We start from the raw sequence: 53,917 nt of genomic DNA on the forward strand, positions 1-53,917 counted from the left end.
GGCGGCCGGCTCGGCCTGGCGTGGCTCGTCATACTGTACCGGCGCTGACACCGGCTCCCCCCACTCTTCGGGCGGCGGAGGTGGCGGTGGCGGCTCGTTGTCCGATGCCCACGGCAGATCGACCGGTTCGGCCGCTGCGACGGGAGCAGCCGGCTGCGGTGCCGGCGCGGGCTTGGGTGTCAGCACCGGTGCAGCCGGCCGCGCAGGCTCGGGTTCCGGATCGCGCGGCTCGGACGACCGTGCCGCACTCTGAGTCTCGTCGCGACCGCCGGCGCGGGCCAGCGCGGCACGCGCCGCGGCGGCGCCCTGGCCGGTCGCGGCCGGAGCGCTCGGCGCCGGGTTGACCGAAGAAGCCGGACGGGCAGCGGCGGCCGGCGCCGCTGGCGCTTCGCCCGCGTCCAGCGTCAGCGGCCGGAACGCCAGCATGCGCAGCAGCGTCATCGAAAAGCCGGAATGTTCGTCCGGCGCCAGCGGCAGGTCTTTGCGACCGTGCAGCGCGATCTGATAGTAAAGCTGGACGTCTTCCGGCGTCAGCGCCGCGGCCAGCGCCACGATCGCGTCACGCTCCGGCTCGTCGTCCGGCAGCGCCGCCGGCACGGTCTGGTAGAGCGCGATCTGCTGCAGCAATGCGGCGATCTCGGCCAAGGCGCTGTCGAAACCGATGCCGCGTTCGGCCAACGCTTCGGCCTCGGCGATCAGTTGCGCGCCCTCGCCCGCCGCCAGCGCGTCGAGCAGGGTGAACAGGTAACGACGGTCGACCGCGCCGAGCATCGCGCGCACCCCGCTCTCTTCGACCTTGCCGACGCCGTAGGCGATCGCCTGATCGAGCAGGCTCAAGGCGTCGCGCATCGAACCCGCGGCGGCACGGCCGAGCAAGGCCAGCGCCGGCGCTTCATACGGCAGCGCCTCGACGTCGAGCACGTGCGCCAGATGCGCGGCGACCTGCTGCGGCGTCATATTGCGCAGCGAAAACTGCAGGCAGCGGCTCAATACCGTGACCGGCACCTTCTGCGGGTCGGTGGTGGCGAGGATGAACTTCACGTGCGCCGGCGGCTCTTCCAGCGTCTTCAGCATCGCGTTGAAGGCGCTTTTCGACAGCATGTGCACTTCGTCGATGATGTAGACCTTGAAGCGCCCGGCGCTCGGCGCGTACTGGGCGTTCTCCAGCACTTCGCGGATATTGTCGATGCCGGTATTGGACGCCGCGTCGATCTCCAGCAGGTCGACGAAACGGCCGGCGTCGATCTGGGTGCAGGCGCTGCAGACGCCGCACGGCTCGGCGGTGACGCCGGTCTCGCAGTTGAGGCTCTTGGCGAGAATGCGCGCGATGGTGGTCTTGCCCACACCGCGGGTGCCGGTGAGCAGGTAGGCGTGATGCAGCCGGTTATCGGCCAGCGCGTTCGACAACGCTCGCACCACGTGCTCCTGGCCGACCAGGTCGGCGAAGCGCTTGGGACGCCACTTGCGGGCAAGTACTTGGTAACTCATGGCGGCGGATTCTACCTTATTGCGCTTGGCGCGGGGCGAACTGTTCGGCGTAGTAGCGCTCGCGGATCGCTTCGGCCAACTCCTCGGCGGCCTTGGCGTACAGGGTGCTGCGGTTGTAGCGGGTGATCACGTAGAAGTTGTTCAAACCGAGCCAGTAATCGGTCACCCCCGGCGAGGTCTCCAGCGGCACCAGCACCGCCTTCACGTCGTCGCGCACCGGTGCTTGCGGGGAGATGCCCATCTTCTTCAGTTCGCCCACCGTGTAGTGAAGGTTGAATTTGTCGGACACCAGCTTGTCGATCTGCGGGCCCGGCGTCACCTGCGCCGGCAGCAGGATGTCGTCGCCACCGATCCAGCCGAAGGTGGCGAAGTAATGCGCGACGCTGCCGATCGCGTCGCTGCGGTTGCTCCAGATGTCGCGATGGCCGCTGCCGTCGAAGTCGACCGCCCACTTGCGGTAGCTCGACGGCATGAACTGCGGCATGCCCATCGCGCCGGCGTAGCTGCCCTTGAACGACAGCGGGTTGGCGCGCTCCTCCTTGGCCAGCAGCAGGAATTCGGTCAGCTCGCCGCGGAAGTATTCGGCGCGGCGCGGGTAGTCGAAGCCGATCGTCGACAGCACATCGACCACGCGGAAGCTGCCCATATTGCTGCCGTAGCCGGTTTCGATGCCGATGATCGCGGCGATCATCTGCGGCGGCACCTTGTAGATCTGCTGGGCTTTTTCCAGCGCCGCCAGGTTGTCACGCCAGAACTTGGCGCCGCCGGCGATCAGCCGCTCGTTCACGTGGTTGGGGCGGAACTGGTACCACGGCCGCGAGGTGGACGGCTTGTCGAGGATCTTCAGGATGTTCGGTTTGGTTTCCACGTTGGCGAACACCGCCTCCAGCTCCGGCCGGTTGAACTGGCCGGTAGCCACCTGCTCGTCGATATAGCGCTGCACGTCCGGCCGCGCGAGAAACGCCGCGTCGGCCAGCGCGTGGCCGGCGAAAATCAGGCCGACAGCGGCCAGCAGGGTCTTGCTTCGGATCATGGAAAACTCCAGTGCTGGCGCGGGTCGGCCGAACGCCGTCCCGCGCCGGGTTCATTCGTGATGCGACAGCGCGCTGCTGATGAGGCGCGCCGTGATGTCCACGATCGGGATGACTTTCTCGTAGGCCATGCGGGTCGGGCCGACCACGCCCAGCGTGCCGACCACCTGGCCGTCGATAAGGTAAGGCGCGGTGACCACCGAGCAGTCGCCGAGCGTCATCACGCCCGACTCCTCGCCGATGAAGATGCGCACACCCTGCCCGCCGCGGCTCTGGTTCAACAGTTGCAGCAGCTCGGTCTTGTGCTCGAAGGTGGCGAACAGCTCGCGCAGCCGGGTCATGTCGTCGGACAGGTCGGTGACCTGCAACAGCTTCGCCTCGCCGCTGATCACCACCGCGTCGGCCGGGTCGGACTGCGCGCGCCGGCCCAGCTCGATCGCCGCAGCCATCAGCGAGGAGATGTCGCTCTGCAACTGGGCGAGTTCCGCCGTCATCCGTTCGGCGACGGTGGCGAGCCCGAGCCCGGCGTAATGGCTGTTGAGGAAGTTGGCTGCCAGGGTCAGCTCGGCGCTGCTGTAGTCGCGCTCGGGGGTCAATAGGTGGTTCTGCACGTCGCCGTCGAGCGTGACCAGGATCAGCAGGATGCGCTTTTCCGACAGCCGCAGGAACTCGATCTGACGAAACGCCGCGTCGGGCCGCTGCGGGGTCAGCACCACGCCGGCGAAGTGGGTCAGCTCGGAGAGCAAGGACGACGCGGCCTGCACCACTCGCTGCGGGCTGTCCGGGCGCAGGCCGGTTTCGAGCTGGCTCATCAGCGAGTCCTGCAAGGGGCCGATGGTCAGCAGGTTGTCGACGAACATGCGGTAACCGCGCGCGGTCGGCACCCGGCCGGCCGAGGTGTGCGGGCTGACGATCAGCCCCATCTCTTCCAGCTCGGCCATCACGTGGCGGATCGACGCCGACGACAGTTCGAGACCGGACAGCATCGACAGCGTGCGCGAGCCGACCGGCTGACCGTCGGCGATATAGCGTTCGATCAGCGTCTTGAGCAGGCGTTGGGCGCGGTCATTCAACATGGCTTTCATTCTGTCACAGCCCTCCTTACTTGCAAAAGTGGACGCAAAGCCGCGATTTCTCAAGCGCTGCGCCCATCCCATCCGCGGCAAAAATGCGGCGCGCCGATTTGTGCGATAATTCCGGCCAGTTTCCCGTAAGCGCCGCAGGCAAAACCTGCCCGAATCCAGGCCCGGCGGGCCTGCCGACCCGGCAGCGCCTCCCCCCGGACGGCAGTGCCGGCGGCCAAAACCCAAGACCCCCGTTTGGAGAAAGCATGGCGGACGATAAAAGCAAAGCGCTGAGTGCGGCCCTGGCCCAGATCGAAAAGCAGTTCGGTAAGGGCTCGATCATGCGCATGAGCGACAACCAGATCACCGAAAACCTGCAAGTGATCTCCACCGGCTCGCTCGGCCTCGACCTGGCTCTGGGCGTGGGCGGCTTGCCGCGCGGTCGCGTGGTGGAAATCTACGGCCCGGAATCGTCCGGTAAGACCACCCTGTGCCTGCAGGTGGTCGCCGAGGCGCAAAAGCTGGGCGGCACCTGCGCCTACATCGACGCGGAAAACGCGCTCGACCCACAGTACGCGCAGAAGCTCGGCGTGAAGGTCGACGAGATGCTGATCTCGCAGCCGGACACCGGTGAACAGGCGCTGGAAATCGCCGACATGCTGGTGCGTTCGGGCGGCGTCGACGTGATCGTGGTCGACTCGGTGGCGGCTCTGGTGCCGAAGGCCGAGATCGAAGGCGAGATGGGCGACAGCCACGTCGGCCTGCAGGCCCGCCTGATGAGCCAGGCGCTGCGCAAGCTGACCGGCAACATCAAGCGCACCAACACCCTGGTGATCTTCATCAACCAGATCCGCATGAAGATCGGCGTGATGTTCGGCAACCCGGAAACCACCACCGGCGGTAACGCGCTGAAGTTCTACGCCTCGGTCCGCCTCGACATCCGTCGTATCGGCGGCATCAAGAAGGGCGAGGAAGTGGTCGGCAACGAAACCCGCGTGAAAGTGGTGAAGAACAAGGTGTCGCCACCGTTCCGCCAGGCCACCTTCGACATCCTGTACGGCGAAGGCATCTCGCGCGAAGGCGAGATCATCGATATGGGTGTCGAGCACGCCTTCGTCGACAAGTCCGGCGCGTGGTACGCCTACAACGGCCAGAAGATCGGCCAGGGCAAGGACAACACCCGTCAGTGGCTGAAGGACAACTCGGCCATCGCCCGCGAGATCGAAGCCAAGGTCCGCGAGAAGGTCGGCGTCAGTCTCTCCATCACCGAAGGCACCCAGGACGAAACCGACGGCGTACTGGCCGACGACCTGTTGGCATGACCGGAAAGAGTCTGAGGGCGCGAGCCCTAGACTTGCTGTCGCGGCGCGAGTACTCGCGGGCCGAACTGGCCCGCAAGCTCGCGCCGCACGCCGAATCGGCCGCCGAATTGGATGCCCTGCTCGCCGACCTCGCCGAGCGCGGCTGGCAGTCCGACAGCCGCTTCGCCGAGCAATTTGCCCACGTTCGCACCCAGAAATACGGCGCACGCCGGGTAGCGCAGGAGCTACGGATGAAGGGCGTTGACGACGCCACCATCCGCGAGCTGGTACAGAGCGGTGATAACGAACTCGCCACCGCCCGCGCCCAGTGGCAGAAGAAATTCGGCAGCACGCCGAGTACCCTGCAGGAAAAAGCCAAGCAAATGCGCTTCCTCGCCGCACGGGGTTTTTCCGGCAGCGTGATCCGCCAGGTACTCGACACGGCCGGCGACGATGAGCTACCCGACGACGGCTTTGACGAGTGACAGGGCTTTCGGCCAACCCGGCCAGCCACCGCCATGTTGGCCGAAAACCTTGCCAGCCGTGGCGCCAGTTGCCACAATCGACAGGTTCCGGACTCACGAATCCAGTCCCGACGCCACCGCGTCGGGCTTTTGCATTGCGACACATCGACCATGAAAACCGCTGAAATTCGCCAGAAGTTTCTGCAGTACTTCGAAAGCAAGGGCCACCAGATCGTGGCCTCGAGCAGCCTGGTGCCAGGCAACGACCCGACACTGCTGTTCACCAACGCCGGCATGGTGCAGTTCAAGGACGTGTTCCTGGGCTTCGACAAGCGCCCGTACACCCGCGCCACCACCTCACAGAAATGCGTGCGCGCCGGCGGCAAGCACAACGACCTGGAAAACGTCGGCTACACCGCGCGTCACCACACTTTCTTCGAGATGCTGGGCAACTTCTCGTTCGGCGACTACTTCAAGCGCGACGCGATCGTCTTCGCGTGGGAGTTCCTCACCTCGCCACAGTGGCTGAATCTGCCGAAGGACAAGCTGATGGTCACGGTGTACGCCACCGATGACGAAGCCTTCAATATCTGGAACAAGGAAGTCGGCGTACCGGCCGAGAAGATCGTTCGCATCGGCGACAACAAGGGTGCAGCGTACGCCTCGGACAACTTCTGGCAAATGGGCGACACCGGCCCGTGCGGCCCGTGTACCGAGATCTTCTACGATCACGGCCCGGAAATCTGGGGCGGCCCTCCGGGCAGTCCGGAAGAAGACGGCGACCGCTTCATCGAAATCTGGAACAACGTGTTCATGCAGTTCAACCGCGACGAAACCGGCACGATGCACCCGCTGCCGAAGCCGTCGGTCGACACCGGCATGGGCCTTGAGCGCATCTCGGCCGTGCTGCAGCATGTACACGCCAACTACGAGATCGACCTGTTCCAGAACCTGTTGAAAGCCGCCGCCCGCGAAGTGGGCGTGCCGTTCAGCATGGACGTGCCGTCGTTGAAGGTGATCGCCGACCACATCCGCGCCTGCTCCTTCCTGATCGCCGACGGCGTGATGCCGAGCAACGACGGCCGCGGCTACGTGCTGCGCCGGATCATCCGCCGCGCCATCCGTCACGGCTACAAGCTCGGTCAGAAGGGCGTGTTCTTCCACAAGCTGGTGGCCGACCTGGTCGCCGAGATGGGCGACGCCTACCCGGAACTGCGCGAGCGCCAGGCAATCATCGAAGACGCGCTCAAGCAGGAAGAGATCAAGTTCGCCGAGACGCTCGACAAGGGCATGGTGCTCTTGGAGGCCGCGCTGGCGAAGGGCGAAAAGGTGCTCGACGGCAAGACCGCGTTCCAGCTCTACGACACCTACGGCTTCCCGCTCGACCTGACCGCCGACATCTGCCGCGAACGCGAGCTGACCATCGACCAGGCCGGCTTCGACGCCGCGATGGAAGCGCAGCGCGCACAGAGCCGCGCCGCGTCCACCTTCAAGATGACCGGCAACGTCGACTACCAGGGCGACGACACCTGCTTCAACGGCTACGGCAGCGTCAGCGTCGACGCGCGCATCCTCGCGCTCTACAAGGGCAACGAGCAGGTTGAGACCTTGGCCGAAGGCGACGAGGGCATCGTCGTGCTCGACAACACCGCGTTCTACGCCGAGGGCGGTGGTCAGGTCGGCGACACCGGCGAGATTTCGGTCGCCGGCGGCGTCAACGCGCTGTTCGACGTGACCGACACGCAGAAGATCAAGGCCGCGGTGTTCGGCCACAGCGGTCGCGTTGCCCGCGGCCAGCTCTCGGTCGGCGACACCGTGCAGGCCACCATCGACCTGCACAAGCGCCTGGCCACCGCGCGCAACCACTCGGCGACGCACCTGTTGCACGCCGCGCTGCGCCATGTGCTCGGCGAACACGTCGCGCAGAAGGGCTCACTGGTCAACTTCGAGCGCACCCGCTTCGACTTCGCCCACACCGGCCCGGTGACCGACGTCGAGATCGCCGAGATCGAGCGCGTGGTCAACCACGTGATCGCCGCCAACTACGAGGTATCGGCGCGCCTGATGCCGTACGACGACGCGATCCGCGCCGGCGCGATGGCACTGTTCGGCGAGAAGTATGGCGACGAAGTGCGCGTCTTGAAGATGGGCGACTTCTCCACCGAACTGTGCGGCGGCACCCACGTGTCGCGCACCGGTGACATCGGCTTCTTCAAGATCGCCGCCGAGGGTGGCGTCGCCGCCGGCGTGCGCCGGATCGAGGCGGTGACCGGCGCCGGCGCACTGGCCTGGGTGCAGAACCAGGAGAACGAGCTGCGCGACGCCGCATCGCTGATCCAGGCGCAGCCGGGCGAACTGGTCAGCAAGTTGACCCGCCAGCAGGAACAGCTGAAGGCGCTCGAGAAGGAAATCGCTACGCTGAAGAACCAGATGGCGTTCACCAAGCTCGACGAGCTGATCGCCACCGCGGTGTTCGACAAGGGCGACTTCAAGCTGATCACCGCCGAGCTGGGCGGCGTCGACGCCGCCACGCTGCGCACCATGTCCGACAGGCTGCGCGATCGTCTCGGCAGCTCGGTGGTGGTGCTCGGCTCGGTGATCGAGGGCAAGGTGGCGCTGCTCGCCAGCGTCAGCAAGGAGCTGACCGGCCGCATCAAGGCCGGCGAGCTGGTCAACCACGTCGCCCAGCAGGTAGGCGGCAAGGGCGGTGGCCGTCCGGACATGGCCCAGGCCGGCGGCACCCAGCCGGAACACCTGCACCTGGCGCTCGCCAGCGTCGAGGCCTGGGTCGACGCCAAGTAAGCCGCGCCGCGTCAGTCAACAACCGCGCTCCCGCTTCGGCGGCAGCGCGGTTTTTTCATGGCTGGGAACGTCTAAAGGTTGGCCGAACGGTGGAATGCGCGGCTCAGTCCGGCCCCACCGCGATGATCGACCGCGCCGCATCGGCAAACGCCTCGATCATCTGCGCGGCGCTGTCGCCGACGGCCTTGCCGCGCACCGTCAACGCGCAGATTTCCAGGCCGATCGCCGGCTGCAGCGGCCGGGCGGCGATGCCGGTGCTGCCGGCCAGACTGGCGGTAAACGGGTCGACCAGCGCCAAGCCGCCGCCGGCCGCCACCAGCTCGCGGGCGATCTGGAAGGTCTGCACGCAGGTGGAGATCGCCGGCGTCACGCCGTGTTGTGCACAGGCGTCGGCGAACTGCCGGCCGATAGGGTCGGATTCGGGGAAGCCTATCGTCGGCGCGCCGTCGAACTCGGCGATAGCCAGTGGTTCGGCCAACGTTGCCGCCGGCCAGTAGCCCGGCGGCGCGATCGCCACCATCTCGGCGCGTGCCAGCACCCGGCTGTCAACGCCGGGATGATCGGGCGGCTGCATGGTGAAGCCGACGTCGGCCTCGCGCATCAACAGCGCCTCGACGATCTCACGGGTGTGCTGGGTGGCCAGATCGCACAGCGTGTGCGGATGCCTGCGTCGCCACTGGCCGAGCGCCTGCGGCATCACGCCGACCGCCAGCGCCGGCGTCGCCACCACCTTCACCCGCTCGGCCACCCCGCCGCGCAGATTGGCCGCCAGCCGCCGGATCGCCTGGACGTTGACGTTGAGTTTTTCTACCTCGGCGTACAGCTCGGCCGCCTCCGGCGTCGGGTAGAGCTTGCCCTTCACCCGCTCGAACAACCGAAAGCCCAGCTGCTGCTCGGCCTGCTGCAGCGCCTTGGTCACCGCCGGCTGCGACACATGCAGCCACTGCGCGGCGGCGCTGATCGAGCCGGCCTGCATCACCACGCCGAAGATCTCGATATGGCGCAGCCTCATGCCCGATCCACACCGCCCTCGACGGGCAGCAGGTGCTCGGTCAGCGCCACCCAGAACGCCGCGCCGACCAGCACATTGTCGTCGTTGAAATCGTACTGAGGGTTGTGCAGCAGGCAACCGCCCTCGCCCGCGCCGTTGCCGATGTAGACGTAGCAGCCCGGCACCGCCTGCAGCATATAGGCGAAGTCCTCGGCGCCCATGCTCGGCGGCTTGTCGAGGATCAGGTGCTCGTCGCCGACCAGGCGGCGCGCCACCTCGCGGCAGTAGCCGGCCTCGCGCTCGTGGTTGATCGTCGACGGGTAACCGCGCTGCAGCCGCACCACCGCGCGCGCGCCGTGCGCGGCGGCGGTCTGCTCGACCAGGAGCGGCAGCCGCCGCTCCAGCACCTCGCGCACCGCCGGGCTGAAGTAGCGCATCGTGCCGGACAGCGTGGCGCGCTGCGGCACCACATTGTGCACCGTGCCGGCCTGCAAGGTGCCGACCGTCACCACCGCCGACTCGAGCGGGTCGATGCTGCGGCTGACGATGGTCTGCAGCGCCAGCACCACGTGCGAGGCGATCACGATCGGGTCGACGCCCTTGTGCGGACGCGCCGCGTGCGTGCCAACGCCGATGATGTCGATGTCGAAGCGCACCGTGCCGGCCATCACCGGGCCGACGCGCACCGCCAGGGCGCCCTGCTCCATGTCAGGCTGGTTGTGCATCGCGTAGATGCCGTCGACCGGGAAACGCTCGAACAGGCCGTCGGCGATCATCCGCTCGGCGCCGGCGTCCTTTTCCTCGTCGGGCTGGAACACGAACTGCACGGTACCGTCGAAAGCGCGGGTCTGGGCCAGGTAGCGCGCCGCCAGCAGCAGCATCGCGGTATGGCCGTCGTGGCCGCAGGCGTGCATCACCCCGGCGTGCTGCGAGGCGTACGGCTTGTCGGTTTCTTCCTGGATCGGCAGCGCGTCCATGTCGGCGCGCAGACCAATGCGGCGCGTGCCGCTGCCGGCGCGCAGCGTGCCGACGAGACCCGTACCGCCGATGCCGCGGGTCACGGCTATGCCCCAGGCGGTCAAGAGCTCGGCGACGCGGTCGCTGGTGCGGAATTCCACCTGCGACAGCTCCGGGTACTGGTGCAGTTCGCGCCGGAACGCGATCAGCTCGGGCGCAAACGGCCGCAGCGCGTCGAACAGCGGGTGGGGTGAAGGGGAAATGTGATCCATGGTGCCACCGGATGAAAGACCGGCGGATTGGCCGAAGCCCCCGCCGGGAGGGGTTTGATCGCGATGCTTACTTGAGATACACGTCTTCGAAGTCGAACGATCCATTCGGGTTCATCACGAAGCCCTGCACCTCGCTGCGCATCGGGATGTAGATCTTCGAGTGCGCGATGGTGATCCACGGCCGCTCGCGCTTGAAGATTTCCTGCGCCTTCAGGTAGTAGGCGGTGCGCTGGCGCTTGTCGCTGGTCTGCCGCCCCTTTTGCAGTAGCTCGTCGAACTCCTTGTTGCAGAAGCGCTGGCCGTCCTTGCTGACGCTGCACGACAACGTGCCCCACAGGAAGTCGTCCGGGTCGCCCGAGTCGCTGGTCCAACCGCTCATATAGACGTCGTGCTCGCCCTGGCCGGCGCGCTTCAGGTATTCGCCCCACTCGTAGCTCTGGATCGTCGCCTTCACGCCGATCTTGGCCCAGTCCTGCTGGATCATCTGCGCCATCAGCTTGCCGTTCGGGTTGGTCGGCCGCTGCACCGGCAGCGCCCACAGATTCAGCGTGAAGCCGTCCGGATAGCCTGCCTTGGCGAGCAGCTGCTTGGCCTTCTCCGGGTTGTACTCGTTCTTGTTCTTGGCGTTCCAGCCCCACACCGATGGCGGGAACGGGTTGACCGCCTGCGTCGCGCCGCCTTTCGGGAACATCGCGCGGAACAAGGCGTCGCGGTCGATCGCGATGTCGAGCGCCACCCGCACGTCGCGGTTGGCCAACTGCGGGCGCTTCAGGTTGTAGGCGAGGTAGGAGATGTTCATCGCCCCGGTCGAGGCGATCTTGATCCCCGGCGTGCCGTTCAGGCCGTCGAGGTCGGACTCGCGCACCGCCGCGGCCACCTGGCACTCGTTGCCCTTGAGCTTCTGCAACCGCACCTGCGGGTCGGTGACGATCGCGAACACCAGGCTCTGCGTCTTCTGCTTCTTGCCCCAGTAGTTCGGGTTGGCCGCGTAGCGCACCGCCGAATCCTTGGCGTAGCTCTTGAACTGATACGGACCGGTGCCGATCGGCTTCTGGTTGATGTCGGCGGCGCGGCCTTCGGCCAACAGCTTGCCCGCGTACTCGGCCGACTGCATGCCGGCAAAGCCCATCGCCAGGAAGTTGATGAAGGTCGAGTTGCGCTCCTTCAGGTGCAGCTTGACGGTGTACGGGTCGACCTTCTGCACCGATACCACACTCTGCGCGATGCCGTAGTCGTTCGGGCCGAGCAACTGGGTCTTGAACGCCTTGTTGAACGGGAACTCAGGGTTCATCCAGCGGGTGATGGTGAACACCACGTCGTCGGCGTTGAAGTCGCGGCTGGGCTGGAAATAATCGGTGCTGTGGAATTTGACCCCGCGGCGCAGGTGGAAGGTGTACTCCAGCCCATCGTCCGAGATCTCCCAGCCGGTCGCCAGCGCAGGCTCCATCGCCGTACCGCCGCGCTTGAATTCGACTAGGCCCTGGAAGAGCTGCCGGACGACGTTATAGGTCGACGCGCTGTCCCACAGCGCCGGGTCGAAGCCTTCGGGTGCCGTCTCGGCACAGAACACCAGCGGTTTGGCGGCCAACGCCAGCGGCGCGGCCACGCTCACCGCGCACGCGGCCACCAGGCCAGCAAAGCGACGCTTCATCCAATTTCTCCTTTGTGTTATTTCGCAGGCCTTTTTGCAGACTGCTTTGCCGATTCTAGAGCTCCGGGCACTTCACCCCAAATGAATTATTGTGGGGAAGGCATAACCCTAGGTCATGGGCGAGCCACAAGGCTAGATTAGCAGCCTCGACCCGGCTGGCGTAACAGCGCCGTCACAGCCCGGCCCCACAACCGCAGGTTATACCCCTCGCGCATCTTTTCATTGGTCAGCCTAGCCGGCACTGCGTACGCTGAAAGCATCACCATCGGCATTCCCTACTCATGAAACGACTCTGCATCATCGGCGGCGGCGTGATCGGCCTGACCAGCGCCTACTACCTGGCGCGTGAAGGGTTGAGCGTCACCGTGCTCGACCAGGCCGACGACGTCGCCCAGGCGGCGAGCCGCGCCAACGGCGGGCAGCTCAGTTACAGCTACGTCGCCCCCTTGGCCGACTCCGGCATGCCGATGAAGGCGCTGGGTTGGTTGTGGCAAAAGGACGCCCCGATGCGGCTGAAGCTGCGCGCCGACCCCGGGCAGTGGGCGTGGCTGTGGCAGTTTCTGCATTTCTGCAACGTGTCGGCCAACCATCGCGGCACCGCAAGGCTCTGGCAGCTGGCGCAGCACAGCCGCGCGTTGATGGCGCAGCTGCGCGACGACGGTCTCGCCGGCTTTGAATGGCGCCGTAACGGCAAGCTGGTGGTGTTCCGCCAGCCAGAAGGCTTCGACGCCGCGCAGCGGCTGCTCGATTTCCAGCGCAGCCTCGGCGCCGAGCAGCAGGCGCTCGATGGCGCTGCCTGCGCCGAGCTGGAGCCGGCCTTGCAGAACCAGCAAGGCCGCATCGCCGGCGGCATCTACACCCCCAGCGAGGAAGTCGCCGACTGCCGGCTGTTCTGCCTGCAACTGAAGGAATGGATCGCCCGCGAAGGGCTCGACGTGCGCTTCGGTTTCGGCGAAACCGTGACCGGCTTCGAGCGCCACGGCAACCGCATCGGCGCGGTGCTGACCCAGAGCGGCCGCTACGAGTGCGACGCGGTGGTGCTCGCCGCCGGCGTCGGCAGCGTCGCGCTTGGGCGTCAACTCGGGCTGCGCCTGCCGCTCTACCCGCTCAAGGGCTACAGCCTCGACATGCCGCTCGGCCCGCAGGCGCCGCGGCTCAGCGTCACCGACTTCGACAACAAGGTGCTGTACGCGCCGATCGGCGAGCGGTTGCGCGTGGCGGCGATGGTCGACCTGGTCGGCTTCGATAACCGCATCGACCATGACCGCATCGCCACGCTGACCCGGTTGATCGAGAGCAGCCTGCCGCAGAGTGGCCGGCTCGATCAGGCGAACCCCTGGGCCGGCCTGCGCCCGGCCACCCCGAGCGGCGTGCCGCTGATCGGCCGCGCCGACCTCGACAACCTGTGGCTAAACCTCGGCCACGGCGCACTCGGCTTCACCCTCGCCGCGGGCAGCGCCGAGTTGCTCAGCCGCCAGCTGCTCGGCCAGCCGATCCCGCCGGAACTAACCGGCTTGCAGCCGGCGTTGTGAACACGTTGTGATCTAAATCGCGCTTACCCTAGACTGATGGCATGCGCCGGACCCTGCCTGATGCCGAGACGAGGACCCCCGCCACGATGACGCCGCCCCTGCCGCCACTCGACCCGGCGACGCTCGCCGACGCGCTGCGCCGCGCCGTGCTCGACCAGCATCTCGAACTGATCGCCGACCCGCAGGACGGTGGCCGGCCGTTGCGTCACTTCCCGTCGCTCGACCTCGCGCTGATCGCCTTCCCGCCCGGCGTCGCGCCGGTGTTCGCCAACCTGCTGTTCTCGCGCGACTTTCCCGAGGGCATTACCGCGCACTTCGATCCGGCCAGCTTGGCGATCGACAACGTCCGTTTCCTCGCCGACCAGCAGGACGCCGCGGGCAATAGCATCGCGTGGCGACCGGACAGCGACTGGTCGCGACTGGCCTGGCAACCGCTCAATCGGGCGGGCGACGACGCGCACGATTTCGTCTCCCCGTACCCGGCGTCGCTATTGAAGCTGCTGCCGGCGCTCGGCGTGCTGCAGTTGGTCGCGGCCGGCCGACTGTCACTTACCAGCCCGATCGCCTACGACGGCGAAACGCGCCCGCTGCTCGACTGGCTCGACCCGATGATCACCGTCAGCTGCAACCGCGCGACCTGCGCGTTGACCCGGCTGCTGCACGATCTCGGGCAGATCCGCCGCAACGAAGAAGGAGAAACGGCCAACACCGTCAACGCGCTGTGCGCCCGACTCGGGCTGTCGCTGCTGCGCTTCGGCGACACTGCCAGCGACGGCGGCTGGAGCAACGCGGCGGGATCGGGCGTCGGCCACCTCCACGTCGGCGCCTGGGACATGGCACGGCTGCTGTGGCTGCTGGACGACGAAGCACCCACACCGAACTGGCGAGTCGGCAATCAAGCAGTGCAACGACCGCTGAGGTTGGCCGAACGGGCGCTGCTGCGTCGCCTGCTGCGTGAGCAGGGCCTGCACGAACTGTTGTCGAGCACGGTGCTCGCCGGCGCCGGCTACCCTCGTGGCCTGCCCGCCTGGCTCGCGCCGCGCTGGCTGACGCCCGACGGCGGCGCCCGGGTCGGCGACAAGCGTTATCCGCCCGACGTAACGCGGGCGATCGACGCCGCCGAGGTCTACTTCGACCACAAGACCGGCTGCACCGAGAACTACGGCAGCGACGCCGGCATCGTGAGCGGCACCCCGGGGCGGGCCCGGCGCCACTACATCGTCGCGCTGACCAGCAACCTCGGCGAGCGCTACGCCGACCCGACACTGCCGGGCAGCGTGTACCCTAAGCAACTGGCGACGCTGGGCGCCGCCATCGATACCCTGATGACACACTGGCTGGAGCCCTGAATGACCTCGCCCGCCCTGCTTCGCCCGCTACGCCACGGCGCCACCATCGCCGTCATCGCCCCGGCCGGCCCCGCCGACGCCGAGCAGGTCGCCCACATCGAGCCATGGTTGGCCGAACGCGGCTACCACGCCGTGCTATTGCCCAGCTGCCACGCCCGCTTGCACCACCTGGCCGGCAGCGATGCCGTGCGCCTCGACGACCTGCACACTGCCTTCGCCGATCCGCGCTTCGACGCGGTGCTGTGCCTGCGCGGCGGCTACGGTTCGCCGCGGCTGCTCGACGCGATCGACGTCGGCCTGATCGCCCACCATCCCAAGCCCTTCATCGGCTATAGCGACATTACCGCCCTGCACATACTGTTCAACCAGCAGGCCGGGCTCGTCACCTTTCACGGCCCGATGATGACCAGCGACCTGATCCGCCACAACGACCCGCTGACCGAGGCCGCGCTGTGGTCACAGCTGCGTGGTGAACTCGGCGCCGGCAGCACGCTGCCACACCCGACCGGCTATCCACTCGTGACGCAGCGCGGCGGTGTGGCGCAGGGTCGGTTGGTCGGCGGCAACCTGAGCATGCTGTGCGCGATGCTCGGCACCCCATGGGCGCTACAGGCCGACGACGCGATCCTGTTCCTCGAAGACGTCAACGAGGAACCCTACCGGCTCGACCGGCTGTTCAACCAGCTGCGCCTCGCCGGCGTGCTCGGCACGCTTCGCGGTGTGCTGCTCGGCGACTTCGCGCACGCCGACGCCGACAAACTCGCCGCACTCGACATGGTCTGGGAGGACTACCTGCTGCCCTTGCAGATCCCGGTGCTGGCCGGCTGGTGCGCCGGCCATTGCACGCCGAATATGACGTTGCCGCTCGGCGCCACCGTCACCCTCGACGCCGACCGCCAGACCGTCCGGCTCGATCAAACCCTGTTTATCGCGGAGGCCCAGGATGAAGCCCGCGCACATCATCATCCCGCTTGAAGCGCTGACCGGCCACGACGAGTACGTGTCCATCCGAGACATCCCGCATGTGCGGATCGACCTGCGTTACGCCGGCAACAACAACTTCGTCGGCCGCGACCTGTACGGTCAGTTCGACGGCGGCTTCCTGCATCGGCGCGCGGCCGCGCAACTGCGCGATGCGGCGAAACGACTGCAGCGCTACCACCCTGGCTGGCAGCTGCGGGTGTTCGACGCGCTGCGCCCGGGACGAGTGCAGCGCGAGCTGTGGGCCGAGGTGGTCGGCACACCGGAAGAAATCTACGTCGCCAACCCCGATCGCGGCTCGATCCACAGCTTCGGCATGGCGATCGACCTGACGCTGGAGGACGAGCACGGCGAGGAACTCGACATGGGCACGCCATTCGACGACTTCACGGAGCTGTCGCACCCGGTGCGCGAGCAGGAGATGCTCGACTCCGGCCGGCTGAGCGCCGAGCAGCACGCCAACCGGCGGCTGCTGCGCCGCTGCATGACCGAAGCCGGCTTCGCCATCATCCCGACCGAGTGGTGGCATTTCGACGCGGCGGACAAGGCGATGATCCGTGCCACCTTCCGGCTGGTGGAGTAAGGTCTCGGCCCATCGTCGGCTGAAACCGTGTCAGGGCACCCGTGTTATGCTCTCGTCTTCAGCCTACTCGGAGCCCCGCCATGCCCGACCTGACTCATCTGTTCACCTTCGCCCTCGTCGCTCTCGGCATGGTGCTGACCCCGGGGCCGAACATGATCTACCTGCTTTCCCGTTCGCTCTGCCAGGGCCGTCATGCCGGCTTCGTCTCGCTGGGTGGCGTGGCGCTCGGCTTCGTGTTCTATCTGCTGTGCGCGGCCTTCGGCATCTCGGCGCTGTTGTTCGCCGTGCCCTACGCCTATGACGCGTTGCGTCTGACCGGCGCCGCCTACCTGCTCTACCTTGCCTGGCAGGCGCTGAAACCGGGTGGCCGATCGCCGTTCGAAGTGCGCGAACTGGCGCCGGACAGCCCGAAAAAGCTGTTCACCATCGGCCTCGTCACCAGCCTGCTCAACCCCAAGGTTGCCCTGCTCTATCTCGCGCTGCTGCCGCAATTCATCGTGCCGACCCAGGGCAGCGTCCTCGTTCAGTCGCTGGTGCTCGGCAGCACGCAGATCGCGGTCAGCCTGACCATGAACTCGCTGATCATCATCAGCGCCGCCGGCATCTCCGCCTTCCTGGCCAGACGGCCGCTGTGGCAGCGGATCCAGCGCCGACTGATGGGGGCGGTGCTCGGTGGCCTGGCGCTGAGAATGTTGGCCGAATCACGCCGTTGACCCGCAATGGCCTAATAAAAAAGCCTGCCGATTCGACAGGCTTTTTCTTTGGTGGCGGCATTCGCTCAGTGCTTGCGAAAGTCGCGCGTCAGCTTGGCCAGATCGCCGGCCGCTTCGGCCAGGCGGTCGGCGCTGCCCTCGACCAGCCGGGTGGTCGCCAGGTTATCGTCGGCCAGCGCGTTGAGTTGCTCGAGCGACGACGCCACCTCGTGCACCGCCTGCGACTTCTGCGACACCTGCGCCGCTAGCTCCACCGCCTGCGCGCTGGCCTGTTCGGCGGCGGCGATCAGGCCGTCGAGGTTGGCCGAAGACAGGCGGATCTGCTCGGTGACCTGACCCACCTCGCTGACCGTAGAGTCCATGCTCGCCACCGCCGACTGGGTGATCGTGCCGATCCGGCCGACGATGCCCCCGATCGAGTCGGTGGTGCTCGTAGTGCGCTCGGCCAACTTGCGCACCTCGTCGGCCACCACCGCGAAGCCGCGGCCCAGTTCGCCGGCGCGCGCCGCCTCGATCGCGGCGTTCAGCGCCAACAGATTGGTCTGGTCGGCGATCTCGTGAATCAGGCTGGTCATGCTGCGGATCTCGGTCATCGCCTGGTCGAGCTCTTGCATCGCCTGGCGCGACTCGTCGACCACGTTCACCGCACGCTCGGCCGCCAGCGTGGCGGCCTGCATGGTCGCGCTGCCCTCGGTCGCCACCTCGCGGGTGCGCGCCGCGCCCTGCCGGCCCTGTTCGGCCAACGTCACCACCTCGCCGATCGCGCCGCTCATCACTTCCATATTGCTGCTGATCTGTCTGAGCCCGCTCCCCTGCTCGACGGTGCGCGACGCCAGCGCGTGCATCTCCTCGCGCAGCGAGCCGGCGCCCGCCGAGGTGACGCTGCCGACGCTCGATACGTCGGCGATCACCGCGCGCAAATGGATGCGCAGCGACTCGAGCTCGACCACCAACCGGCCCACCGGCCCGCCGTCGGTGGCGTTGAGGTTCTGGTTGAGCCGCCCTTCGGCCAGCGCGCGGAAACCCTCGCGCAGCGCGCCCAGCGCTGCACTCAGACGCGCAGCCAGCCAGCCGCCGCTACCCAGCGCCAGCGCGGCACCGGGCAGTGCCAACAGCAGACGGCTACCGGTGTCGATCTCGGGGATCACCGCGCCGCCGAGCATCAACCCACCGCCGATCCCCAGGCCGATCGCCCCCCAGCGCAGCGGGTTGACGCGACGCTGCAGCGCCCGCAGCGTCGACGGCAGCGCCGCCGCGCGGCTGCGCACCGCGCGATAAAGCGCCTCGGCCGCCTGTACCTCGGCACGACTCGGCGTCGAACGCACCGACATATAGCCGACGGTACGGCCGTTCTCGATGATCGGCGTCACGTACGCCTCGACCCAGTAGAACGCACCGTTCTTGGCGCGGTTCTTCACCAGACCCCGCCACGGCCGGCCGGTCTTGACCGTGTCCCACAGGTCGCGAAACGCCTCCGGCGGCATCTCCGGGTGACGCACGACATTGTGGTTGTGACCGAGCAACTCCTCCTCGCTGAAGCCGCTGATCTCGATGAACGCTCGGTTGGCGTAGGTGATCGTGCCTTTCAGGTCGGTCTTGGTGACGATCGGATGATCGGGGTGGACGGACAGCTCTTCGTCGGTAACGGGCAGGTTTGTCTTCATTTGTAGAGATTTTTTTCGAATGGGCTGGATTATTTAAGCCATTCTATCAAAATGGTCATGCCATATGGCTTAAACTTAAGATCAATCCGTTGGAAAAAATGCTTTTTGAATAGCTGCAAATGAAAAAAAGGGGCGAACTCGCCCCTTTCTCTGCTGCTGTCACGTTTGGATCAACGATGCACGAAGATCCGCTCGACGTCGGTTAGCGCCACCAGCGTGGTGCCGCCAGCGTAGCTCACCGACGACTGCAGGTCTTCCTGCAGCTCGTTCAACAGCTTGTCGATACTGCCCTTGTAGTCGACCAGGATCTTCTTGCCTTCGACGTTGACGTAGGCGCCCTTGTTGAACTGCGAGGCGCTGCCGAAGTATTCCTTGTAGTGCTTGCCGTCGATCTCGACGATCTCGCCGGCCGACTCGTCAAAGCCGGCAAACAGCGAACCGGCCATGATCATCGTCGCGCCGCAGTTGACTGCCTTGGCCATGTCGCCGTGCTCGGAAATGCCGCCGTCGGCGATCACCGGAATGGTCACCGCGGCCGCCACGTCGAGCACCGTCGACACCATCGGGCGGTGGAAGCCGGTCTTGTTCTTGGTGATGCAGACACGGCCGCCGGCGATGCCGGCCTTCACCGCGTCGCAGCCCCAGGTCTGCAGGTCGCGTGCCGCGCCGGCGGTGGCGATGTTGCCGCCGATCAGGAAGCTGCCCGGCAGCTCGGCCTTGATGAACTTGATCATCCGCTCGGCCTTCACACACCAGGCGTTGGCGACGTCGACGGTGATGTATTCCGGGGTGATGCCGGCGGCCTTCAGCTCGCGCAGCTGCTCGTAGGAGTCATCGTTGACGCCCATGCTGATCGAGGCGAACAAGCCCTTGTCCTGCATGTCCTTGCAGAACGCCACCGCGTCGACGTTGAAGCGGTGCATGGTGTAGAACCAGCCGCGACGGGCGAAGTATTCGCAGGTATCGGCGTCGACCACCGACTTCATATTGGCCGGGTAGATCGGCATCTCGAAGCGGCGCGGGCCGAACTGCACCGAGGTGTCGCACTCCTTGCGGCTGTCGACGAGGGTTTTTTTCGGGACGAGGTAAATGTCGCCGTAGTTGATTTCAGTCTTGATCATGCGTGCGTCCTCCAAGGGTAATGCGATGTTTGACCGGCCCATAAAACGACGGGCCCCAAACAAAACGGGAGCCCCTGGGGGCTCCCGTTTGCACTTTTCCCTGCGCGCCGCACCGCGGCTCGCACACAAAATTCCTGCCAAATTTAGGCTTATTACTTCGACGTGTCAATACTTCACATCAAACTATTCGACGCTTTTCCAGAGCCTGTTCAGAATCTGTCGCGAGCTGGCCTCAGCGGGGCGAAGAGCAGCGCAGAAACCGGAATGTACTTCGAGTACATGAGGATTTCGAGCAGCACATGAACCCCGATCAGGGCCGCGCAGCAAGATTATGAACAGGCTCTCAGCCGACCCGCCCTTCGCTGATACGTAGCCAGTCGATGATCGGCTGCCAGCTCTCGCGGTCGCGCGCCACCTGCGCCGCCCGGTAATCGAACAGCGTGGCGCCGCTGCTCGCGGCCTGCACGTAGAGCTGGGTATCGCGCAGCCAGGCCAGCACCGGCACCTCGAACTGGCCGAGGAAGGACTCCAGCTCGCGCGCCGAGCGGGTGCGTGGGTCGACCCGCATCCCGACCACGCCGACATAGGCGCGGCCCTTGCGCACTGCCTTCTCCTCGAACAGCCGGGTCAGAAACTGCTCGCTCGCCGCCATGTCGAACGGCGACGGCTGGATCGGCACGATCACCCGGTCGACCCGCTCGACCAGCGCCTCGAGCTTCTTGCCGTGCAGGCCGGCCGGGCCGTCGAGCACCACCACTTCGGTGCCCTTCGGCGGCCGTGCCGGCTCGCCCACCTTGATTTCCCAGCCGGTTATCGCCGGCAAGCTGGCCGGGCGCCGCGCCAGCCAGCCGAGCGCCGATTGCTGGCGATCGACGTCGCCGAGCATCACCTTGCGGCCGGCGCCGGCGTAGTAGCCGGCCAGGTTGGTCGCCAGCGTCGACTTGCCGCTGCCGCCCTTGGGATTCGCAATCAGGATCGAAAACATCGCCGCCCCTCGGCCATCGGTATCGGCCCACTATACCCCATCCGCGCGGCCGGACCCCGGCCTGGACCAAGCGGCTCAGGCGTCGGCGATCACCGTCAGTGCGCCGTGCAGGCTGTCGGCGAGCGCCGCGCACTGCGCGTCGGCGCTGTCTTCGGCCAAGCTGACCCGCAAGCGCACCGCCTCGCTGTAGGCGACGTCGAGGATGGCCACGCCGTGCAGCTCACACCAACGCCGCAGCGCCGACTCGAGCGAAAACGGCACCTCGAACCACAGCGTCTTGCTGCGCACCACCGCGACCAGTTCGGCGTCGACCAGCGCCTCGCTGACCGCCTGCGAATACGCCCGTACCAACCCGCCGGCGCCGAGCTTGATGCCGCCGAAGTAACGCACCACTACCGCCAGCACATTGGTCAGCTTGCGGTGCATCAGCACGTTGTACATCGGCTTGGCGGCGGTGCCACCCGGCTCGCCGTCGTCGTCGAGGCCGGAGTCGGTCTCGCTGAGCAGCACCCAGCAGTGATGGCGGGCGTCCGGGTACTGCCGGCGCAATTCGGCGAGCCGCTGCATCGCCTCGGCCCGGTTCGCCACCGGTTCGACATAGGCGATGAAGCGGCTCTTCTTGATCTCGATCTCGCTCTGGCAAGGCTGTTTCAGGTGATACATGGGCAATTCGGCGACGTGGACAGGCCGGTATCTTAGAGCGCCAGACTGAAATCGGCGAGCCGAAGGCGCGGATTGGAGCCCCACGCGGCCGTCCTGCAAGCGCTCAGGGCACGAACTACACTGGGTAAAAGAACTCGTTTTCTCGCCCGCCCTTTCGTCGAGGAGGACTCATCATGTTGATGCTGCTGATTGGTTTAGGGGTTGTCGTCGTCGCAGTCGGCTTCGCGCTGCGCACCTGGTTCGACGACGAAGGCGAAGAACGGCTGTCGCACACCCTGCCCGACCGGGATCACGTCTGATGCCTTCGACATGACTTCCGGGCTTGCGATAGGCCGTCCGGAAGTCGACAATGGTCGGGGTTTTGCCTCCCGGTACCGTTGATGACGCCCACTGTCTGGTTTGTCGGCGCGCTGGTCGCGCTGATTTTCGAATTTCTCTCCGGTTCGTTCTACCTGTTGGTCGTCGCCGTGGCGCTGGCCGGCGGCGGCATGTTTGCGCTGCTCGGGGCCGAACCGGTCTATTCGCTGCTGGCCAGCAGCCTGATCGGCCTGATCGGCTTCACCATCCTGACCCGGTACCGGCGCCGTCTCAAAAAACGCCCGGTCGACCCGACCATCAACGACCCGGATCTCTACCAGCAGGTCACCATCCTGCGCCTGGATGCCGACGGTCGCGGCCGCGGCTTCTATCGCGGCGCCGAATGGGACATCCAACTCGATTCGGCCAACCCCGCCGCAGCGCCCGAGCACGGCTACATCGTCGGCCGTGACGGCAACCGACTGATTCTTTCCCTTCAGCATCCCCAACCGAGGTAAGCATGGAATTCGCGATCGTCCTGTTCGTCGCCTTCGTCATCTTCGTCTTCAAGTCGGTCACCGTGGTGCCGCAGCAAAGCGCCTATATCCTGGAGCGGCTCGGCCGCTACCACGGCACCTTGACCCCCGGCCTCAATATCATCATTCCGTTCATCGACCGGATCGCCTACAAGCACAATCTGCGCGAGATCCCGCTCGATGTGCCGAGCCAGATCTGCATCACCCGCGACAACACCCAGCTGAAGGTCGACGGCATCCTGTACTTCCAGATCACCGACCCGCAGCTGGCCTCATACGGCTCGAGCAACCATGTGGTCGCGATCAGCCAGCTGGCGCAGACCACGCTGCGCTCGGTGATCGGCAAGATGGAACTCGACAAGACCTTCGAGGAGCGCGACGAGATAAACCGCGCGGTGGTGGCGGCGCTCGACGAGGCGGCGATTTCCTGGGGCGTGAAGGTGCTGCGCTACGAGATCAAGGACCTGGTGCCGCCGCAGGAAATCCTGCACGCCATGCAGGCACAGATTACCGCCGAGCGCGAAAAACGCGCCCGCATCGCCACCTCGGAAGGCCGCAAGATCGAGCAGATCAACCTCGCCACCGGCCAGCGCGCCGCCGCGATCCAGGAGTCCGAAGGCCAGATGCAGGCGGCGATCAACCTGTCGAACGGCGAAAGACAGGCCACCATCAACAAGGCGCAAGGCGAAGCCGAGGCGCTGCGGCTGGTCGCCGACGCCACCGGCGACGCGATCCGTCGGGTTGCCGGTGCGGTGCACGAGCCGGGCGGTATCGAAGCGGTCAACCTGAAGGTGGCCCAGCAGTATGTCGACGCCTTCGGCAAATTGGCCAAGACCAACAACACCTTGATTTTGCCGGCGAATGTCGCCGACGTCGGCGGACTGGTCGCCTCGGCGCTGCAGATTGTCAAGGGTACCCAGAGCGCCGGCAAAGAGGCGGCGAAGGGCTGAGGCACGGCAACCGTCCCGGGAACCTCTCCACCACACAGCGTGTCCCATGCCAGTTTGTCAGCAGCAGCAGAGCCCGGCTCAGCCACCCTGCCCGCCTTCGGCCAACCGACGCGCCGGCTTGTCGAAGCCGGCGCCTGCCCCCATAATCGTTTGCATGAAATTTCTCGCTGACCTCTTTCCCGTCCTGCTGTTCTTCGGCGCCTACTGGTTCACCCGCGACATGTTCATCGCCACCGGCGTCGCTATGATCGCCACGGTGTTGCAGGTCGCCGTCGCCTGGATTCGCCACCGCAAGGTGGAACTGCTGCAGTGGGTCAGCCTTGGCCTGATCGTGGTGCTCGGTGGTGCGACCATCCTGCTGCACGACAAACACTTCATCATGTGGAAGCCCACCCTGCTCTACTGGATCATGGGTGGTGGCCTGTTGGCCGGGGCCCTCGCCGGCAAAAACGGCATGCGTGCCCTGATGGGGCAGCAGATCAACCTGCCCGACAGCGTCTGGAAAAAGCTCAATCTGGCCTGGTCCGGGTTCTTCCTCACCATGGGCGGCATCAATCTCTTGGTCGCCTACCACTTCAGCGAGGAAATCTGGGTCAACTTCAAACTGTTTGGCGGAATCGGCCTGATGATCGCCTTCGTCATCGCGCAAAGCCTGTTCCTGTCCAAATACATCGAGGATTCCAAGTAATGCTCTACGCCATCATCGGCCACGACCGCGACGGCTCGCTCGACGCCCGCCTCGCGGCCCGCCCGGCGCATCTTGACCGTCTGAACGCGCTGCAACAAGAAGGCCGCCTGGTGCTGGCCGGCCCGTTCCCGGCGATCGACTCGTCCGACCCCGGTCCGGCCGGTTTCTCCGGCAGCCTGATCGTCGCCGAATTCGCCTCGCTCGACGCCGCGCGCGCCTGGGCCGACGCCGACCCGTACGTGGCGGCCGGCGTCTACCAGCATGTCGACGTCAAGCCGTTCAAGCAGGTCCTGCCCGCATGAGTGATACACTCTCGCTTATGCGGGATAGGTTGGCCGAACTCGCCCCCGAACACGTCGACATCGAAGACGAAAGCGCTTTGCACGCCGGCCACGCCGGCGCCAAAAGCGGTGGCGGGCATTACCGGCTGACCATCGTTAGCCCCCGTTTCACCGGCCTGTCACGGCTGGAGCGGCAGCGGCTGATCTACAGCACACTGGGCGAACTGATGCAGACGCGCATCCATGCGCTGGCCATCCGTGCGCTCAGCCCGGAAGAAATCTAAATCTCACTCGAGGGAATAACACATGCGACTGAATCGACTGGCCGCTGCCATGCTGGCAGCCACCCTGAGCCTGCCCGTGCTGGCTGCCCCGGTAGCCACCGTCAACGGCTCGGCAATCGACAAGAGCGAAGTGGACAACGCCGTCGCCATGCTGATGAAGAACAGCAACGGCCAAGTGAAAGACAGCCCGTCGCTGCGCGAAGAGGTGAAGAACCGCCTGATCAACCGCGAGCTGATCCTGCAGGAAGCCAAGCGTCGCGGCCTCGACAAGAGCCCGGAAGTGCAGAAGCGTCTGGACGAAGTACGCAACGACCTGGTACAGGAAGCACTGTTCGCCGACATCCTGAAAAAGGACCCGGTTGACGACGCCAAGGTGAAGGCCGCCTACGACAAGATCTCGGGCAACATCAAGGGCACCAAGGAAGTGCACGCTCGCCAGATCGTGCTGGGCTCCGAAGACGACGCCAAGAAAGCCATCGCCGACCTGAAAAAAGGCGGCAACTTCGAAGCGCTGGCCAAGGCCCGCTCGAAAGACCCAGTGGCCAAGCAGAGCGGCGGCGACATGGGCTACATGAACCTGTCCGCGTTGGAACGCGACGTTCCGCCGCTGGCCACGGCGCTGAAATCGCTGCCGAAGGGCGGCGTGAGCCCGACGCCGGTAAAGTCGAACGCCGGCTGGCACGTGTTCAAGGTTGAGGACATCCGCGACGCCAAGGTGCCGCCGTTCGACCAGGTGAAGGGCCAGCTGAAGCGTGACCTGCAAGAGCAGGAAATCGCCAAGACGGTCGATGGCCTGCGCAGCTCGGCCAAAATCCAATAACACCCTGTCACAGGATCAATCATGCGCAAAACCCTTATTGCGGCCAGTCTGATGGCCGCAGTCGCCGGTAGCAGCTTTGCCGCTGCACCGGCGGTATCGCAGGCCCGCATCGACGCCATCGTGCGTTCGCTGCAAGCGCAGGGCCAGCAAGTCACCCCGGAACAGCGCGAAATGGTGCGCAACCAGTTGGTGACCGCCGAACTGCTGAAGCAGGACGCCGAGAAGAAAGGCCTCGACAAGACGCCGGAATTCCGCGCCGAGCTGGAAAACATGCAGTCCATGGCGCTCGCCAACCAGGCGATCCGCGACTTCCAGCGCCGTAACCCGGTGACCGACGCGCAGCTGAAGGCCGAGTACGACCATCTGGTCGCACAGATGCCGGCGAAGAAGAGCTACCACGCCCGCCACATCCTGGTGAAAACCGAGGCGGAAGCGAAGGCGGTGATCGACGCACTGCGCAAGGGCAAGTCGTTCGACCAGCTGGCCCGCGAGAAATCGCTCGACCCGGGCAGCAAAGCCAACGGCGGCGACCTGGGCTGGGCCGATGCGGCCAACTTCGTCGGCCCGTTCGGCGACGCGCTGACCAAGCTGTCCAAGGGCCAGGTGACCTCGACCCCGGTGAAGACCGAGTTCGGCTGGCACGTGATCAAGCTGGACGACGTCCGCACCGAGAGCGCCCCGCCACTCGAGGCGCTGAAGCCGCAGCTGCAACAGAAGATCGGCCAGGAGCGGGTCGAGCAGTACATCAACGACCTGAAGGCCAAGGCCGGCGTGAAGTAAACGACCGACTGGCCATGAAAAAGGGCGATGCTTGCATCGCCCTTTTTTCTTGCCCGCGGCTCGGTCGGCCACTCACTCCTCATCATCGTCCTCGCCGGCACCCTGCCAGGATGGCGTCCGCTTGGCGAGGAACGCCGCCACGCCTTCGCGCTGCTCGTCCTGGCCGAACAGGCGCAGGAACGCCGCCTTCTCGAGCGCCAGTTGCTCGTCGAGCGCACGCAACGGACTTGCCTCGATCAGCTTGCCGGCCTCGCCGACCGCGGCCGGCCCCTGCGCCGTCACCTTGTTGGCCAGGCTCACCGCGACAATCTTGGCGAAGCCCGAGTCGACCACCTCCTCCACCAGGCCGATCGCCAGTGCCTTGTCGGCGCCGATGGTTTCGCCGCCGAGCACGATACGCTTGGCCCAGGCCACGCCGACTTTGTCGGTCAACGCTTTGGTACCGCCGGCACAGGGCACCAGCCCCACTCGCGCTTCGGGCAGGCCCAGTTTGGCGCCGCGCTCGGCCACCATATAGTCGCAGGACAACGCCCACTCCAGCCCGCCGCCCAGCGCATAGCCGTTGATCGCCGCCACCGTCACACCGTGAAACTGGCGAACCGCCCGGAAGGCGTTGGCGAACGCGTCGGCGACTTCCGCGGCAATCGCCGCATCGCCGTTGGCGAACTGCTTCAGGTCGGCGCCGGCCGAGAAATAACCCTCGCCCGCACCGGTCATCACTACCGAACGGATGCTCGGATCGCGGTCGAGTGTGCTCATCTCGGCGAGCAGCTCCTGCAACGCCGGCAAGGACCACAGATTGGCCGGCGGGTTGTTCAGCGTGATGATGGCCGTGTGGCCTAGTTTTTCTACTACCAGATATTTCGCCATTACGGCTCTCCACAATTGTCAGACGCTCAGGGGCTGCCCAATAGCGAGGCAGTCCGGCCGTAAAGCTGTGCCACCACCAGAAACGCCACCAGTTCCAGTCAAAATCAAGACAGCAAGAAAAGCCACCTTTATTCATGCCATTAACGCAGGAAGCGGCTCTTCGGACGACATCCCGGCGAAAAATGGATGCCGTCACCTGCTCTGATCGCATTTCTCATACTATAAACTGCTAGAAAAAAATGATTACATCAAGTCTGACAAATGGGCAATTTCTCGCTCCCTGCGGGAAACCGGGCCGGCTCTGCTAAAATCGGCCGTCTGCCTCTGCCTTGCCCTCGCTGTCCGCCATGCTTGAAACCAGCCTGTTTGCCCTGTTTGTCGTCGGTCTTCTCGGCGGCGGTCACTGCCTTGGCATGTGCGGCGGGCTGGTGACGGCGTTCACCCTGCATCTGCCCGCCGGTGCCCGCCGGGCGCCGTTCCTGCTCGGCTATAACGTTGGCCGAATCGGCAGCTACTCCCTGATCGGCGCGCTGCTCGGCGGCTTGAGCGGCGCCGGGCTGACGCTGCTCGCCACCCGGCCATTCCAGTGGGCGCTGTACTTCGTCGCCAACCTGATGCTGATCGGCATGGGGCTGTACCTGGCCGGACTGTCGAGCTCGGTGACGCGGATCGAGGCGCTCGGCCGGCCGCTGTGGCGGGTGCTGCAGCCCAGGCTCGCCCGGCTGCTGCCGGTACGTTCGCCGGCGCAGTCGGTCGCGGTCGGCGCCTTGTGGGGCTGGCTGCCCTGTGGTCTGGTCTACAGCGCCAGCATCTCCGCTCTAGCCGCCGGCAACGCGTCGGGTGGCGCGCTGACGATGCTGGCGTTCGGTCTAGGTACCCTGCCCAACCTGCTGTTGATGGGCGCGTTCGCCGACGCGCTGCGCACGCTGATGCAAAAACGGCCAGTCCGCCTGCTGGCGGGACTGGCCGTGACCGCGATCGGCCTTTACAGGTTGGCCGAACCGCTCTGGACTGGTGCGCTGTTTATTTGAACGAGGCGAGGATGGTCGTGACGTTGTAACGGAACATCGTCAGATAGGTGGCCGCCGGACCGTTGGCCGGCGACAACGCGTCAGAATATAGCTTGCCGCCGATCTTCACGCCGGCTTCGTTCGACAGCTGCTTGAGCAGGCGCGGGTCGGTCATATTCTCGAAGAACACCGCCTTCACTTTTTCCTTCTTCACCTGACGGATCAGCGTGGCGACGCCCTTGGCCGACGCCTCGGTGTCGGTGCTGACACCCTGCGGTGCCAGGAAGCGCACCTGATAGCGGTCGCCGAGGTAGCCGAACGCGTCGTGCGAGGTCAGCACCTTGCGCTGCGCCACCGGCACCGCGGCGAACTGCTGCTGTGCCCAGCCGTCGAGTTCACGCAGCTGCTTGGTGTAGCTGGCGGCACGCGCCTGGTAGTAGCCGGCACCAGCCGGGTCGGCCTTGGCAAGGCCGGCCGCTATGTTCTTCACATAGGTCTGCACCCGCACCGGATCCTGGAAGGCGTGCGGGTCGATGCTGCCGTGATCGTCGTGGCCTTCTTCCTCGTCGGCCTTGCGCGGCTTGACGCCCTGGGTCGCCTCGACCATCACGCCCTTGAAGTTGGCCGAACGGCTCAGCCGGTTGATCCAGCCTTCGAAGCCCAGGCCATTGGCCACGAACACCTTGGCCGCGGCGACCTTCTTGGCGTCCGACGGCGTCGGCTGGAACACGTGCGCGTCCTGGTTCGGCCCGACCAGCGAGCTGACCTCGACCCGCTCGCCACCGACCTGGCGGGTCAGATCGGCGACGATGCTGAAGCTTGCCACCACCGGCATCGGCGCGGCCCAGATCGAACCGGACAGGCCAAGCGCCAGGCCGGCCAACAGCAGTTTTTTCACTTTATTACCCCCCTCAACCTTCAAGATGACGCGTCCGCACGTAGCGAGGCACCGCCCCCCCTACCGAACCGAACAGCAAGGAAAATAGATACACCAGCCCGGCCAGCAGAATGATCGCCGGGCCGGACGGCAGTTCGAAGTGATAGGACAGCAGCAGCCCGCCGACGCCGCTGCCGAATGCCACGCCGATCGAGGTGCCGAGCATGCCGCCGACCGAGCTGGCCCACAGCCGCGCCGAGATCGCCGGCAGCATCATCAGGCCGACCGCCATCAACGTGCCGAGCGCCTGGAAGCCGGCGACCAGATTGAGCACCACCAGCATCAGGAACAGCATGTGCCAGAAGCCGCCGCGGCTGCCGACCGCGCGCAGGAACACCGGGTCGAGGCTCTCGAGCAGCAGCGGCCGGTAGATCACCGCCAGCGCCAACAGCGTCACCGACGCCACCGAGGCGACCAGGATCAGCGCCGGCTGGTCGACCGCCAGCACCGAACCGAACAGGATGTGCATCAGGTCGACGTTGCTGCCCGATTTCGACACCAGCAGCACGCCGAGCGCCAAGGACAACAGGTAGAACGCCGCGAAGCTGGCGTCTTCCTTCAGGCTGGTGAAGCGGGTGGCGAGGCCCGCCATCAGTGCCACCAGCACGCCGGCGACGAAGCCGCCCAGGCTCATCGCCGGCAGGCTCAGGCCGGCGAGCAGGAAGCCCACCGCCGCGCCGGGCAGCACCGCGTGGCTCATCGCGTCGCCCATCAGGCTCATCCGGCGCATCACCAGGAACAGGCCGATCGGCCCGCTGCCGAGCGCCAGCGCCAGGCAGCCGGCCAGCGCGCGGCGCATGAAGGCGAAGTCGGCGAACGGCGCGACCACCAGGTCGTACAGGGACAGGGAACTGGCCAATAGCATCAGGCAGCCTCCCCGTCGACGCGGCACACTGGCGCGTGTTCCTGCCAGTGCGCGGCTCGGTTGACCGCGCGCAGCAGGTTGTCGTCGGTCAGCACCTCCTCGGTCTTGCCCCAGGCGACGATCTCGCGTGCCATCAGCAAGGTCTGCGAGAAATAGGCGCGCACCTGTTCATAGTCGTGCAGCACCGCGATCACGGTGCGCTTCTCGTCGCGCCAGCGCCGCACCAGCTCTAGCAGGTCGTAGGTGGTCTTGGCGTCGACCGCGTTGAACGGCTCGTCGAGCAGGATCAGCCGGGCGTCCTGCACCACGATGCGGGCGAACAGCACGCGCTGAAACTGGCCGCTCGACAGCGCCGAGATCGGCCGGTGCTGGAATTCGGCTAAGCCCACCTGTTCGAGCGCCGCACAAACCCGCTCGTGGCCGCTTCGGCCAACCCGGCCGAACGGGCCGGTGTGGTGCCACAGCCCGGTCGATACCAGGTCGATCACGCTCACCGGCAGGCTGCGGTCGATTTCCGACTGCTGCGGCAGGTAGGCGATGTCGCGGCGGGCGAAGCCGTTCAGGTGCACCTTGCCGTGATCGGGCTTGAGCGCGCCGATCATCGCCTTGAGCAAGGTACTCTTGCCGGCGCCGTTCGGGCCGAAGATCGCGGTGGCCTCACCCTCGGCGAACTGGCCGCTGGCGTGGTGTACCGCCGGGTGGCGTTGGTAGGAAACGGTGATGTTGTCGAGAGCGATGCTCATACGCTACCCTCCAGTGCCCAGCCGACCACGGCCCACAGGCTGGTCAGCACCAGCACCGCCAGGAGCAGGCGCTGCCAGACGGCCATCGCCAGCAGGCTCGGAGAAAATTCAGAAAGCTTCATCGGTATAAAAAGTCAGGATTCCAGACAGGCGGTCAGCGTCGCCTCGATCGCGTCGGCGTCGATATCGCGAGCGATCAGCTCGAAGCGGCTGTCGCGCCGCCACGCCACTTGCGACGCGCCCCACTGGCCGTCGACCCAGTTGAGCCACACCCAGCTGTCGAGCACGCGGAACACCCCCTTGGCGCGCACCAGCGACGGCACCTGTTTGGGCAGCGCGTCGAAGAAACGGGTCAGCCGGGCGCCGTCGAAGTTGCGGCCGGCGTCGAAGGTCCAGCCCTGCGACTGCCAGTCGCTGGCCGCTTCGGTCGGCGCGGCCGGGCGGTAGCGGGCCTTTTCGGCCAACGGCAGATCCAGCCAGGCGACGTCGACCGCGCCGTTGACCACCTCGGCGACCAGCGTCTTGGCCGGAAACAGCCCGGCCGACAGGCGTTGGAACTCGGCCATCGTCTCGACGTCGGCGAGATCGGTCTTGTTCGCCACCAGCACGTCGGCGATGCTGACCTGGTCGCGGTACAACGGCTGGCGGTTGTAGTCGGCGTTGATAAACTGGCGCGGATCGACCACGGTCAGCACCACGCCGACTTCCAGCGCGTCGCCGAGCGGCTTTTCGCGCAACTCATCGATCACGCTGGCGGCGTGCGCGAGGCCGCTCGCCTCGATCAGCAGCCGGTCGGGGCGCTCGCGGCGCAGCAGCGTCGCCACGGTCACCGTCATCTGCGGACCGGCCACGCAACACAGGCAGCCGCCGGCGATCTCGGCCACCGGCAGCGTGCCGTCGTCGATCGCCGCCGCGTCGATGCCGACCTCGCCGAATTCATTGACGATCACCGCCCATTTCTCGTGGGCCGGGCGCTGTGCCAGCAAGGCCTTCAGCGCGGTGCTCTTGCCCACACCGAGAAAGCCGGAAAACAGGTTGACGAGCGTCTTCTTCATGCCTGGCAGCTCCGGCAGGTACCGGTCAGCACCAGGTTCTGGGCTCGCGGCGTGAAGCCCACGGCGCTCATCGCGTCGGTCAGCGAAGCCAGGCAGCCGGTGGCATCCAGCTCCTCGACCCCACCGCAGCGCTCGCAGACTAGGATCAGCCCGTCGTGCGGGCAATCGAAATGGTGACAAAGGATGAAGCCGTTCAGCGCCTCGACCTTATGCAGCAGGCCCTGCTCCACCAGAAAGTCGAGCGCACGGTACACCGTCGGCGGCGCAGCCACACCGCGTTGGCGCTGCAGGTCGGCCAGTACCTGATACGCCTTGACCACGCCGGGATGCTCGAGCACCAGCTCCAGCACCTGCTGGCGCAGCTCGGTCAGGCGGCAGCCACGCGACTCGCAATGCCGGCGCGCGGCCTCGAGATAAGCGGTCTTGTCCATGTGTGCGCAATTAAGGGAGTGTTCGAACAGATGCAATGTTACTGTATAACATCGTAAATTAACAAGCATTAACATTTCTCACACATTCAGCCAAATAAGGCTGTGTTAATCTTCGCCAACTCAAGCTTCATGACAATAGGGAGAAAACCCCGATGAAAAAATGGCTATTGTTCGCGCTGACCGCCCTGTTTACCAGCCAGGCCTTTGCCGCTGACCCGATCGTCGAGCGCAAGGAAGTGTTCAAGCAGTACAAGCAGACCGTCGGCGAGATGGGCAAGGTCGTTAAGGGGCAGACCCCTTATAACAAGGACGAATTCGCCAAACTCGCCGCCCACCTCGACATGCTGTCGCAGCAACCATGGCAGTACTTCCCGGCCGGCAGCGACAAGGGCAAGACCGACGCCCGCCCGGAGATCTGGACCAAGCCGGCCGAGTTTCAGAAAGACATCGACAGCCACAAGGCCGAGACCGCCAAACTGAAGCAGGTCGCCAACGACGGTGACCTGAACGCGATCAAGGCCCAGTTCGGCGCAGTGCAGAAAACCTGTAAGGCCTGCCACGACAGCTTCCGCCAGGACTGACCCTTGCCCGCCTTCATCACGGCCCTGCCTTAGTGCAGGGCCGAACTTTTTGGTGCGCATGAGCTCAGACCCGCAGACCGGGCAAGCCGGAGCGCACCAAGAACCTGACCACTCCCTACCTGCAAGCTCATAATATGCTCGGAACCAAGCCCGGCATTTCCCAACAACCTATCCCGAATCCAGATCATGAAACGCTTCCTCGTCTGCTGTACCCTGCTGGCCGCCAGCGCGACGGCCTTCGCCAGCCCCTACCAGGATCGCGTCAGCGCGTTCAAGACCATGCTGCGTACCTTCGAACCGATGGGCGTGGTGGTGCGCGGCCGTGACCCGTACCGCCCGGATCAGTTCCAGAAGAATGCCGAGGCGCTGAAGACGCTGTCGCGCGCCCCGTTCGAGCACTTTCCGCCGAACAGCGTCGAGGGCAAGAGCCGCGCCAAGCCGGAAATCTGGACCGAGCCGGCCAAGTTCAACGCCGACAAGCAGGATTTCTTCACCAAGGTCGACGCCTTGGCCGTCGCCTCGCAAAGCCACCAGCTGGCCGACGCGAAGCGCGCCTACAGCGCCGTGGCGCAAAGCTGCAAGGCCTGTCACGACAGCTTCCGCGGCCCGGAACAGTAAGCCCCCTCTCTTCAGTCGCATGAGCATCACGCTCGCCGCGGATGACCTATGCCTGACCCAGTCTGCGGTGAGCCGCCAGGTGCAGTCGCTCGAGGAGGCGCTCGGCGTCAAGCTGCTGGTGCGTGGACATCGTTCTATCTCGTTCACCGCCGAAGGCGAGCGCCTGTTTCGAAGCGCAGACAGCGCCGTGCAGCAGTTGCAGGACGTCATCGGTGCCATCAGCGTCACCGGTGGCCGCCGACCGGTGACCATTACCGCCAGCATCGGCGTGACCGGGCTTTGGCTGCTGCCCCGTCTTGGGCGGTTTCAACAGCACCACCCCGGCATCGACGTGCGTGTCGCCGCCAACAACCGGCTTGTCGACCTCAAGAGCGTAGGCATCGACCTGGCGATCCGGTATTGCCACCAGTCTGCCGCGCCGGAAGGCGCCACCCGGCTCTTCGGCGAGACCGTCGCGCCCGTCGCCCACCCATCCCTCGGCGTGAAGTCCCTCGACTCGGCCCGGGACCTCGCCGAACAGTTCCTGCTGGAGTTCGACGACCCGCGCCGCCCCTGGCTGCAATGGAACGACTGGTTGAGCGCCATCGGTTGGGGGCACATCAAGCCGAAAGGAATTCTGCGGTTCAATCAGTACGATCAGGTCATCCAGGCCGCGGTCGCCGGTCAGGGGATTGCGCTCGGACGGCTCGAGCTGATCGGTCCGATGCTTGCCGATAGCCGGCTCGCCGTGCTGTCGACGCCGCAGCAAGGCCCCGAGACGGCCTACGCCTACTGGATGATCCAGGCCGACGCGGACCCGCGTGAGGGCGTGGGGCACGTGATCGACTGGATCAGGGCGGAAGCGCAGCAGGAAACCTTGTCGCATGCACAAGGCGCATCCCAGGAAGGCTGAAATCTCGTTTGAGAGCTTGCCTGCGTTCGCTTGTAATACAGGGACATCGACGCTTCCTCGCCGGAAGCTGAGAACCGGGCCGTCGCGCGTGACCGCACCGACGGAATGCGACGACCCGACGAACCGCACGCTCCACTTCCGGAGGATTCATGTCTTCACCTCTTCTGCTCGAGCCGCACCATCGGGGACGCCTTTTTCTTGGCGACGAGTTACCGGATCAGCCTCTCACGGCGCCGACACGGCGCTACGCCCCCTCCGCCCCGCAGCTGCCGTCCGTCGTCGCCGGGCTCGGCTACCTGAAGCCCGGCAGCGAGCGCCCGTATAACTACATGTACGAGCCACCGCACGGGGAACCATGGCAGAACTGCGAGTACGACATTCGTGCCATGCGCATCCGCGACGCGCGCAGCCTCACCTCACGGCTGTCGGTGCATAGGGAGGGATTCGAACTCTGGGACGCGCCATCGGCGGTGACCGACTTGCTCGACGAAGCCGCCATCCGCAACGTCTACTACCACGAGGCGGCCGAACTCGCGCTGGCCGTCACCGGGGCGAAGCAGGCGTATATGTTCGATCACCTGGTCCGCTAGCGCGAACCCGGCCGCCCTGCGCTCACCTTCGGCCGACACGGCGACGGCAGCCAGCCGGCTGCCTCCGGGCGGATCCACAACGACTACACGGAAGAATCGGGCCGTAAGCGACTGACACTGACCCTGCAGGATCCAGACGCGGTCGTCGCCGTTAAGCGCTACAGCATCGTCAACATCTGGCGCTCGATCAGGGGGCCGATCCTGGACACGCCGCTCGCCGTCTGCGATGCCCGCACGGTGTCGGCCGCCGACCTGGTGACGGGCGAGGTGCGCTACCCGACGCGCACCGGCGAGATCTACCTCGCGCTGCCTGCGCCGTGGCACCAGTGGTTCTACTTCGGCGAGATGGACCGTCACGAAGCGCTGATCTTCAAGCAGTACGACTCGCAGCTCAGCGGAGTGGCCCGATACACCCCGCACGCCGCCTTCGATCTTCCGGCCATACCGCCGGGCGCTCCGTTGCGCGAGAGTATCGAGACCCGCTGTCTCGTCGTGTACGAGTGAGCCCCCAGGCGCGCCCGCTGATGAGGTGCGGCGCGCGCCGATAACACGAGCGGGAGACAGCAAGATGGAAGAAGCCTTGACGCACGCCGCCCACACCGGCGGCGAGATCGAGTTCTGGTTCGAGTTCGGCAGCAACTACAGCTACCTCAGTGTGATGCGGATCGAGGACGCCGCGGCCCGGCACGGCGTGAAGCTGGTCTGGAAGCCGTTCCTGCTCGGCCCGATCTTCAAGGCCTTCGGCTGGGGCAGCTCGCCGTTCGTGCAGCAGAAGGCAAAAGGCGAATACATGTGGACGGACATGGCGCGACAGTGCCGCAAATACGATCTGCCGTGGACCCGACCGACCATGTTCCCGCGGCTCGCCTTGTTGCCGATGCGGGTTGCCCTACTTGGCGCCGAACAGTCGTGGATGGGCGAGTACTGCAAGCGGATCATGCTCTTGAACTTCGCCGCCGACCAGGACATCGACTCGCCGGAGGCGGTAGCCGAAGAGCTCATTGGGCTCGGCCTGCTCGCCGCACAGCTCATCGCCGACGTGCAGGCCGAGCCGAACAAGCTTAGCCTGCGGGAACAGACCGAACCGGCCAAGGCGCGCGGCGTCTTTGGGGCGCCGACGTTCTTTGTCCGCAACGAGATGTTCTGGGGCAACGACAGGCTTGGCGACGCACTCGCATTCGCGGCCGAGCAGGCTCGACCATGACGCCGCGCCCTGCCCGCGCACCCGGAGGGGCCGTCTAGGCTCGGCACCGCGGCGAGCCTTACATTCGCCCACCGTCGGTCTGGATGGTTCGACCGGAGATCCAGCGTGCCTCATCCGACGCCAGGAACGCGACCACGTTCGCCACATCGGCCGGCTCGGCAAGCCTGCCGAGCGGCGTCAGCAGGGTCTCATCCTGAAGGTGACCGGTCGGAATGCCAGCGGTCATGTCGGTGCGGGTGATCGCCGGAGCGACGGCGTTGACGGTAATCTGGCGCGCGCCGAGTTCCAGCGCGAAGCCGTGCGTCAGCGCGCTGACCGCCGCCTTGCTCGCCGAGTACACGGCGGTGCCGCCACCGGGCCGGTAGATCAGGCTGCTCGACACATTGACGATGCTGCCGCCGCTGGCGGGAAAGTGCGGCAACGCCACTTGTGTGACCGTGATCACGCTCCAGGTGTTGACGCGCAGCTGTTCGTCGAAAAACTCGCGCTCGATCGTGCCGACCGGCTGCGCGCCGAAGATACCGGCATTGTTGACCAGCACGTCGATCCGGCCGAAGGTCTTGACCACGTCGGCGACGGCCAGCTTGACGGCTCCCTCGTCCGACACGTCGGCCTGGAACACGGCGGCACGACCGCCGGCACTCTCGATAGCCCGAACCACCTCGTCAGCCGCAGCTCGGTTGTTCTGGTAGACGATGGCGACGCTAGCGCCTTCGCTGGCGAGCTTGATCGCCGTCGCCCTGCCGATGCCGCGTGACCCGCCGGTGACCAGTGCAATCTTGTTCTTCAGCTTCATCGTGACTCCTTTCCCCTAACGTTGTGTCATGCGACCGTGCGTCGCGCTGAACACAAGATAGGGGGAACGGATCGGCCACGGAAGCCTCAACACTGGCCATGCGGCGTTCCATTTCTGGAACGCCACGCTAGTCGAGGGTACGGAAACGCGCCTCGAGGAAGGCCAGCAGCGCGTGCACGGCCGAGGTCTGGCCGTGACGGCTGGGGTACATCGCATAGGCGGTCGTCTCGGTCGACGGGTACCGGTCCAGCACGGTGCGCAAGCTGCCATCGGCGAGGCAAGCCTCGCAGGCCCGCAGCGGCAGCTGGATCAGCCCGGCGCCGCGCGCGGCCGCTTCGCGCAAGGCGGTGATGCTGTCGGTGACGAAACGGGGGTGCGGTTCGTAACGGATCGTCTGGCCGTCTGCGCCGTCGAACAGCCAGGGGCGAACCGCGTCGAGTCGGCCCTGGCCGAGGGTGGGATACGCGTTCAACTCGTCGATCTCGCCCGGCTCACCCAGCCGATCGATCAGGCTCGGGCTGGCAAGCACCGCCATCCGTGTGCGCCCGATCGGCCGGGCCACCACATCGGCCGAGGCCAGCGGTGACGCCGAGAAGCGGATCGCCACGTCGACCCGCTCGGCCAGCAGATCGACGTAGCGGTTCGACAGGTCGAGCGCGACCCTGACCTTGGGGTACTGCTCGATGAATTCGGCCAGCCACGCCGCCAACGTATCGCCCATCAGCCGCGAGGCGCTGATACGGACCAGCCCGCTCGGTTCGGCCAAGGTTTCGCCGACCGCCGCCACCACCGCCTCGGCCTCGTCGGCGATGGTGCGGGCGTGGCGATAGACGTTCTCGCCGATCGCGGTCACGCTGAAGCGGTGCGCCGAGCGATGAATCAGCCGTACGCCCAGCCGCGTTTCGAGCGCGGCGATGCGACGGCTCAGCCGGGACTTGGGAATCCCGGTCTGGCGTTCCGCCGCGGAAAACCCGCCGGCTTCTACCACCCGCGCGAACAGATACAGATCGTTGAGTTCTTCCATGCCCCTCTTTGCCCTGCTTTGCCCAACCCGTCATGCACCGCCTGCAAACGACACGCGGCCAATGTTGGCCGAACCGGATCAGACGCGGGTCAGCAGCAGATAGACACCACCGGCGGACAGCAGCGCCATCAGCACCGCTAGGACCGGCGAGGCAAAGCGCAGGCGCGGCGCGGCGGCTCCGAGCGGTTTGCGGCCGGTCAGCATCGCGCCGACCAGGTTCTGCCGCTTCACCAGCTTGTAGACCACGATCGCCAACAGGTGCAGGCCGACCAGACCAAGCAGCAGGTTGAACGACAGCTTGTGCCAGCCGGTCACCGTCTCGGCGAGGCCGCTGTCGATCCGTGCTGCCAGCGGGCCGTCGTACAGGTAACTGTCGACATCGGCGGCGAACAGGCCGGTGCCTACCTGGAACAGCAGCACCGCCAGCAGCGCCAGCACCATCAAGGCGCCTAAGGGGTTGTGGCCCGGCTGTTCGTGCTCGGGCAGCTCACCCTTCAGATAGCGTGCGATCGTGCCCGGACCGCGCACGAAGCGGGCAAAGCGCGCCGTGTCGCTGCCGACCACACCCCACAACAGCCGGAACAGCAACAGCCCGGCGATGCCGATGCCGCACCAGATGTGATACTGCAGCAGGTCGCCGCCCTGTTTGCCGCTGTACCACATGCCGGCAAAGCCGGCGACCAGCAACCAGTGGAACAGCCGCGTCGGCGCGTCCCAGACCCGTACCCCCTGCGTCATCCTGAATATCCTTTTTCCAAAAATCGCCCGACCACCCCGCCAGTGGAGCCATCGAGCTGTCGAGCACCCGCGGTCAGACCCAGCGGCAACCCGGCCGTTCCGATGAAAGCGGAAATTATACGGTATCGCCCCGCCCGACCGGCGCACTGCCCGGCAGCCAGCCGGGTAGACCTATGCCTAGGGCAAGCCCCTTGCCCCACCCAACATTCCATCCGTATACTGGATCCAAGCCTTACCCGGCCACAGCTCGGCATGGACTCCAGTTGCCGCTACCCGCGCCCCGTCCTGCCGTGCTGCCATAGACTGTCTCCTTGTCCTGCCGTGCCACCCGCCGTCAGGCGGGGCCGGCCGGGTCAAGCAGGTCATGCCCGCCCGCCGTGGAGCAGGAGTCCAATCTCGCCACCGCACGAAAGCCACCATGACAACCAATGCGCCGCTGACACTCGATCAGCCGAGCCATCCCGGGGAAAACTCCACCGCACGCATCGCGCTCGCCAGCTTCATCGGCACCGCCATCGAGTATTACGATTTCTACGTCTTCGCCACCGCCGCCGCGCTGGTGATCGGGCCGACCTTCTTCCCGAAGGGCTCGGAAACCGTCCAGATGCTCAGTGCCTTCCTGACCTTCGGCATCGCCTTCCTTGCCCGACCGATCGGCTCGGCGCTGTTCGGCCACTTCGGCGATAGGGTCGGCCGAAAGTCCACGCTGGTCGCGTCGCTGTTGGTGATGGGCATTTCGACCGTGCTGATCGGCCTGCTGCCCGGCTACGCCAGCATCGGCATGGCCGCGCCGGTGCTGCTCTGCGTTCTGCGCTTCGGCCAGGGGATCGGCCTCGGCGGTGAATGGGGCGGCGCCGCGCTGTTGGCCACCGAAAACGCCCCGCCCGGCAAACGCGCCTGGTTCGGCATGTTTCCGCAGCTTGGCCCCTCGGTAGGCTTTCTGGTCGCCAACGGCCTGTTCTTCGGCCTGGCGATGACGCTCAGCGACGAGCAGTTCAAGAGCTGGGGCTGGCGGATTCCGTTCCTCGTTAGCGCCCTGCTCGTCATCGTCGGCCTGTACGTCCGGCTGAAACTGACCGAGACCCCGGTGTTCGCCAAGGCGATGCACGATACTCCGCCGGTCAAGCTGCCGCTGGTCGAGACGCTGACCCATTACTGGCGACCGGCACTGCTCGGCACGCTGTCTATGGTGGTGTGCTACGCGCTGTTCTACATCTCGACGGTGTTCTCGCTCAGCTACGGCACCAGCGCGATGGGTTACTCGCGCCAGCAGTTCCTCGGTCTTCTGTGCTTCGCGGTGCTGTTCATGGCGCTGGGCACGCCGTTGTCGGCCTGGGCCTGCGACCGCTGGGGCCGCAAGCCGGTGCTGCTGCTCGGCACCCTGCTGGCCGCGCTGTCCGGCTTCAGATGGCGCCGCTGCTCGGCAGCCACTCGGTCGGCGCCGTCACGCTGTTCCTGGTGATCGAGCTGTTCCTGATGGGCTTCACCTTCGGCCCGATGGGCGCGCTGCTGCCGGAGATCTTCCCGACCCGGGTGCGTTATACCGGCGCATCGATCGCCTACAACCTGGGCGGCATCCTCGGCGCCTCGGTCGCCCCGTACGCCGCGCAGTTGCTGGTCGCCCGCGGCGGCCTCGGTTGGGTCGGCGGCTACGTCACCGTCGCCGCGCTGCTGAGCTTCGTCGCCGTGCTCGGCTTGCGCGAAACCCGCGACGACAGCCTCACCGCCGATCACTGAATCCCTGCCGGCCGAAGCGGCGCGTTGACCCGCCCACTTCGGCCAACCCCTCCCCCTCTAGTCCTGCCCGCGCTTCTTTTCAAATAAATTAAAAACAATTCTCATTCCGTTGCTTTTTTGCCAATCGCAATGGCATTTCAATCCATTTAATAGCAGTGATTCTCATTTGCATATAGAATGGCGCCGGTCTTGCCCGGGCGGGAAGCACGATTGGCCCAGGGCAAGCACCTGACTTGCTGCCGATAACTACAACCGACTTACCTGTCAAACATGAACCCGATCAGACCAGCTCCCGCCACCCTTCGTACCCTCCCCCTAGCCCTACTCGCCGCCTTCGCTACCGCCCAAGCCTTCGCCACCGATAACAGCGCCACCCTCGACAATGTCGTGGTGTCGGCGGGTGCCGCCAAGCCCAGCCAGATCAGCGAGCTGCCCGGCGTCGCCTGGGTGATTAGCAACGAAGAAATTCAAGAACAGACCAAGGGCGGTGTACCGCTGAAGGAAGCGCTCGGCAACCTGATTCCTGGCCTCGACCTGGGTGGCCAGGGCCGCACCAACAACGGCCAGAACATGCGTGGCCGCAGTGTGCTGGTGATGATCGACGGTGTGTCGCTGGTCAACAGCATCCGCGGCATCAGTCGCCAGTTCGACTCGATCGACCCGTTCAACATCGAACGCATCGAGGTGATTTCCGGGGCCAACGCGCTGTACGGCGCCGGCGCCACCGGCGGCATCATCAACATCATCACCAAGCGTGGCGAAGCCGGTCCGGCCCGCTTCACCACCGAAGCGGGCGTGCGCACCGGCCTCAACGCCGGCGACGATGCCGACTGGCGCCTGGCCCAGTCAGTCAGTGGCGGCAACGACTGGGTCAACGGCCGTCTGGCGCTCGCCTACCAGAAGAACGGCGGCGCCTACGACGCCAGTGGCAAGCAGATCTTCACCGACATTACCCAGACCGACCTTCAGTACAACCAGTCGTACGACCTGCTGGGCAGCCTCGACTTCAATCTGTCGCGCGGTCAGAAACTGCGTCTGACGATGCAGGCCTACGACTCGGGTTATCAAGGCAACCGCAGCCTGTACCTCGGCAAGAATCTGAGCGGTGTATTCCCGGTTAAAACCGCCAACACTAGCCAACTGGAGATGCGTGACGGCTTCAGCTCGGACATCACCCCGAGCACCAAGCGCTACATGGGCCAGTTCGACTACTTCCTGCCGGACGTGCTGGGTGGCCAGGACGTCTACGTGCAGGGTTACGCCCGCCAGGAGAAACTGGACTTCTACCCGTTCCCGCAGACCTCGGGCACCAGTACCTCGCAGCAGAACACCAACGTCTACGGCATCAAGACCGTCTTGACCAAGGATTGGGCCAACGCCTTCAGCCTGAGCTACGGCCTCGACCTCGCCCACGAAGAGCTCGACTCCAATCAGGTCTTTTTCGACAACAAGGCGATCAATGACAGCGGTGGCCTGGTGTTCCGCCGCGCCTTCGAAACCGGTCGTTACCCAGGCATTCAGACCGATACCATCGCAGGATTCGTCCAAGGCAAATGGCGTTTGACCGACAAGCTGAGCCTCGACTTCGGCCTGCGCCAGCAGCACATCAAGAATAAGGTCGACGACTTCGTCGACGCCAAACAACAGCTTCAAATTGCCAACGGCAAACTCAAATCGGCCGATGCGGTACCCGGTGGCACCAAGAGCTATAACGTCACCCTGCCGAACCTGGGCGTCGTCTACAAACTGATGCCGGGCAGCCAGGTATGGGCCAACTACTCGGAAGGCTTTGAGCTGCCCGATCCGGCCAAATTCTACGGTCAGGGTATCTATGGCAAGCCAGTAGCCGGACACGCACCACTGATTCAGAGCGTTGATGTCGTCAGCTCACCGCTGGACGGCATCAAGACCCGCCAGGTTGAGCTAGGCTGGCGCTTCGGCCGTAACGGCTGGCAAATCCAAGCGGCACCGTTTTACACCTGGCAGGACAAGGCCATCGATTTCGTCAGCAAAACACTGTTGATTCGAGTCCTCAACCAAAAAGTGCGCACCTATGGCCTGGAAGGCCAAGTCGCCTATACCTTCAACGACAACTGGCAAGTTGGCAGCAACTTCCTCGCCATCAAGTCCGAGCAGCAGGATGCCGACGGCAAGTGGGGCAAGCAGGCGGTCACCTCGGCCAGCCCGTCCAAGGCCACCCTGTTTACCGACTGGACGGCCAACAATACCTCGCTGCGCCTGCAAGGCAACCACGAGTTCAACTTGAGCGACAGGGATGGGAACCAACTGCACGGTTACACCACGTTCGACTTGCTCGGCAGCCAGAAACTGCCGGTCGGCACGCTGAGCTTCGGCATCCAGAACCTGTTCAACAAGCAGTACGACACCATCTGGGGACAACGTGCACAGGTCTTCTACAAGGGCGCGGTTCCCCCGCAAGTCCTCGACTTCCAAGGCCGTGGCCGCACCTACGGTGTGACCTACAGCGTCGACTATTAAGACCTCTCCTGGGTATCTCAGGCACAAAAAACCCGCCGGCTCTGCCGGCGGGTTTTCTTTATCCTGCTGTCTGTCTCGCGATACGCCTGCCGAGATCACCCAGGACGCCAGCCGCAAACTGCATCCGCCGCCGTCTGCCAGTCCCGCCCCAGCATCATCGCGTGCCCACTATTCGGCAACATCAGCGGCCGCTGGCCATAAGCTCGCGCGGTTCGGCCAATGATAGCCGGCGGGATCACCTTATCGCGCGCCCCACCGATCACCACCACCGGCACCCGCACGTTCTCCACCCGTGCTTCAGGCGAGTTAGCCATCGCTTCGGCCAACACGCTCCGGGCAAAAGGACTCGCCAGGTTGTCCTGCGCCGCTCGCAGTTCATCCCGGTCGAGCTTGTCGAATGGCACCGCGCCCATCAGCACCGCCTTGCGCGCTGGATTACGGGCCAGCCAGTGTTGAACCACGAAACCGCCCATCGAATGGCCGACGATCACCGGCTCCGCCGCCAGCTCGCGGGTGATCAGCTCTACATCCTGCACATAATCGATCACCGACCCCACCCGCTCGCGGCGACTGCCGCCGTGGTTGGTCAGCGACAAGGCGATGGCGTGGTAGCCCTTCTGCGCCAGGTACGGCAGAAAGGTCTGCCGCCATTGCCAGCCGTCGCCGCCGGCGCCGTGCACCAGCACTACCGGCACCGCATCGGCATGCTCCGGGAGTTTCTCGAACACCTCGATGCCGGACGGCAACAGATAGGTGTCAATCCGCCTCGTCAGCTCGCGCTCGATGACGGGGATGAAGGCGACCGCTTCGTCGCCGTCGGTCTCGATCCGGCCGCTGAAACGATGCGCCAGCGCCATCATGCGCAGGTTACGGCGGATGAATAGGATGGCCACCTGCGAGATGCCGCGCTTGCGCGCCTCGGCGAGCGACGCGCTCAGCATCCGGCTCGACAAGCCTTGCCCGCGCGCCGGCCGGCTGACGCTGACGCCGATTTCGGCGGCCGGATGACCGGCGTCGTCGAACACGGTCAGGTGGCAGAAGCCGGCCAGACGCCCGCCCTGCCAGACGCCGTAGACGACGTCGCGGTTGTAGTTGATGCCCTGCACGTAGGCGGCCAGCGCCGCATCGTCGGCTTGGTAGGAAAAGCGCAGGAAACGGTCTTCCGCGTCCAGCGCCAACAGGTGATCAAGGATGGCCGGGGTATCCAGCTCGGTCAGCCGTACCGCCGTCCCCTCTTGTGAAGAAAACGCGACTACGTCCATGTGATCCGTCCTTTCCCGAGCACCGCGCCAGGCGCGAGGCTCTTGGTGAGTGACGTCCACAGGCTGGCAGATCGTTCCATCGATGTCAAATAAGATACTGATATCAATGAATATTCTTCCAAACTATGGACGCCTCACTATAGGCGGCGAATATGACAGAACGAAAACGCGCGACCGAATCGGCTCGCTTGCCACGGCGACGAGGGCGCAGAGTCGCCAAGCAACAAAAAAACGGACTGGGCAACCGAGGTTGCAACCAATCCGTTCCTGTTTTGCGCCTAAGCGGCAGCGCGATCAGCCTGAGTTCAGGCCACCGCCTCGTTCACCACGCCGTGCGCCTGCTCGTCGGCATGGTAGCTGGAGCGCACCATCGCACCGACCGCGGCGTGCTTGAAGCCCATCTCGTAGGCCTTCTCCTCGTACCACTTGAAGGTGTCCGGGTGCACGTAGCGCAGCACCGGCAGGTGGCCGTCGGTCGGCTGCAAATACTGACCGACGGTGATCATGTCGATGTCGTGAGCACGCATGTCGCGCATCACTTCCAACACTTCCTCGTCGGTCTCGCCGAGGCCGACCATGATGCCCGACTTGGTCGGCACGTGCGGGTTCTGCGCCTTGAAGTCCTTCAACAGCTTCAGCGAGTGCAGGTAGTCCGCGCCCGGACGCGCCTGCTTATAGAGACGCGGCGCGGTTTCCAGGTTGTGGTTCATCACGTCCGGCGGCACCGCGGTCATGATCTCGAGCGCGATGTCGAGACGGCCGCGGAAGTCCGGCACCAGCACTTCGATCTGGGTGCCCGGCGACTGCTTGCGGATCTCGTTGATGCAGTCGGCGAAGTGCTGCGCACCGCCGTCACGCAGGTCATCGCGGTCGACCGAGGTGATCACCACATACTTCAGGCGCAGTGCGGCAACGGTTTCGGCGAGGTGGATCGGCTCGTTCGGGTCGAGCGGATTCGGCCGACCGTGGCCGACGTCGCAGAACGGGCAACGACGGGTGCAGATGTCACCCATGATCATGAACGTCGCGGTGCCCTTGCTGAAGCACTCGCCGATGTTCGGACAGGTGGCCTCTTCGCAGACAGTGTGCAGCTTCTGCTCGCGCAGAATCTGCTTGATCTCGTGGAAGCGCTGGCCGTTCGGCAGCTTGGCGCGGATCCATTCCGGCTTCTTCAGCTTCTCGTCGAGCGGGACGATCTTGATCGGAATGCGCGCGGTCTTGTCCGCACCCTTGTGTTTCACGCCGGCGGCGTTGTCGATCTTCATGCAGTCTCCTCCGTCACCGCCAGGTGACGCTCCAAATGGGGTAGCAACCGATCGGCGACGTCATGCAGCGTCACCGGCCCGGCCCGTTCCTTCAATTGCGTGACTTTGAGTCCGGCGTACCCGCAGGGGTTGATCCAGTCGAACGGGGTCAGGTCCATGTCCACGTTCAGACTCAGGCCGTGATAGGTCGCATGGTTGCGGATGCGCAGGCCGAGCGAGGCGATCTTGGCACCGTCGACGTAGACGCCCGGCGCATCGACGTCACCGTAGGCATTGACGCCGTAATCGGCCAACAGGTCGATCACCGACTGCTCGATACGACGCACCAGTGCACGCACGCCGATACCGAGCCGCTTGACATCGATCAGCAGATAGACGACCAGCTGGCCCGGACCATGGTAGGTCACCTGGCCGCCGCGGTCGGTCCTCACTAGCGGGATGTCGGTATGCTTGAGCAGGTGCTCTTCCTTGCCGGCCAGGCCGAGCGTGTACACCGGCGGGTGCTCGACAATCCACACTTCGTCTGGGGTGTCGGCGCCGCGCGTCTCGGTGAACGCCTGCATGGCGCGCCAGGTCGGCTCGTAATCGACCCGGCCCAGCCATTTGACCTGGCGATCCACTACAGCACCACCTTGACCATGTGGTGGCCGGTCAGCGCTCGGTAGATGTTGTCGAGCTGCTCACGGCTGTCGGCGGTGATCGTCACCGTCAGCGCCAGGTACTTGCCGCTAGAGCTCTCGCGCACGTCGAGGTCGGATTCGGTGGTGGCCGGAGCGTGCTGCTTCACCACGTCGAGGATGGTCACGGCGAATTCGTCGTGCCGCTCGCCCATGATCTTCAACGGGAAACGGCAGGGAAATTCGAACAGATCGTCTTTATCACTCATGGCTTTATCCAGCTAGTAGGCCGCCGAACAGGGCCGGCGGCCGGATTCACAACGGCCGATTGTCGCACTATGTGGGACGACGTTCCACCCGTCTGAGAGCAGGGTCTTGCAACAGCCGACCCTGCCCTACTGCTTAGAGCCTGCTCATAATCTTGCTACGCGGACCTGATCGGGGCTCATGTGCCGCTCGAAATCCTCATGTACTCCGAGTACATTCCGGTTTCTGCGCTGCTCTTCACCCGCCGCTGAGGCCCGCTCGCGACAGCTTCTGAACAGGTTCTTCTTACATACCGAGCATCAGCTTGATGCTGTCCCACAGCCGGCCGAAGAAACCGGCTTCGCCGACGCTCTTCAGCGCCACCACCGGACGCTCCAGCAGCGGCTGGCCGTCGAGGCTGACCTTTAGCGTGCCGACCTGCTGACCGGCCTGGATCGGCGCGATCACCGGCTGCTTGGTGGTCAGCTCAGCCTTCAGCTTGGCGGCCTGGCCCTTGGCCACGGACACGAACACATCACCGGCAAAGCCGATCGGCAGCTTGTTGGCATCGCCCTTGTATACCGACACTTCCGACACCGGCTTCTGTGCGGCGTACAGCTTCGGCGTATCGAAGAACTGCAGGCCGTAGTTGAGCAGCTTGGAGCTCTCGACCGCGCGCGCTTCCGGGCTAGCGGTGCCGACTACCACCGATACGACGCGACGGCCGTCGCGGTGGCTGGAGGTGACCATATTGTAGCCGGCTGTATCGGTGTAACCGGTCTTCATGCCGTCGACGTTCGGGTCGCGGTACAGCAGCAGGTTGCGGTTCGGCTGGGTGATGTTGTTATAGGTGAACGACTTGATCGAATAGGTCGGATAGTACTCGGGGTAGTCGCGGATCAGCGCCGCGGCCAGGATGCCTAGGTCGTGCACCGTGGTGTAGTGGTTCGGGTTTGGCAGGCCGGTGGCGTTCATGAAGTTGGTGTTCTTCATGCCCAGTTTCTTGGCCTGCTGGGTCATCACCTGGGCGAACACGTCTTCGCTGCCGGCGATCGCTTCGGCCAAGGTCACGCAGGCGTCGTTGCCCGACTGCACGATCATGCCTTTGATCAGGTCGTCGACACGGGCAGGCTTTTTCGGATCGAGGAACATCCGCGAGCCTTCGGTCTTCCAGCCGCGCTGCGACACCGTCAGCATCTGGTCCGTCGACAGGCGTTTTTCCTTCAGCGCCTTGAAGGTCAGGTAGGCGGTCATCAACTTGGTCAGCGACGCCGGTTCGACGCGGGCATCCGGGTCGCGCGCCGACAGCACCTGGCCACTCTGGAAGTCCAGCAGGTAATAGGCTTTGCCAGCGATTTCAGGAGCGGGTGGCACAAAGGCCGACGATGCAAAGGCGAAACACGGCAGCGCGAACGATGCTGCCACAATCAGGCTGGTCAATTTTTTCATTGGCATTACAACTGTGGTGTGGGCTGGCAAATACTGTAGGCGGCGATTATACACCGCTACACCGGCAAGGGACGCGCCGAGCAAACTGCACCGCGCCAAAACCGCCGGCCGTGCGACGCGCGTCCGCAACGGCATTGGTGCAGTGCTACGACTTGGAGTTCCGAGCAGCGCCTGATAATCTGGACCGCAGCAATTAAAGAACCAGACATAAGAGACTCATCACAGCCATGCAAGCGAAGCACGACTACCTAGAACGCATCCTGACTTCCCGAGTTTACGACGTCGCCGAAGAGACCCCGCTCGAGCTCGCCCCCAATCTGTCGCGTCGGGTCGGTAACGACATTCTGCTCAAGCGCGAAGACCTGCAACCGGTGTTCTCGTTCAAGATCCGCGGCGCCTACAACAAGATGGCCAAGCTGTCGGCCGAACAGCTGGCGCGCGGCGTGATCACCGCCAGCGCCGGCAACCACGCGCAGGGCGTCGCGCTGTCGGCGCAGAAGCTCGGCTGTGCCGCCACCATCGTGATGCCGGTGACCACCCCGCAGATCAAGATCGACGCGGTCGCCAGTCGTGGCAGCAAGGTGGTGCTGTTCGGCGACTCGTACTCGGATGCCTACCAGCACGCGATGAAGCTGGTCGAGGAAACCGGCCTGACCTACATCCCGCCGTTCGACGACCCGGACGTGATCGCCGGCCAGGGCACCGTGGCGATGGAGATCCTGCGCCAGCACCCCGGCCACATCGACGCGGTGTTCGTCGCGATCGGCGGCGGCGGCCTCGCGGCCGGCGTGGCCAGCTACATCAAGCGCCTGAAGCCGGAAATCAAGGTGATCGGCGTGCAGACCGTCGACTCGGACGCGATGAAGCGCTCGATCGAGGCCGGCCACCGGGTCGAACTGAAGGACGTCGGCCTGTTCGCCGACGGTGTGGCGGTGAAGCTGGTCGGCGAGGAGACCTTCCGCATCTGCCGCGAGCTGCTCGACGAAATCATCCTGGTCGACACCGACGCGATCTGCGCCGCGATCAAGGACATCTTCGAAGACACCCGCTCGATCACCGAGCCGGCCGGCGCGATGGCGGTGGCCGGGGCCAAGGCCTATATCGAGCGCGAAGGGTGTAGCGGCGAGACGCTAGTCGCCATCGCCTGCGGCGCCAATATGAACTTCGACCGGCTGCGCCACGTGTCCGAACGCTCCGAGCTCGGCGAGCGGCGCGAGGCGATCATCGCCGTCACCATCCCCGAGCGGCCGGGCAGCTTCAAGAAGTTCTGCTCGGTGATCGGCAGCCGCAGCATCACCGAATTCAACTACCGCTACGCCGACGCCGGCACCGCCCACGTGTTCGTCGGCGTGCAGATCCAGAAAAAGGACGACGTCGGCCGCGTCATCGCCGACCTGCGCGCCAACGACCTCGACGGCCTCGACCTGACCGACAACGAGCTGGCCAAGCTGCACATCCGCCACCTGGTCGGCGGCCACGCGCCGTCGCTGAAGGATGAGCGGGTGTTCCGCTTCGAATTCCCCGAGCGCCCGGGCGCGCTGATGCGCTTCCTCGAAGCGATGCGCACCGACTGGAACATCAGCCTGTTCCACTACCGCAACCACGGTGCCGATTACGGCCGCGTGCTGGTCGGCATCCAGGTGCCGGACAGCAGCAACGGCGAGTTCCAGCGCTTCCTCGACACGCTGGGCTACCCCTGCGTCGAGGAAACCGACAACCCGGCGTACAAGCTGTTCCTCGGCAAGACCGCCCACTGACCCGCTTCGGCCAACCCCAGGGTTGGCCGAATGCCTTCATCTAGTGACCGAGACATGATCAAAGCAGTCCTGTTCGACCTCGACGGCACCCTCGCCGACACCGCCCGCGACTTGGGCGCCGCCCTCAACGCCCTGCTCGCCGAACACGACCTGCCGCCGCAGCCGTACGAGGCGATGCGCCCTATCGCCTCGCATGGCGCGCGCGCGCTGATCAAGCTCGGCTTCGGCATCGACAAGGAACACCCCGACTTCCCGGTGCTGCGCGCCCGCTTCATGGACCTGTACGAAAACAGCTTCGACAAGGAAACCGTGCTGTTCGACGGCGTGCCGGAGCTGATCGAAAGGTTGGCCGAACAGGGTCTGCCCTGGGGCATCATCACCAACAAGCCGCAGCGCTTCACCGCCCGGCTGGTCGACGCCCTCGCCTTCCCGGTCGCACCGGCGGTCATCGTCAGCGGCGACACCACCCCGGCACCGAAGCCCGACCCCCGCCCGATGCTGCACGCTACCGACGCGATCGGCATCGCGCCGGAACACTGCCTGTACGTCGGCGACGCCGAGCGCGACATCGAAGCCGGCCGCGTCACCGGCATGAAAACGCTGATCGCCAACTGGGGTTACATTGCCGACGACGACGAGCCGCACGCCTGGCAGGCCGACGCCTTTATCGACCACCCGCTGGATGTACTTCGCTACCTTTAAAAAGCCAAACGCACCAACTATATTGAGCGTTCCAATTCAATCGTCATATTGACCAAGGGGAGCGCACAATGGGCTTTTTTGATTTTGTCAAAAACGCGGGTGAAAAACTGTTTGGCAGCAAGGAAGCCGAAGCCGCCAAAGCTGCAGCCGAACAGAACCCGGACGACGACGCAGCGAAGGCGCAGCTCGATCAGGTCAACCGCACCGCCGGCGACGCCATCGAGGCCTATATCCGACAGAACCAACTGGACATCACCGGACTGGCGGCCACCTTCGACAGCACGACCGCCACGGCCACCCTGTTCGGGGTCGCCAAGGACCAGGCCACGCGCGAGAAAGCCACCCTGGCCGCCGGCAACGTCGAAGGCGTCAGCAAGGTCGACGACCAGCTCACGGTCAGCCAGGCCGACGAACCCGAAGCCATTTTCTACACGGTGGTCAGCGGTGACACGCTGTCCAAGATCGCCAAGGAGCAATACGGCGACGCCAATCTCTATCCTGAGATCTTCGAGGCCAACAAGCCCTTGCTCAGCCATCCGGACAAGATCTACCCCGGCCAGTCGCTACGCATCCCTCCGCGCTAAAAGCGCTGACAGGCCTTGGCCTACGGGTGTATACTGATCTCACATCTGGGGGCGACCTTGGTTTCGACGGGGGTTGCGAAGCAGATGAGGGCATACCGGGATTTCAGTCACCCCGTAAAACACTGAATTTTTTTAGTCGCAAACGACGAAACTTACGCTCTAGCTGCCTAACGGTAGCTAGACACTGCAACGGTTCGCTGATGGGCCGGGTGGGTCAAACTACTGCAGTGTCATTTTACATCAGCTAGTTCTGTGTCGGGTCACTTGGCTCAGGGCGAAACAATAGGTGACTCGCTTCAGCCAAGCCTGCCCGTCGGCGTGGTCTGCGGTTAAATCCAAATGACAAGGCTAAGTATGTAGAACTCACTGTGTAGGATTTCCGGACGCGGGTTCGATCCCCGCCGCCTCCACCAGCATTACAAAAACCCGCTAACTGCAAAGTTTAGCGGGTTTTTTCTTGCCATAAACATGGCACCGAGAACATTGACCGAACTACACATCAGCATGGATAGCAATAATCTTGGCCGATATGTGCCATTCAATTCAACAGAACCCGGCAAGCGGGAGCAAGGCAGCTTAAACTCTGCCTTTCGCCTTCAAAGGCTTTGGTTACCCCTATGACGTTCTCCTCCCTCGGTTTGATCGAGCCGCTGTTGCGAACCCTCGACACCCTCGGCTACCAAACGCCTACGCCGGTGCAGGAGCAGGCGATTCCGGCGATTCTCGCTGGGCGTGACCTGATGGCGGCGGCGCAAACCGGCACCGGCAAGACCGCCGGCTTTGCGCTGCCGCTCTTGCAAGGTCTGGCCATGGAAGGTCCGCCAGTGGCCAGCAATTCGGTGCGCGCATTGGTGTTGGTGCCAACTCGCGAACTGGCTGAGCAGGTACATGAGAGTTTTCGTGAATACGGCGCGCACTTGCCACTGCATAGCTATGCGATTTACGGCGGGGTGAGCATCAACCCGCAGATGATGAAACTGCGCAAAGGCCTCGACGTCCTGGTCGCCACACCAGGCCGCTTGCTCGACTTGCTCGACCACAACGCACTTAGGCTTTCAGCGGTCTCGATGCTGGTGCTGGATGAGGCGGATCGCCTGCTTGATATGGGCTTTGCCGACGAACTCGGGCGTATCCTCGCGCTGCTTCCGAAAAATCGCCAAAATCTGTTTTTCTCCGCGACCTTTCCGCCCGCCGTACAGGCGCTCGCTGAAAAGCTGCTACGCAATCCGACCCGCATCGAGGTGCAGCCCGCGCCGACAGCCGAGCCCACCATCCTGCAGCGAGCGATCGAGGTCGACGCCAGCCGACGCACCCAACTGTTGTGTCATTTGATTCAAGAAAACCGCTGGGACCGGGTGCTTGTTTTTGTCGCCACCAAACACTCCGCGGAACAGCTTGCCGACAAACTGGGTAAAGCCGGAATCAACGCAGCCGCCTTCCACGGCGAATTCAGTCAAGGCGCGCGCAGTCATGTCTTGGCAGAATTCAAAGCTTGTCGATTGCAGGTGGTTGTCGCCACGGATGTCGCCGCTCGGGGCATCGACATCGAGCAATTGCCTGCCGTGGTGAACTACGACCTGCCACGATCGGCGGTCGACTACACTCACCGCATCGGTCGCACCGGTCGCGCGGGTGACCTCGGTGCCGCCGTCAGCTTCATCAGCGCCGCCTCCGAAACGCATTTCCGGCTCATAGAAAAACGTCAACGCCTCCGCCTGGCACGCGAACGGATCCCGGGCTTTGAGCCTATCGGAACCACGACACCAGCCGCGGCAGCGCCGGTAGCCGCATCAACTGGGCCATCTACCGGCGGCATCAAAGGTAAACGCAAGGGCAAGAAAGACAAGCTCCGCGAAGCCGCTGCGCGAGGAAATGATTAGCCGCCGCTGTTACCTAATCGTTCCCACTGCTCGACTCAAAGCCCTGAGGCTGCTCTTACGACTCATGAAGACGCGTCGACATCCAGACCGCCACGAATCAGCGCTTTTGGCAACGACCAATCCCCACTTTTGGCCGAAAGCGGGGATTTACCAATGATCGCTCTCGACCGATTCTGTTGAAAAACTAGCTACCCCGGCAGACCGTCGGCAGAATCATCATGTCGGCGATCGCAGGGGGCATGCAGCATGATGGGGCAGCTATCGAGTGGGCAGGAGCGCCTGTTTTACTCGTTCAATCTGGAAGATCACGTCCCCTGCAACCACCTCTTGCGCAGCATCGATCGCTGTCTTGACCTCAGCGACCTGCGCCAACACCTCGCAGATTTCTATAGCCCGATTGGGCATCCCTCGATTGATCCTGAGCTGATGATCCGCATGCTGATCGTCGGCTACGGCTACGGCTATGGCATCCGCTCCGAGCGGCAGTTGTGCGAAGAGGGGTATTTGAACCTGGCCTATCGCTGGTTCTGCCCGGTTGGGACTGGAAGATGAAGTACCCAATCACTCGACGTTTTCCAAGAATCGACATGGCCGTTTTCGGGAGAGCGGTCTATTTCGCTGGTTGTTTAATGAAGTGCTGCGCCGCTGCATGGACGTAGGTCTGGTCAAGGGCGAAGGATTTGCCGTGGACGCCAGCCTCATCAAAGCGGATGCCAGCAGGCAGCGTGGTGTAGCAGAGAATGAAGAGGTCAACTGGAGCGATCCGGCACTCAGCACCCGTGCCGTGCGTGAGTACCTCCGCGCACTGGATGGCGATGCGCAGGCGGAAACGCTACCTAAGCGTGTTTCGCTGACCGACCCTCAGGCCCGCTGGACAGCAGCGCCAGGGGGCCCAGCCTTCTTCGCCTACTCCACGAACTACCTGATCGATACCGAGCACGGTGTGATTCTGGATGTGGAAGCCACGCCGGCGCACCGCACAGCCGAGGTCGAGTTCACCAAGACGATGGTTGAGCGCGTCGAAGAACAGTTCGACATCACGCCTGCACGCCTCATTGGCGACACGGCCTATGGGACAGCCCCAATGCTGGCCTGGATGGTCGAAGAAAAGCACATCGAACCGCATGTGCCGGTGTGGGACAAAACCAAGCGCAAGAACGACAGCTTCTCGAGTAACGACTTTCACTGGGATGAAACGGCTGGAGAGTACCGTTGCCCTGCAGGACGCCCCCTGCGAAGCGAGTGGCGGGCCTTCAAGCACCAGCGCTCGCACATCACCAAGGCCAATACCGTCATCTACCGTTCCAGTCAGGCTGA

53 protein-coding genes, 1 other RNA gene and 2 pseudogenes (1 of these 56 running past the window's edge) are annotated in these 53,917 nt (G+C 64.9%); 31 read left to right on the forward strand and 25 right to left on the reverse strand.

From position 1 onward, the window contains the following. The 3 genes in view from dnaX to hrcA are tightly spaced (at most 51 nt apart) and all read right to left on the reverse strand, a layout consistent with a single transcriptional unit that may run on beyond the window. Positions 1-1,488, reverse strand: the 5' portion of a protein-coding gene (dnaX, locus tag ACZ2IA_RS03140) for a DNA polymerase III subunit gamma/tau (protein ID WP_470291111.1). The gene continues 444 nt to the left of window position 1, outside the view; the window shows 1,488 of its 1,932 coding nt (coding positions 1-1,488); its start codon is at positions 1,486-1,488; its stop codon lies beyond the left edge, outside the window. Positions 1,489-1,504: 16 nt separating this feature from the next. After that, a complete protein-coding gene (gene mltB, locus ACZ2IA_RS03145; protein ID WP_470291112.1) occupies positions 1,505-2,521 on the reverse strand; it encodes a lytic murein transglycosylase B in 1,017 nt (338 codons plus the stop codon). Between the two features lie 51 nt (positions 2,522-2,572). Next, complete coding sequence (gene hrcA, locus ACZ2IA_RS03150) at positions 2,573-3,604, reverse strand: heat-inducible transcriptional repressor HrcA (protein WP_470291113.1); 1,032 nt, start codon at positions 3,602-3,604, stop codon at positions 2,573-2,575. A 245-nt stretch (positions 3,605-3,849) separates the two neighbouring features. On the opposite strand from hrcA, the gene recA reads away from it, so the two are divergent. The 3 genes from recA to alaS all read left to right on the forward strand — a co-directional run bounded on the left by recA (position 3,850) and on the right by alaS (position 8,150). Beyond that, positions 3,850-4,905: a recombinase RecA gene (gene recA, locus ACZ2IA_RS03155; protein WP_470291114.1), complete on the forward strand. Its 1,056-nt coding sequence runs from the start codon at positions 3,850-3,852 to the stop codon at positions 4,903-4,905. Continuing rightward, positions 4,902-5,369, forward strand: a complete 468-nt coding sequence (recX, locus tag ACZ2IA_RS03160) for a recombination regulator RecX (protein ID WP_470291115.1) — start codon at positions 4,902-4,904, stop codon at positions 5,367-5,369. The genes recA and recX overlap by 4 nt, the downstream gene beginning before the upstream one ends. A 150-nt stretch (positions 5,370-5,519) precedes the next feature. Beyond that, a complete protein-coding gene (gene alaS, locus ACZ2IA_RS03165) occupies positions 5,520-8,150 on the forward strand; it encodes an alanine--tRNA ligase (RefSeq protein WP_470291116.1) in 2,631 nt (876 codons plus the stop codon). Positions 8,151-8,253: 103 nt separating this feature from the next. On the opposite strand, the gene ACZ2IA_RS03170 is transcribed toward alaS, so the two are convergent. From ACZ2IA_RS03170 to ACZ2IA_RS03180, 3 genes are all read right to left on the reverse strand, one after another. Continuing rightward, positions 8,254-9,162 carry a LysR family transcriptional regulator gene (locus tag ACZ2IA_RS03170; protein ID WP_470291117.1) on the reverse strand — a complete coding sequence of 303 codons (909 nt, stop codon included), beginning with the start codon at positions 9,160-9,162 and terminating at the stop codon, positions 8,254-8,256. Further along, on the reverse strand, positions 9,159-10,370 hold the full coding sequence (locus ACZ2IA_RS03175; RefSeq protein WP_470291118.1) for a M20 aminoacylase family protein: 1,212 nt from the start codon (positions 10,368-10,370) through the stop codon (positions 9,159-9,161). The genes ACZ2IA_RS03170 and ACZ2IA_RS03175 overlap by 4 nt, the downstream gene beginning before the upstream one ends. Before the next feature lie 67 nt (positions 10,371-10,437). Then, positions 10,438-12,021, reverse strand: a complete 1,584-nt coding sequence (locus ACZ2IA_RS03180; RefSeq protein WP_470291119.1) for an ABC transporter substrate-binding protein — start codon at positions 12,019-12,021, stop codon at positions 10,438-10,440. 281 nt (positions 12,022-12,302) lie between these two features. Here ACZ2IA_RS03180 and ACZ2IA_RS03185 point away from each other — a divergent pair, with 281 nt between their 5' ends. From ACZ2IA_RS03185 to ACZ2IA_RS03205, 5 genes are all read left to right on the forward strand, one after another. Continuing rightward, positions 12,303-13,553: a D-amino acid dehydrogenase gene (locus ACZ2IA_RS03185; RefSeq protein ID WP_470291120.1), complete on the forward strand. Its 1,251-nt coding sequence runs from the start codon at positions 12,303-12,305 to the stop codon at positions 13,551-13,553. An 86-nt stretch (positions 13,554-13,639) separates the two neighbouring features. After that, positions 13,640-14,902, forward strand: coding sequence for a hypothetical protein (locus ACZ2IA_RS03190; RefSeq protein ID WP_470291121.1), 1,263 nt, complete (start codon positions 13,640-13,642; stop codon positions 14,900-14,902). Next, complete coding sequence (locus ACZ2IA_RS03195) at positions 14,903-15,877, forward strand: S66 peptidase family protein (protein WP_470291122.1); 975 nt, start codon at positions 14,903-14,905, stop codon at positions 15,875-15,877. Continuing rightward, positions 15,846-16,466: a M15 family metallopeptidase gene (locus tag ACZ2IA_RS03200; protein ID WP_470291123.1), complete on the forward strand. Its 621-nt coding sequence runs from the start codon at positions 15,846-15,848 to the stop codon at positions 16,464-16,466. Before ACZ2IA_RS03195 ends, ACZ2IA_RS03200 begins: the two co-directional genes overlap by 32 nt. Positions 16,467-16,546: 80 nt before the next feature. Beyond that, a complete protein-coding gene (locus tag ACZ2IA_RS03205; RefSeq protein WP_470291124.1) occupies positions 16,547-17,179 on the forward strand; it encodes a LysE family translocator in 633 nt (210 codons plus the stop codon). A gap of 65 nt (positions 17,180-17,244) precedes the next feature. Here the strand turns inward: ACZ2IA_RS03205 and ACZ2IA_RS03210 are convergent, their stop codons facing one another. The 4 genes from ACZ2IA_RS03210 to ACZ2IA_RS03225 all read right to left on the reverse strand — a co-directional run bounded on the left by ACZ2IA_RS03210 (position 17,245) and on the right by ACZ2IA_RS03225 (position 21,612). Continuing rightward, positions 17,245-18,843: a methyl-accepting chemotaxis protein gene (locus ACZ2IA_RS03210; protein ID WP_470291125.1), complete on the reverse strand. Its 1,599-nt coding sequence runs from the start codon at positions 18,841-18,843 to the stop codon at positions 17,245-17,247. A 170-nt stretch (positions 18,844-19,013) separates the two neighbouring features. After that, positions 19,014-19,964 (reverse strand): GMP reductase, encoded by a 951-nt coding sequence (locus ACZ2IA_RS03215; RefSeq protein WP_470291126.1) that lies wholly within the window; start codon positions 19,962-19,964, stop codon positions 19,014-19,016. Positions 19,965-20,307: 343 nt separating this feature from the next. Further along, a complete protein-coding gene (locus tag ACZ2IA_RS03220; protein ID WP_470291127.1) occupies positions 20,308-20,949 on the reverse strand; it encodes a nucleotide-binding protein in 642 nt (213 codons plus the stop codon). Positions 20,950-21,024: 75 nt separating this feature from the next. Then, positions 21,025-21,612 carry an IMPACT family protein gene (locus tag ACZ2IA_RS03225; RefSeq protein WP_470291128.1) on the reverse strand — a complete coding sequence of 196 codons (588 nt, stop codon included), beginning with the start codon at positions 21,610-21,612 and terminating at the stop codon, positions 21,025-21,027. Between the two features lie 173 nt (positions 21,613-21,785). Here ACZ2IA_RS03225 and ACZ2IA_RS03230 point away from each other — a divergent pair, with 173 nt between their 5' ends. From ACZ2IA_RS03230 to ACZ2IA_RS03265, 8 genes are all read left to right on the forward strand, one after another. Continuing rightward, a complete protein-coding gene (locus ACZ2IA_RS03230; RefSeq protein ID WP_470291129.1) occupies positions 21,786-21,911 on the forward strand; it encodes a hypothetical protein in 126 nt (41 codons plus the stop codon). Positions 21,912-21,992: 81 nt separating this feature from the next. Then, entirely contained in the window at positions 21,993-22,427 is a 435-nt protein-coding gene (locus tag ACZ2IA_RS03235) for an NfeD family protein (protein WP_470291130.1), read from the forward strand. 2 nt (positions 22,428-22,429) lie between these two features. After that, the gene (locus tag ACZ2IA_RS03240; RefSeq protein ID WP_470291131.1) at positions 22,430-23,395 is read left to right on the forward strand and encodes an SPFH domain-containing protein; all 966 of its coding nucleotides are present in this window, start codon (positions 22,430-22,432) and stop codon (positions 23,393-23,395) included. A gap of 154 nt (positions 23,396-23,549) precedes the next feature. Then, positions 23,550-24,083, forward strand: coding sequence for a septation protein A (locus ACZ2IA_RS03245; protein WP_470291132.1), 534 nt, complete (start codon positions 23,550-23,552; stop codon positions 24,081-24,083). Beyond that, the gene (locus tag ACZ2IA_RS03250) at positions 24,083-24,385 is read left to right on the forward strand and encodes a YciI family protein (protein WP_470291133.1); all 303 of its coding nucleotides are present in this window, start codon (positions 24,083-24,085) and stop codon (positions 24,383-24,385) included. The genes ACZ2IA_RS03245 and ACZ2IA_RS03250 overlap by 1 nt, the downstream gene beginning before the upstream one ends. After that, a complete protein-coding gene (locus ACZ2IA_RS03255; protein ID WP_470291134.1) occupies positions 24,382-24,648 on the forward strand; it encodes a BolA family protein in 267 nt (88 codons plus the stop codon). Before ACZ2IA_RS03250 ends, ACZ2IA_RS03255 begins: the two co-directional genes overlap by 4 nt. 22 nt (positions 24,649-24,670) lie before the next feature. Next, on the forward strand, positions 24,671-25,468 hold the full coding sequence (locus tag ACZ2IA_RS03260) for a peptidylprolyl isomerase (RefSeq protein ID WP_470291135.1): 798 nt from the start codon (positions 24,671-24,673) through the stop codon (positions 25,466-25,468). A gap of 21 nt (positions 25,469-25,489) precedes the next feature. Beyond that, on the forward strand, positions 25,490-26,248 hold the full coding sequence (locus tag ACZ2IA_RS03265; protein ID WP_470291136.1) for a peptidylprolyl isomerase: 759 nt from the start codon (positions 25,490-25,492) through the stop codon (positions 26,246-26,248). Between the two features lie 72 nt (positions 26,249-26,320). On the opposite strand, the gene ACZ2IA_RS03270 is transcribed toward ACZ2IA_RS03265, so the two are convergent. Further along, positions 26,321-27,118 (reverse strand): enoyl-CoA hydratase, encoded by a 798-nt coding sequence (locus ACZ2IA_RS03270; RefSeq protein WP_470291137.1) that lies wholly within the window; start codon positions 27,116-27,118, stop codon positions 26,321-26,323. A 347-nt stretch (positions 27,119-27,465) separates the two neighbouring features. Here ACZ2IA_RS03270 and ACZ2IA_RS03275 point away from each other — a divergent pair, with 347 nt between their 5' ends. After that, positions 27,466-28,149: a sulfite exporter TauE/SafE family protein gene (locus ACZ2IA_RS03275; RefSeq protein WP_470291138.1), complete on the forward strand. Its 684-nt coding sequence runs from the start codon at positions 27,466-27,468 to the stop codon at positions 28,147-28,149. Here ACZ2IA_RS03275 and ACZ2IA_RS03280 read toward each other — a convergent pair. From ACZ2IA_RS03280 to ACZ2IA_RS03305, 6 genes are read right to left on the reverse strand one after another with little or no spacing between them, the layout of a single operon-like run. After that, entirely contained in the window at positions 28,142-29,026 is an 885-nt protein-coding gene (locus ACZ2IA_RS03280; RefSeq protein WP_470291139.1) for a metal ABC transporter substrate-binding protein, read from the reverse strand. The two genes, ACZ2IA_RS03275 and ACZ2IA_RS03280, sit on opposite strands and share 8 nt — an antisense overlap. 13 nt (positions 29,027-29,039) lie before the next feature. Further along, a complete protein-coding gene (locus ACZ2IA_RS03285) occupies positions 29,040-29,912 on the reverse strand; it encodes a metal ABC transporter permease (protein WP_470291167.1) in 873 nt (290 codons plus the stop codon). Between the two features lie 17 nt (positions 29,913-29,929). Beyond that, positions 29,930-30,673 carry a metal ABC transporter ATP-binding protein gene (locus ACZ2IA_RS03290; protein ID WP_470291140.1) on the reverse strand — a complete coding sequence of 248 codons (744 nt, stop codon included), beginning with the start codon at positions 30,671-30,673 and terminating at the stop codon, positions 29,930-29,932. Then, the gene (locus tag ACZ2IA_RS03295) at positions 30,670-30,795 is read right to left on the reverse strand and encodes a hypothetical protein (protein WP_470291141.1); all 126 of its coding nucleotides are present in this window, start codon (positions 30,793-30,795) and stop codon (positions 30,670-30,672) included. Before ACZ2IA_RS03295 ends, ACZ2IA_RS03290 begins: the two co-directional genes overlap by 4 nt. 12 nt (positions 30,796-30,807) lie before the next feature. Continuing rightward, entirely contained in the window at positions 30,808-31,737 is a 930-nt protein-coding gene (locus tag ACZ2IA_RS03300; RefSeq protein WP_470291168.1) for a CobW family GTP-binding protein, read from the reverse strand. Beyond that, entirely contained in the window at positions 31,725-32,159 is a 435-nt protein-coding gene (locus ACZ2IA_RS03305; RefSeq protein WP_470291142.1) for a transcriptional repressor, read from the reverse strand. The genes ACZ2IA_RS03300 and ACZ2IA_RS03305 overlap by 13 nt, the downstream gene beginning before the upstream one ends. Before the next feature lie 152 nt (positions 32,160-32,311). Between ACZ2IA_RS03305 and ACZ2IA_RS03310 the strand changes: the two genes are divergently transcribed. The 5 genes and pseudogenes from ACZ2IA_RS03310 (at position 32,312) to ACZ2IA_RS03330 (ending at position 36,044) form a co-directional block, all read left to right on the forward strand. Then, complete coding sequence (locus ACZ2IA_RS03310) at positions 32,312-32,740, forward strand: c-type cytochrome (protein ID WP_470291143.1); 429 nt, start codon at positions 32,312-32,314, stop codon at positions 32,738-32,740. A 186-nt stretch (positions 32,741-32,926) separates the two neighbouring features. Further along, on the forward strand, positions 32,927-33,358 hold the full coding sequence (locus ACZ2IA_RS03315; protein WP_470291144.1) for a c-type cytochrome: 432 nt from the start codon (positions 32,927-32,929) through the stop codon (positions 33,356-33,358). 19 nt (positions 33,359-33,377) lie between these two features. Further along, positions 33,378-34,250, forward strand: coding sequence for a LysR substrate-binding domain-containing protein (locus ACZ2IA_RS03320; protein ID WP_470291145.1), 873 nt, complete (start codon positions 33,378-33,380; stop codon positions 34,248-34,250). Positions 34,251-34,399: 149 nt separating this feature from the next. After that, positions 34,400-35,344, forward strand: a pseudogene (locus tag ACZ2IA_RS03325) (CmcJ/NvfI family oxidoreductase). A 64-nt stretch (positions 35,345-35,408) separates the two neighbouring features. After that, positions 35,409-36,044: a 2-hydroxychromene-2-carboxylate isomerase gene (locus ACZ2IA_RS03330; RefSeq protein ID WP_470291146.1), complete on the forward strand. Its 636-nt coding sequence runs from the start codon at positions 35,409-35,411 to the stop codon at positions 36,042-36,044. Positions 36,045-36,102: 58 nt separating this feature from the next. Here ACZ2IA_RS03330 and ACZ2IA_RS03335 read toward each other — a convergent pair whose 3' ends face one another. The 3 genes from ACZ2IA_RS03335 to ACZ2IA_RS03345 form a co-directional block, all read right to left on the reverse strand. Then, on the reverse strand, positions 36,103-36,840 hold the full coding sequence (locus ACZ2IA_RS03335) for an SDR family NAD(P)-dependent oxidoreductase (RefSeq protein WP_470291147.1): 738 nt from the start codon (positions 36,838-36,840) through the stop codon (positions 36,103-36,105). A 127-nt stretch (positions 36,841-36,967) separates the two neighbouring features. Next, the gene (locus ACZ2IA_RS03340) at positions 36,968-37,864 is read right to left on the reverse strand and encodes a LysR substrate-binding domain-containing protein (protein ID WP_470291148.1); all 897 of its coding nucleotides are present in this window, start codon (positions 37,862-37,864) and stop codon (positions 36,968-36,970) included. Between the two features lie 78 nt (positions 37,865-37,942). Next, positions 37,943-38,602 (reverse strand): cytochrome b/b6 domain-containing protein, encoded by a 660-nt coding sequence (locus tag ACZ2IA_RS03345; RefSeq protein WP_470291149.1) that lies wholly within the window; start codon positions 38,600-38,602, stop codon positions 37,943-37,945. Between the two features lie 418 nt (positions 38,603-39,020). Between ACZ2IA_RS03345 and ACZ2IA_RS03350 the strand changes: the two genes are divergently transcribed. The 3 genes from ACZ2IA_RS03350 to ACZ2IA_RS03360 all read left to right on the forward strand — a co-directional run bounded on the left by ACZ2IA_RS03350 (position 39,021) and on the right by ACZ2IA_RS03360 (position 42,838). Next, complete coding sequence (locus tag ACZ2IA_RS03350; protein ID WP_470291150.1) at positions 39,021-40,064, forward strand: MFS transporter; 1,044 nt, start codon at positions 39,021-39,023, stop codon at positions 40,062-40,064. After that, positions 40,010-40,339 (forward strand): MFS transporter, encoded by a 330-nt coding sequence (locus ACZ2IA_RS03355; protein WP_470291151.1) that lies wholly within the window; start codon positions 40,010-40,012, stop codon positions 40,337-40,339. The genes ACZ2IA_RS03350 and ACZ2IA_RS03355 overlap by 55 nt, the downstream gene beginning before the upstream one ends. 270 nt (positions 40,340-40,609) lie before the next feature. After that, positions 40,610-42,838 (forward strand): TonB-dependent receptor, encoded by a 2,229-nt coding sequence (locus ACZ2IA_RS03360; RefSeq protein ID WP_470291152.1) that lies wholly within the window; start codon positions 40,610-40,612, stop codon positions 42,836-42,838. Between the two features lie 95 nt (positions 42,839-42,933). Here ACZ2IA_RS03360 and ACZ2IA_RS03365 read toward each other — a convergent pair whose 3' ends face one another. The 5 genes from ACZ2IA_RS03365 to ACZ2IA_RS03385 form a co-directional block, all read right to left on the reverse strand. Next, positions 42,934-44,100, reverse strand: a complete 1,167-nt coding sequence (locus tag ACZ2IA_RS03365; RefSeq protein ID WP_470291153.1) for an alpha/beta fold hydrolase — start codon at positions 44,098-44,100, stop codon at positions 42,934-42,936. A gap of 305 nt (positions 44,101-44,405) precedes the next feature. Then, positions 44,406-45,365, reverse strand: a complete 960-nt coding sequence (lipA, locus tag ACZ2IA_RS03370; protein ID WP_470291154.1) for a lipoyl synthase — start codon at positions 45,363-45,365, stop codon at positions 44,406-44,408. Further along, positions 45,362-45,985, reverse strand: coding sequence for a lipoyl(octanoyl) transferase LipB (lipB, locus tag ACZ2IA_RS03375; RefSeq protein WP_470291155.1), 624 nt, complete (start codon positions 45,983-45,985; stop codon positions 45,362-45,364). Before lipB ends, lipA begins: the two co-directional genes overlap by 4 nt. Then, entirely contained in the window at positions 45,985-46,251 is a 267-nt protein-coding gene (locus ACZ2IA_RS03380) for an HP0495 family protein (protein ID WP_470291156.1), read from the reverse strand. Before ACZ2IA_RS03380 ends, lipB begins: the two co-directional genes overlap by 1 nt. Before the next feature lie 283 nt (positions 46,252-46,534). Then, on the reverse strand, positions 46,535-47,677 hold the full coding sequence (locus tag ACZ2IA_RS03385) for a D-alanyl-D-alanine carboxypeptidase family protein (protein WP_470291157.1): 1,143 nt from the start codon (positions 47,675-47,677) through the stop codon (positions 46,535-46,537). 227 nt (positions 47,678-47,904) lie between these two features. Here ACZ2IA_RS03385 and ilvA point away from each other — a divergent pair, with 227 nt between their 5' ends. The 6 genes and pseudogenes from ilvA to ACZ2IA_RS03415 all read left to right on the forward strand — a co-directional run. After that, a complete protein-coding gene (gene ilvA, locus ACZ2IA_RS03390) occupies positions 47,905-49,434 on the forward strand; it encodes a threonine ammonia-lyase, biosynthetic (protein WP_470291158.1) in 1,530 nt (509 codons plus the stop codon). Positions 49,435-49,488: 54 nt separating this feature from the next. Beyond that, complete coding sequence (locus ACZ2IA_RS03395; protein ID WP_470291159.1) at positions 49,489-50,136, forward strand: HAD family hydrolase; 648 nt, start codon at positions 49,489-49,491, stop codon at positions 50,134-50,136. A 68-nt stretch (positions 50,137-50,204) separates the two neighbouring features. Next, positions 50,205-50,720 (forward strand): peptidoglycan-binding protein LysM, encoded by a 516-nt coding sequence (gene lysM / locus ACZ2IA_RS03400; protein ID WP_470291160.1) that lies wholly within the window; start codon positions 50,205-50,207, stop codon positions 50,718-50,720. Positions 50,721-50,767: 47 nt separating this feature from the next. After that, positions 50,768-51,133: a transfer-messenger RNA gene (gene ssrA / locus ACZ2IA_RS03405) on the forward strand. A gap of 204 nt (positions 51,134-51,337) precedes the next feature. Continuing rightward, on the forward strand, positions 51,338-52,600 hold the full coding sequence (locus ACZ2IA_RS03410; RefSeq protein ID WP_470291161.1) for a DEAD/DEAH box helicase: 1,263 nt from the start codon (positions 51,338-51,340) through the stop codon (positions 52,598-52,600). Positions 52,601-52,846: 246 nt separating this feature from the next. Then, positions 52,847-53,917: pseudogene (locus ACZ2IA_RS03415) on the forward strand (transposase); the annotation flags it as partial.

The sequence above is a fragment of the Crenobacter sp. CS_VA4 genome, from assembly GCF_055597485.1.

What these genes read in the sequence shown, in the direction of transcription:
- mltB (WP_470291112.1), bottom strand. Translation starts at nt 2,521, where the DNA reads ATGATCCGAAGCAAGACCCTGCTGGCCGCTGTCGGCCTGATTTTCGCC.
- hrcA (WP_470291113.1), bottom strand. Translation starts at nt 3,604, where the DNA reads ATGAAAGCCATGTTGAATGACCGCGCCCAACGCCTGCTCAAGACGCTG.
- recA (WP_470291114.1), top strand. Translation starts at nt 3,850, where the DNA reads ATGGCGGACGATAAAAGCAAAGCGCTGAGTGCGGCCCTGGCCCAGATC.
- recX (WP_470291115.1), top strand. Translation starts at nt 4,902, where the DNA reads ATGACCGGAAAGAGTCTGAGGGCGCGAGCCCTAGACTTGCTGTCGCGG.
- alaS (WP_470291116.1), top strand. Translation starts at nt 5,520, where the DNA reads ATGAAAACCGCTGAAATTCGCCAGAAGTTTCTGCAGTACTTCGAAAGC.
- ACZ2IA_RS03170 (WP_470291117.1), bottom strand. Translation starts at nt 9,162, where the DNA reads ATGAGGCTGCGCCATATCGAGATCTTCGGCGTGGTGATGCAGGCCGGC.
- ACZ2IA_RS03175 (WP_470291118.1), bottom strand. Translation starts at nt 10,370, where the DNA reads ATGGATCACATTTCCCCTTCACCCCACCCGCTGTTCGACGCGCTGCGG.
- ACZ2IA_RS03180 (WP_470291119.1), bottom strand. Translation starts at nt 12,021, where the DNA reads ATGAAGCGTCGCTTTGCTGGCCTGGTGGCCGCGTGCGCGGTGAGCGTG.
- ACZ2IA_RS03185 (WP_470291120.1), top strand. Translation starts at nt 12,303, where the DNA reads ATGAAACGACTCTGCATCATCGGCGGCGGCGTGATCGGCCTGACCAGC.
- ACZ2IA_RS03190 (WP_470291121.1), top strand. Translation starts at nt 13,640, where the DNA reads ATGACGCCGCCCCTGCCGCCACTCGACCCGGCGACGCTCGCCGACGCG.
- ACZ2IA_RS03195 (WP_470291122.1), top strand. Translation starts at nt 14,903, where the DNA reads ATGACCTCGCCCGCCCTGCTTCGCCCGCTACGCCACGGCGCCACCATC.
- ACZ2IA_RS03200 (WP_470291123.1), top strand. Translation starts at nt 15,846, where the DNA reads ATGAAGCCCGCGCACATCATCATCCCGCTTGAAGCGCTGACCGGCCAC.
- ACZ2IA_RS03205 (WP_470291124.1), top strand. Translation starts at nt 16,547, where the DNA reads ATGCCCGACCTGACTCATCTGTTCACCTTCGCCCTCGTCGCTCTCGGC.
- ACZ2IA_RS03210 (WP_470291125.1), bottom strand. Translation starts at nt 18,843, where the DNA reads ATGAAGACAAACCTGCCCGTTACCGACGAAGAGCTGTCCGTCCACCCC.
- ACZ2IA_RS03215 (WP_470291126.1), bottom strand. Translation starts at nt 19,964, where the DNA reads ATGATCAAGACTGAAATCAACTACGGCGACATTTACCTCGTCCCGAAA.
- ACZ2IA_RS03220 (WP_470291127.1), bottom strand. Translation starts at nt 20,949, where the DNA reads ATGTTTTCGATCCTGATTGCGAATCCCAAGGGCGGCAGCGGCAAGTCG.
- ACZ2IA_RS03225 (WP_470291128.1), bottom strand. Translation starts at nt 21,612, where the DNA reads ATGTATCACCTGAAACAGCCTTGCCAGAGCGAGATCGAGATCAAGAAG.
- ACZ2IA_RS03230 (WP_470291129.1), top strand. Translation starts at nt 21,786, where the DNA reads ATGTTGATGCTGCTGATTGGTTTAGGGGTTGTCGTCGTCGCAGTCGGC.
- ACZ2IA_RS03235 (WP_470291130.1), top strand. Translation starts at nt 21,993, where the DNA reads ATGACGCCCACTGTCTGGTTTGTCGGCGCGCTGGTCGCGCTGATTTTC.
- ACZ2IA_RS03240 (WP_470291131.1), top strand. Translation starts at nt 22,430, where the DNA reads ATGGAATTCGCGATCGTCCTGTTCGTCGCCTTCGTCATCTTCGTCTTC.
- ACZ2IA_RS03245 (WP_470291132.1), top strand. Translation starts at nt 23,550, where the DNA reads ATGAAATTTCTCGCTGACCTCTTTCCCGTCCTGCTGTTCTTCGGCGCC.
- ACZ2IA_RS03250 (WP_470291133.1), top strand. Translation starts at nt 24,083, where the DNA reads ATGCTCTACGCCATCATCGGCCACGACCGCGACGGCTCGCTCGACGCC.
- ACZ2IA_RS03255 (WP_470291134.1), top strand. Translation starts at nt 24,382, where the DNA reads ATGAGTGATACACTCTCGCTTATGCGGGATAGGTTGGCCGAACTCGCC.
- ACZ2IA_RS03260 (WP_470291135.1), top strand. Translation starts at nt 24,671, where the DNA reads ATGCGACTGAATCGACTGGCCGCTGCCATGCTGGCAGCCACCCTGAGC.
- ACZ2IA_RS03265 (WP_470291136.1), top strand. Translation starts at nt 25,490, where the DNA reads ATGCGCAAAACCCTTATTGCGGCCAGTCTGATGGCCGCAGTCGCCGGT.
- ACZ2IA_RS03270 (WP_470291137.1), bottom strand. Translation starts at nt 27,118, where the DNA reads ATGGCGAAATATCTGGTAGTAGAAAAACTAGGCCACACGGCCATCATC.
- ACZ2IA_RS03275 (WP_470291138.1), top strand. Translation starts at nt 27,466, where the DNA reads ATGCTTGAAACCAGCCTGTTTGCCCTGTTTGTCGTCGGTCTTCTCGGC.
- ACZ2IA_RS03290 (WP_470291140.1), bottom strand. Translation starts at nt 30,673, where the DNA reads ATGAGCATCGCTCTCGACAACATCACCGTTTCCTACCAACGCCACCCG.
- ACZ2IA_RS03295 (WP_470291141.1), bottom strand. Translation starts at nt 30,795, where the DNA reads ATGAAGCTTTCTGAATTTTCTCCGAGCCTGCTGGCGATGGCCGTCTGG.
- ACZ2IA_RS03305 (WP_470291142.1), bottom strand. Translation starts at nt 32,159, where the DNA reads ATGGACAAGACCGCTTATCTCGAGGCCGCGCGCCGGCATTGCGAGTCG.
- ACZ2IA_RS03310 (WP_470291143.1), top strand. Translation starts at nt 32,312, where the DNA reads ATGAAAAAATGGCTATTGTTCGCGCTGACCGCCCTGTTTACCAGCCAG.
- ACZ2IA_RS03315 (WP_470291144.1), top strand. Translation starts at nt 32,927, where the DNA reads ATGAAACGCTTCCTCGTCTGCTGTACCCTGCTGGCCGCCAGCGCGACG.
- ACZ2IA_RS03320 (WP_470291145.1), top strand. Translation starts at nt 33,378, where the DNA reads ATGAGCATCACGCTCGCCGCGGATGACCTATGCCTGACCCAGTCTGCG.
- ACZ2IA_RS03330 (WP_470291146.1), top strand. Translation starts at nt 35,409, where the DNA reads ATGGAAGAAGCCTTGACGCACGCCGCCCACACCGGCGGCGAGATCGAG.
- ACZ2IA_RS03335 (WP_470291147.1), bottom strand. Translation starts at nt 36,840, where the DNA reads ATGAAGCTGAAGAACAAGATTGCACTGGTCACCGGCGGGTCACGCGGC.
- ACZ2IA_RS03340 (WP_470291148.1), bottom strand. Translation starts at nt 37,864, where the DNA reads ATGGAAGAACTCAACGATCTGTATCTGTTCGCGCGGGTGGTAGAAGCC.
- ACZ2IA_RS03345 (WP_470291149.1), bottom strand. Translation starts at nt 38,602, where the DNA reads ATGACGCAGGGGGTACGGGTCTGGGACGCGCCGACGCGGCTGTTCCAC.
- ACZ2IA_RS03350 (WP_470291150.1), top strand. Translation starts at nt 39,021, where the DNA reads ATGACAACCAATGCGCCGCTGACACTCGATCAGCCGAGCCATCCCGGG.
- ACZ2IA_RS03355 (WP_470291151.1), top strand. Translation starts at nt 40,010, where the DNA reads ATGGCGCCGCTGCTCGGCAGCCACTCGGTCGGCGCCGTCACGCTGTTC.
- ACZ2IA_RS03360 (WP_470291152.1), top strand. Translation starts at nt 40,610, where the DNA reads ATGAACCCGATCAGACCAGCTCCCGCCACCCTTCGTACCCTCCCCCTA.
- ACZ2IA_RS03365 (WP_470291153.1), bottom strand. Translation starts at nt 44,100, where the DNA reads ATGGACGTAGTCGCGTTTTCTTCACAAGAGGGGACGGCGGTACGGCTG.
- lipA (WP_470291154.1), bottom strand. Translation starts at nt 45,365, where the DNA reads ATGAAGATCGACAACGCCGCCGGCGTGAAACACAAGGGTGCGGACAAG.
- ACZ2IA_RS03380 (WP_470291156.1), bottom strand. Translation starts at nt 46,251, where the DNA reads ATGAGTGATAAAGACGATCTGTTCGAATTTCCCTGCCGTTTCCCGTTG.
- ACZ2IA_RS03385 (WP_470291157.1), bottom strand. Translation starts at nt 47,677, where the DNA reads ATGAAAAAATTGACCAGCCTGATTGTGGCAGCATCGTTCGCGCTGCCG.
- ilvA (WP_470291158.1), top strand. Translation starts at nt 47,905, where the DNA reads ATGCAAGCGAAGCACGACTACCTAGAACGCATCCTGACTTCCCGAGTT.
- ACZ2IA_RS03395 (WP_470291159.1), top strand. Translation starts at nt 49,489, where the DNA reads ATGATCAAAGCAGTCCTGTTCGACCTCGACGGCACCCTCGCCGACACC.
- lysM (WP_470291160.1), top strand. Translation starts at nt 50,205, where the DNA reads ATGGGCTTTTTTGATTTTGTCAAAAACGCGGGTGAAAAACTGTTTGGC.
- ACZ2IA_RS03410 (WP_470291161.1), top strand. Translation starts at nt 51,338, where the DNA reads ATGACGTTCTCCTCCCTCGGTTTGATCGAGCCGCTGTTGCGAACCCTC.